The 56543-nt window shown below is 61.0% G+C and carries 49 protein-coding genes and 1 pseudogene (2 of these 50 cut by a window edge); 23 read left to right on the top strand and 27 right to left on the bottom strand.

Translation table 11 applies throughout. The annotated features are described in order from the left end of the window. The 4 genes from BM403_RS25935 to BM403_RS25920 all read right to left on the bottom strand — a co-directional run. On the bottom strand, window positions 1-619 hold the 5' portion of the coding sequence (locus tag BM403_RS25935; RefSeq protein ID WP_043205393.1) for a molybdenum cofactor biosynthesis F family protein. It extends 203 nt beyond the left edge of the window; the window shows 619 of its 822 coding nt (coding positions 1-619); the start codon lies at window positions 617-619; the stop codon falls past the left edge of the window. 85 nt (window positions 620-704) lie between these two features. Next, a complete protein-coding gene (locus BM403_RS25930) occupies window positions 705-1364 on the bottom strand; it encodes a helix-turn-helix transcriptional regulator (RefSeq protein ID WP_012724442.1) in 660 nt (219 codons plus the stop codon). A gap of 57 nt (window positions 1365-1421) precedes the next feature. Next, complete coding sequence (locus BM403_RS25925) at window positions 1422-1787, bottom strand: cupin domain-containing protein (RefSeq protein WP_012724441.1); 366 nt, start codon at window positions 1785-1787, stop codon at window positions 1422-1424. A 31-nt stretch (window positions 1788-1818) separates the two neighbouring features. Beyond that, the gene (locus BM403_RS25920; protein ID WP_093545731.1) at window positions 1819-3117 is read right to left on the bottom strand and encodes an NAD(P)/FAD-dependent oxidoreductase; all 1299 of its coding nucleotides are present in this window, start codon (window positions 3115-3117) and stop codon (window positions 1819-1821) included. A gap of 237 nt (window positions 3118-3354) precedes the next feature. On the opposite strand from BM403_RS25920, the gene hpaR (BM403_RS25915) reads away from it, so the two are divergent. Continuing rightward, the gene (gene hpaR, locus BM403_RS25915; RefSeq protein ID WP_012724439.1) at window positions 3355-3777 is read left to right on the top strand and encodes a homoprotocatechuate degradation operon regulator HpaR; all 423 of its coding nucleotides are present in this window, start codon (window positions 3355-3357) and stop codon (window positions 3775-3777) included. 406 nt (window positions 3778-4183) lie between these two features. Here hpaR (BM403_RS25915) and hpaI read toward each other — a convergent pair whose 3' ends face one another. Genes hpaI through BM403_RS25870 form a run of 8 tightly spaced genes read right to left on the bottom strand, consistent with a single transcriptional unit; the run spans window position 4184 to window position 11421 of the window. Continuing rightward, window positions 4184-4987, bottom strand: a complete 804-nt coding sequence (hpaI, locus tag BM403_RS25905) for a 4-hydroxy-2-oxoheptanedioate aldolase (RefSeq protein WP_093545728.1) — start codon at window positions 4985-4987, stop codon at window positions 4184-4186. A gap of 14 nt (window positions 4988-5001) precedes the next feature. Further along, complete coding sequence (gene hpaH, locus BM403_RS25900; RefSeq protein WP_064053537.1) at window positions 5002-5805, bottom strand: 2-oxo-hept-4-ene-1,7-dioate hydratase; 804 nt, start codon at window positions 5803-5805, stop codon at window positions 5002-5004. A gap of 13 nt (window positions 5806-5818) precedes the next feature. After that, window positions 5819-7123: an MFS transporter gene (locus BM403_RS25895; RefSeq protein WP_093545725.1), complete on the bottom strand. Its 1305-nt coding sequence runs from the start codon at window positions 7121-7123 to the stop codon at window positions 5819-5821. A 50-nt stretch (window positions 7124-7173) separates the two neighbouring features. Then, window positions 7174-7566 (bottom strand): 5-carboxymethyl-2-hydroxymuconate Delta-isomerase, encoded by a 393-nt coding sequence (locus BM403_RS25890; protein WP_012724435.1) that lies wholly within the window; start codon window positions 7564-7566, stop codon window positions 7174-7176. 45 nt (window positions 7567-7611) lie between these two features. Next, entirely contained in the window at window positions 7612-8469 is an 858-nt protein-coding gene (gene hpaD, locus BM403_RS25885) for a 3,4-dihydroxyphenylacetate 2,3-dioxygenase (RefSeq protein WP_093545723.1), read from the bottom strand. A 50-nt stretch (window positions 8470-8519) separates the two neighbouring features. Continuing rightward, entirely contained in the window at window positions 8520-9980 is a 1461-nt protein-coding gene (hpaE, locus tag BM403_RS25880; RefSeq protein WP_012724433.1) for a 5-carboxymethyl-2-hydroxymuconate semialdehyde dehydrogenase, read from the bottom strand. 5 nt (window positions 9981-9985) lie between these two features. Continuing rightward, entirely contained in the window at window positions 9986-10756 is a 771-nt protein-coding gene (locus tag BM403_RS25875) for a fumarylacetoacetate hydrolase family protein (RefSeq protein WP_093545720.1), read from the bottom strand. Next, entirely contained in the window at window positions 10753-11421 is a 669-nt protein-coding gene (locus BM403_RS25870; RefSeq protein ID WP_093545717.1) for a fumarylacetoacetate hydrolase family protein, read from the bottom strand. Before BM403_RS25870 ends, BM403_RS25875 begins: the two co-directional genes overlap by 4 nt. A 180-nt stretch (window positions 11422-11601) precedes the next feature. Here BM403_RS25870 and hpaA point away from each other — a divergent pair, with 180 nt between their 5' ends. The 6 genes from hpaA to BM403_RS25840 all read left to right on the top strand — a co-directional run bounded on the left by hpaA (window position 11602) and on the right by BM403_RS25840 (window position 18000). Next, the gene (hpaA, locus tag BM403_RS25865; RefSeq protein ID WP_093545714.1) at window positions 11602-12507 is read left to right on the top strand and encodes a 4-hydroxyphenylacetate catabolism regulatory protein HpaA; all 906 of its coding nucleotides are present in this window, start codon (window positions 11602-11604) and stop codon (window positions 12505-12507) included. Between the two features lie 184 nt (window positions 12508-12691). Further along, window positions 12692-13114: a homoprotocatechuate degradation operon regulator HpaR gene (gene hpaR, locus BM403_RS25860; RefSeq protein WP_046036095.1), complete on the top strand. Its 423-nt coding sequence runs from the start codon at window positions 12692-12694 to the stop codon at window positions 13112-13114. 168 nt (window positions 13115-13282) lie between these two features. Then, a complete protein-coding gene (locus BM403_RS25855; RefSeq protein WP_093545711.1) occupies window positions 13283-14275 on the top strand; it encodes a helix-turn-helix domain-containing protein in 993 nt (330 codons plus the stop codon). 68 nt (window positions 14276-14343) lie between these two features. Beyond that, window positions 14344-15276, top strand: a complete 933-nt coding sequence (locus BM403_RS25850) for a SphA family protein (protein ID WP_093545708.1) — start codon at window positions 14344-14346, stop codon at window positions 15274-15276. A gap of 10 nt (window positions 15277-15286) precedes the next feature. Continuing rightward, window positions 15287-16519, top strand: a complete 1233-nt coding sequence (locus tag BM403_RS25845; RefSeq protein WP_093545705.1) for an MFS transporter — start codon at window positions 15287-15289, stop codon at window positions 16517-16519. 14 nt (window positions 16520-16533) lie between these two features. Continuing rightward, window positions 16534-18000 carry an amidase gene (locus tag BM403_RS25840; RefSeq protein WP_093545853.1) on the top strand — a complete coding sequence of 489 codons (1467 nt, stop codon included), beginning with the start codon at window positions 16534-16536 and terminating at the stop codon, window positions 17998-18000. On the opposite strand, the gene BM403_RS25835 is transcribed toward BM403_RS25840, so the two are convergent. Beyond that, window positions 17980-18894, bottom strand: a complete 915-nt coding sequence (locus BM403_RS25835; protein ID WP_093545700.1) for an arginase family protein — start codon at window positions 18892-18894, stop codon at window positions 17980-17982. The genes BM403_RS25840 and BM403_RS25835 overlap by 21 nt on opposite strands. A 113-nt stretch (window positions 18895-19007) precedes the next feature. On the opposite strand from BM403_RS25835, the gene BM403_RS25830 reads away from it, so the two are divergent. Continuing rightward, window positions 19008-19889, top strand: a complete 882-nt coding sequence (locus BM403_RS25830; protein ID WP_093545697.1) for a LysR family transcriptional regulator — start codon at window positions 19008-19010, stop codon at window positions 19887-19889. Window positions 19890-19916: 27 nt separating this feature from the next. Here the strand turns inward: BM403_RS25830 and BM403_RS25825 are convergent, their stop codons facing one another. Beyond that, window positions 19917-20072, bottom strand: a complete 156-nt coding sequence (locus tag BM403_RS25825) for a winged helix-turn-helix transcriptional regulator (protein WP_093545850.1) — start codon at window positions 20070-20072, stop codon at window positions 19917-19919. Then, the gene (locus BM403_RS31950) at window positions 20066-20206 is read right to left on the bottom strand and encodes a hypothetical protein (protein ID WP_163825804.1); all 141 of its coding nucleotides are present in this window, start codon (window positions 20204-20206) and stop codon (window positions 20066-20068) included. Before BM403_RS31950 ends, BM403_RS25825 begins: the two co-directional genes overlap by 7 nt. A 354-nt stretch (window positions 20207-20560) precedes the next feature. On the opposite strand from BM403_RS31950, the gene BM403_RS25815 reads away from it, so the two are divergent. After that, window positions 20561-22369, top strand: coding sequence for an ABC transporter ATP-binding protein (locus BM403_RS25815; RefSeq protein WP_093545691.1), 1809 nt, complete (start codon window positions 20561-20563; stop codon window positions 22367-22369). 153 nt (window positions 22370-22522) lie between these two features. On the opposite strand, the gene BM403_RS25810 is transcribed toward BM403_RS25815, so the two are convergent. Next, a complete protein-coding gene (locus BM403_RS25810; protein ID WP_093545688.1) occupies window positions 22523-23293 on the bottom strand; it encodes an ArsR/SmtB family transcription factor in 771 nt (256 codons plus the stop codon). 74 nt (window positions 23294-23367) lie between these two features. On the opposite strand from BM403_RS25810, the gene BM403_RS25805 reads away from it, so the two are divergent. Further along, complete coding sequence (locus tag BM403_RS25805) at window positions 23368-24534, top strand: cytochrome P450 (RefSeq protein WP_012724419.1); 1167 nt, start codon at window positions 23368-23370, stop codon at window positions 24532-24534. Between the two features lie 15 nt (window positions 24535-24549). Here the strand turns inward: BM403_RS25805 and BM403_RS25800 are convergent, their stop codons facing one another. From BM403_RS25800 to BM403_RS25795, 3 genes and pseudogenes are all read right to left on the bottom strand, one after another. Continuing rightward, a complete protein-coding gene (locus tag BM403_RS25800) occupies window positions 24550-25680 on the bottom strand; it encodes a GGDEF domain-containing protein (protein ID WP_093545685.1) in 1131 nt (376 codons plus the stop codon). Window positions 25681-25827: 147 nt separating this feature from the next. Beyond that, a pseudogene (locus tag BM403_RS32675) lies at window positions 25828-25947 on the bottom strand (hypothetical protein); the annotation flags it as partial. 72 nt (window positions 25948-26019) lie between these two features. Beyond that, window positions 26020-26475 (bottom strand): hypothetical protein, encoded by a 456-nt coding sequence (locus BM403_RS25795; protein ID WP_218189870.1) that lies wholly within the window; start codon window positions 26473-26475, stop codon window positions 26020-26022. Window positions 26476-26540: 65 nt separating this feature from the next. On the opposite strand from BM403_RS25795, the gene BM403_RS31945 reads away from it, so the two are divergent. The 3 genes from BM403_RS31945 to BM403_RS25770 all read left to right on the top strand — a co-directional run bounded on the left by BM403_RS31945 (window position 26541) and on the right by BM403_RS25770 (window position 30220). Continuing rightward, on the top strand, window positions 26541-29207 hold the full coding sequence (locus tag BM403_RS31945) for a hemagglutinin repeat-containing protein (protein WP_175538106.1): 2667 nt from the start codon (window positions 26541-26543) through the stop codon (window positions 29205-29207). Between the two features lie 78 nt (window positions 29208-29285). Further along, a complete protein-coding gene (locus BM403_RS25780) occupies window positions 29286-29555 on the top strand; it encodes a hypothetical protein (RefSeq protein WP_093545682.1) in 270 nt (89 codons plus the stop codon). A gap of 455 nt (window positions 29556-30010) precedes the next feature. Continuing rightward, window positions 30011-30220, top strand: coding sequence for a hypothetical protein (locus BM403_RS25770; protein ID WP_218189869.1), 210 nt, complete (start codon window positions 30011-30013; stop codon window positions 30218-30220). A gap of 473 nt (window positions 30221-30693) precedes the next feature. On the opposite strand, the gene BM403_RS25765 is transcribed toward BM403_RS25770, so the two are convergent. Next, window positions 30694-31305, bottom strand: a complete 612-nt coding sequence (locus BM403_RS25765; RefSeq protein WP_093545677.1) for a prepilin-type N-terminal cleavage/methylation domain-containing protein — start codon at window positions 31303-31305, stop codon at window positions 30694-30696. Beyond that, window positions 31302-31763 carry a GspH/FimT family pseudopilin gene (locus BM403_RS25760; RefSeq protein ID WP_093545674.1) on the bottom strand — a complete coding sequence of 154 codons (462 nt, stop codon included), beginning with the start codon at window positions 31761-31763 and terminating at the stop codon, window positions 31302-31304. The genes BM403_RS25765 and BM403_RS25760 overlap by 4 nt, the downstream gene beginning before the upstream one ends. Window positions 31764-31844: 81 nt before the next feature. Between BM403_RS25760 and BM403_RS25755 the strand changes: the two genes are divergently transcribed. Next, window positions 31845-32276: a general secretion pathway protein GspC gene (locus BM403_RS25755; protein ID WP_046036789.1), complete on the top strand. Its 432-nt coding sequence runs from the start codon at window positions 31845-31847 to the stop codon at window positions 32274-32276. Between the two features lie 6 nt (window positions 32277-32282). Here BM403_RS25755 and gspI read toward each other — a convergent pair whose 3' ends face one another. Further along, a complete protein-coding gene (gene gspI, locus BM403_RS25750; RefSeq protein ID WP_012724400.1) occupies window positions 32283-32669 on the bottom strand; it encodes a type II secretion system minor pseudopilin GspI in 387 nt (128 codons plus the stop codon). Window positions 32670-32815: 146 nt separating this feature from the next. On the opposite strand from gspI, the gene gspG reads away from it, so the two are divergent. From gspG to gspF, 7 genes are read left to right on the top strand one after another with little or no spacing between them, the layout of a single operon-like run. Continuing rightward, the gene (gene gspG / locus BM403_RS25745) at window positions 32816-33265 is read left to right on the top strand and encodes a type II secretion system major pseudopilin GspG (RefSeq protein WP_046036790.1); all 450 of its coding nucleotides are present in this window, start codon (window positions 32816-32818) and stop codon (window positions 33263-33265) included. Between the two features lie 8 nt (window positions 33266-33273). Beyond that, window positions 33274-34239 (top strand): type II secretion system minor pseudopilin GspK, encoded by a 966-nt coding sequence (gene gspK / locus BM403_RS25740; RefSeq protein WP_046036791.1) that lies wholly within the window; start codon window positions 33274-33276, stop codon window positions 34237-34239. Further along, window positions 34236-35408 (top strand): type II secretion system protein GspL, encoded by a 1173-nt coding sequence (gene gspL / locus BM403_RS25735; RefSeq protein ID WP_256577217.1) that lies wholly within the window; start codon window positions 34236-34238, stop codon window positions 35406-35408. The genes gspK and gspL overlap by 4 nt, the downstream gene beginning before the upstream one ends. Continuing rightward, window positions 35401-35946 (top strand): type II secretion system protein GspM, encoded by a 546-nt coding sequence (gene gspM, locus BM403_RS25730; RefSeq protein WP_093545671.1) that lies wholly within the window; start codon window positions 35401-35403, stop codon window positions 35944-35946. The genes gspL and gspM overlap by 8 nt, the downstream gene beginning before the upstream one ends. Beyond that, on the top strand, window positions 35943-38309 hold the full coding sequence (gene gspD, locus BM403_RS25725; RefSeq protein ID WP_093545668.1) for a type II secretion system secretin GspD: 2367 nt from the start codon (window positions 35943-35945) through the stop codon (window positions 38307-38309). Before gspM ends, gspD begins: the two co-directional genes overlap by 4 nt. Beyond that, window positions 38306-39724, top strand: coding sequence for a type II secretion system ATPase GspE (gene gspE, locus BM403_RS25720; protein WP_012724394.1), 1419 nt, complete (start codon window positions 38306-38308; stop codon window positions 39722-39724). Before gspD ends, gspE begins: the two co-directional genes overlap by 4 nt. Further along, the gene (gspF, locus tag BM403_RS25715; RefSeq protein WP_046036795.1) at window positions 39724-40932 is read left to right on the top strand and encodes a type II secretion system inner membrane protein GspF; all 1209 of its coding nucleotides are present in this window, start codon (window positions 39724-39726) and stop codon (window positions 40930-40932) included. The genes gspE and gspF overlap by 1 nt, the downstream gene beginning before the upstream one ends. Window positions 40933-40997: 65 nt before the next feature. Here the strand turns inward: gspF and BM403_RS25710 are convergent, their stop codons facing one another. After that, window positions 40998-42140 carry a pectate lyase family protein gene (locus BM403_RS25710; protein WP_093545665.1) on the bottom strand — a complete coding sequence of 381 codons (1143 nt, stop codon included), beginning with the start codon at window positions 42138-42140 and terminating at the stop codon, window positions 40998-41000. A 651-nt stretch (window positions 42141-42791) separates the two neighbouring features. Between BM403_RS25710 and BM403_RS25705 the strand changes: the two genes are divergently transcribed. Beyond that, window positions 42792-43472 carry a hypothetical protein gene (locus BM403_RS25705; protein WP_139238001.1) on the top strand — a complete coding sequence of 227 codons (681 nt, stop codon included), beginning with the start codon at window positions 42792-42794 and terminating at the stop codon, window positions 43470-43472. Between the two features lie 71 nt (window positions 43473-43543). Here BM403_RS25705 and BM403_RS25700 read toward each other — a convergent pair whose 3' ends face one another. Continuing rightward, window positions 43544-45247 (bottom strand): ABC transporter ATP-binding protein/permease, encoded by a 1704-nt coding sequence (locus tag BM403_RS25700; RefSeq protein ID WP_093545659.1) that lies wholly within the window; start codon window positions 45245-45247, stop codon window positions 43544-43546. Between the two features lie 199 nt (window positions 45248-45446). On the opposite strand from BM403_RS25700, the gene fhuF reads away from it, so the two are divergent. Next, window positions 45447-46130, top strand: coding sequence for a siderophore-iron reductase FhuF (gene fhuF, locus BM403_RS25695; protein WP_175538105.1), 684 nt, complete (start codon window positions 45447-45449; stop codon window positions 46128-46130). Here fhuF and BM403_RS25690 read toward each other — a convergent pair. The 3 genes in view from BM403_RS25690 to BM403_RS25680 are tightly spaced (each overlapping or abutting the next) and all read right to left on the bottom strand, a layout consistent with a single transcriptional unit that may run on beyond the window. Continuing rightward, the gene (locus BM403_RS25690; RefSeq protein WP_093545656.1) at window positions 46121-47752 is read right to left on the bottom strand and encodes a cyclic peptide export ABC transporter; all 1632 of its coding nucleotides are present in this window, start codon (window positions 47750-47752) and stop codon (window positions 46121-46123) included. The two genes, fhuF and BM403_RS25690, sit on opposite strands and share 10 nt — an antisense overlap. After that, window positions 47753-51499, bottom strand: coding sequence for a non-ribosomal peptide synthetase (locus BM403_RS25685; protein ID WP_093545653.1), 3747 nt, complete (start codon window positions 51497-51499; stop codon window positions 47753-47755). Beyond that, window positions 51496-56543, bottom strand: the 3' portion of a protein-coding gene (locus tag BM403_RS25680; protein ID WP_093545650.1) for a non-ribosomal peptide synthetase. The gene runs 5017 nt beyond the window's last position; 5048 of the gene's 10065 nt are visible here — the last part of the coding sequence; its start codon lies off the right edge, out of view; it ends in the stop codon at window positions 51496-51498. The genes BM403_RS25685 and BM403_RS25680 overlap by 4 nt, the downstream gene beginning before the upstream one ends.

Genomic DNA, 56543 nt, shown 5'->3' with positions numbered 1-56543 from the left:
AGTAGTGACAGCGGTCGGTGTCGCACAAGCCTTGTTCCACACCCTTGAGGCATTGCCAGGCATAGAACTGATCGTTCAGGTAGATGTGTTCGTAGACTTCGCTGGGGCTGTAGCGATACAGGTTGCGCAAGCCGGTCAGTTCCTGAGTGGGCGCGTGGGGGCATTGGCCGGGCTGCCAGGGTTGGTCCAGGCTGCCATGCAGGAAGTCCACGTCCACCGAGGTCAGGGCCTTGCCGGCCAGGGCACGGCTGTAAAGGCCTTCCTCGGTTTGTTCGCGCTTGGGCATGCGGCCGATCACGGCGGTAAAGGACGACGTGGTGGTGTCCAGCACCAGGCTGATCGACCAGGCCTGACCGGCCTCGTGCTTGATGAAGTCGACCAAGTACAGGCCCGGGCGTACCGAGGTGGCGCGGTATGCGGCCGACCCGCTGGAGTGACCGTCGGCGGCATGCCAGTGCAACGCCTCGGTGTCAAAGCGATGCTCGATCTGCCAACCGTTGGCGAAGTGCAGGTGGAAGGTCTTGCCGTTGAGGTCGGCAAGGTTGGGCAGGATAAACGCGTCGGGCGCGAAACCGTCGGCGAGGGCGCCTACGGTGATCCAGTCGGATTGGGTGGTCATGGCATGGCTCCGGTTGATGGAATGGACATCCCGGATCATGCGGCGGGCGAGGAGGCTCGCCTATCAACCGAAAGGTTGAGGCGGCTTAAAGAAACAGTGCGGCGACCAGCTCGGTGCGGCTGCTCACGCCCGTCTTGCGAAACAGGTGGATCAGGTGGGTCTTGATGGTCGGCAGGCCGACGCCGAGCTCCAGTGCCAATTGCTTGTTGCTTGCACCTTGACGCAATAACCAGGCGATCTGGCGCTCTTTGGGCGTAAGCCCGGCCAGCGCATCGTCGCAGGGCTGCATATTGGCCACGGCCATCTGCAGCAACGCCTGCAACGCGTTGAGCTGAGTCAATTGGTCGGCGGTAAACACCCCTTGTTCGGCGGTGCGCAGCAAGGAGATGGCCGCCTGCGGCTGGTCGGCGCGATGGGCGACGATCTCCACCACATCGACCACGCCGTAACGCTGCAGGAAGTTTCGGTAACGGTGGCTGTCACGCGGCGGCTGGCGTGCCATGGCGAAACCCAGGGGCACCACCGTCAACCCGCTGGACAGGCAATTGCGCGGTTGCAACGGGTCGAATTGGCGGTAGTTGTCCAGATAGTCGCGGTGCATTTCACGGCTCATGCCGTGCAGCCGGAAGTCGCACGCTTGCAGTTGGCGGTCGACACAATAGAACGCCGCCTGGCTGACGGGGACGAGCTGGGTAAAAGCCTGCAGGCAATGGCCGGCAACTTCCTGAGCGGGGAGGGCGTGCATGGTCAGTCACCTGCGCCGGAGAAAACGCTGCTGGCCGAAGCCAGCAGGCGAAAGCGATCAGACTACCGCGAAATAATGCTTCACAAAACTCTCGCTCACCACCTCCCACAATACCGGCGTGCCCTTGGTCACAAACCAGCTGTCGCCGGCCTTGTAGCGGGTGGTCTGGCCGGTGCTTTCGTCGGTCAACAGCACCTCGCCGGTGACCACCGTGGCTTGCTCGGCGAACGGGTAGACCATCCGGAATTTGCCTTGGGTGGTGCCGAAATAGGCGCTGCTGACGGGGTCGGTCGGTGCGCCGAAGGTCATTTTGCCAAAGGCGTTGACTTCACCTTCGAGGATCTCGGAGCCCAGGTCGGCAACGGTGCCCCAGGCATCGAGGTCCGACAGTTGGGTATCTTTTTTCAGGGTCGTAACGGGCATGGCAGTTCTCCTGTGAATGAAACAGCGGGGCTTAACGGCGACCGTTGAAGTAGCCCGAGAGTTGGTGAAGGCTTTTGCCGGCCGTGAGCAGCAGTGGGCGGATATGATCCTTGCCCATGATCTGCGCATGCTTGACCGAGCTGATCAGGTCGTAGCGCGAAGAGCCTTCGCTCATGCCTTCGGCCAAGACCTTGCAGATGATGTGGCTGGGCGTAACCCCAAAACCCGCGTAACCCTGCACGTAGAAGGCGTTGGGGAGCCCGCTCAGCGTGCCGATCTGCGGGAACAGGTTGGCCCCGGTCGCCATCGGCCCGCCCCACGCCAAGTCGATTTTGACGTCCTTCAGGTACGGGAAAATCTTCAACATCAGGTTGCGGTTCCAGGCTTTGAGGTCCAGCGGGATGTGCTCGACAAACGGCGTGGCGGCACCGAACAGCAGACGGTTCTCGTTGGTGACGCGGTAGTAGTCGATGACCGGCCGAATATCGCTGTAGGCACCGCGGATCGGGCTGATGCGGTGGATCATCTCGTCCGACAGCGGTTCGGTCATCAGCTGGAAGGCGTAGGTGTTGACGGTGGTTTTGTGCAGTTCAGGTTCCAGTTTGTTGAGGAAACTGTCGCAGGCCCACAGCAGCTTGGCGGCTTTGACTGACCCTCGGCCAGTGCGCACGGTGATGCGCTCGCCGTAGCTGACCTCCAGGGCGGGGCTGTGCTCGAAGATGCGCACGCCATGACCGGCCAGCGCCTTGGCTTCGCCCAGCAGCAGGTTCAGCGAGTGCACGTGCCCGCCGCCCATGTGCAGCAACGCGCTGGTGTACGCGTCGGAGCCGATGATCTGCTTGACCTCGGACCCGGCCATAAAACGGATTTCGTCCTTGGTGTTGATCGACTGGAAGTCCTTCTCCCAGGCACGCAGGGTTTTTTCCTGGCGGGCATTGAAGCCCATGTAGCCATAGCCGTGGCAGAAGTCGGCGTCGATTGCGTATTTGGCGATACGGTCCTTGATGATGCCGGCGCCCAGCTCGCTGATTTCAAAGATCTGGCGCAGGCCCTCGTCGCCCACCTGGTTCTTGATTTTTTCCAGGTCATGGCCGATCCCCGCCATGATCTGCCCGCCGTTGCGGCCCGTACCGCCGAAGCCCAGGTAGCGCGCCTCGAGTACCACGATGTTGGTGATGCCTTTTTCCGCAAGTTCCAGTGCGGTATTGATGCCCGAGAAACCGCCGCCAATCACGACCACATCGGCTTCCACGTCCTGCTCGAGCGTGGGAAAGCTGAGGTTGTATTTCTTGGTTGCCGAATAGTAGGTAGGCGTTTCGATATTGATCATGGCGCAGCCTGGAAAAATGAAGGGATCTCGCTGCAGAGCCGACAAACAGCTCTGTGCCTGTTGGGGTGTATTAAGTGCCTTCCGAGCGGTAGGTGTCTTGATTCTGTGTGCCGCCGGCCTTGATCGTGGCTGCCAATGTCAACGATGAATCCGGCCGGGCAATAAAGCGGCACACGCCAATCGGCGGCCGGTGTTAGAGTGTTGTTAATCTGTTAACTAATTACGACGTCTCCATTTATGTCCAAACCGCGCCAATCCTTGACCCTTACTTTGCTCCAGGCGCGTGAAGCCGCCATGGGTTTTTTTCGGCCTTCGCTCAATCAACACGGACTGACCGAGCAGCAGTGGCGGGTCATTCGTATCTTGAGCCAGCACGAGGAGCTTGAGATCAATCGCCTGGCCGAGCTGGCGTGCATCCTCAAGCCGAGCATGACCGGTGTGTTGGTGCGCATGGAAGCGGCGGGCATGGTTGAGCGGCGCAAGGCGCAACAGGATCAACGGCGTGTGCTGGTGCGGCTGGCCGAGAAGGGGCAAGCGTGTTTCGATTCGATGAGCCAGAGCATGGAGGCCAATTACCAGCGTTTGCAGGCGGACTTTGGCGAAGAGAAGCTGCAGACTTTGCTGGTATTGCTCAACGAGCTTAAAGGCCTCAAGCGCTAGTTAAGCGTGGGTGTAAACCGATCCAAATGTGGGAGGGGGCTTGCCCCCGATGGCGGCCTGGCAGCCGACCTGGATGTTGGATCAGACGGAGTACATATCCGTTATTTAGGTAGCGGCTGCTATGGGTTCCGCCCTTACGGCGGGTCACTTTTGGAAGAGCGCCAAAAGTAACCAAAAACGCTTCGCCCCAACACTCGGCACCTCGCCTAGGCTCGGTGTGCCCTCACTCCGGCTTGAATCCGTGGGCCGCCGTCATGGGCCATCCTTGGCCCAGGACGGCTAACCCGACGTCCTGCCGGGTTGCCCACGGATTCAAGCCTGCGTTCGGCCAGCGTGTTTGACGGGGCGCCTGAGATCAAGATCAAAAGCTGGATCACAAGCAGATCACAAGCCGGCGCCTGCACTGTCAGTAGATAGCGCCAGCGGTGCTGGTGGGTGCCGATGAACCCTTGAACGCCGCCGCCAGGGTTTGTAGCCCGCGCATCAGCACTGTGGTGTCCACGCCCACCGCGACAAACGCCGCTCCCAGTTCGATGTAGCGGCGGGCCAGTGTCGGGTCGGCGCTGAGAATACCGGCGGCTTTGCCGGCGCTGCGGATGCGCGCAATGGCGTCTTCGATTGCCGTCTGCACCTGCGGATGAGCCGGGTTGCCGCGATGGCCCATCGAGGCGCTCAGGTCCGCCGGCCCGATAAACACGCCGTCAACCCCCTCCACGGCGGCAATCGCGTCGAGGTTGGCCAGGCCTTCGCGGCTTTCGATCTGTACCAGCAGGCATATCTGCTCATCGGCGTGGTCGAGGTAACCGGGAATGCTGTTCCAGCGCGATGCCCTGGCCAGTGCGCTGCCGACGCCCCGAACCCCGTTGGGCGGGTAGTGGATGGCATTCACCAGTTGCCGCGCTTGCTCTGCGTTTTCCACCATGGGCACCAGCAGTGTTTGCACGCCGATATCCAGCACTTGCTTGATCAGAGCAGTGTCGCCGACGACCGGGCGAATCACCGGATGGCTGGGGTAGGGCGCCACGGCCTGGAGCTGGCCGAGCATGCCGCGCAGGTCGTTGGGCGCATGTTCGCCGTCGATCAGCAGCCAGTCGAACCCGGCGTTGGCGGCCAGCTCGGCGCAGTAGGCATCGGACAAGCCCAGCCACAGGCCGATCTGGGTTTCACCGCTGCGCAGGCGCTGTTTGAAGGTGTTGACAGGCATATCCATCGAACGATCTCCGGTTAGACGAATCGGCAGGCGATGGAGCCCAGCATGTCGTAATCGACATGGAAGGTATCGCCTGGGTTGGCCGCGACAGGGCGGGTGAAAGAGCCGCCCAGGATGATTTGCCCGGGTTGCAGGGTCACGTCATAGGCCGCCAGTTTGTTCGCCAGCCAGGCCACGCCTTTGGCCGGGTGATTGAGCACGGCGGCCGAGACGCCGGATTCCTCGATCACGCCATTGCGGTAGAGCACGGCGGGCACCTTGCGCAGGTCGATCTCGGTGGGGCGCACGGCACGCCCGCCCATGACCACGCCGGCGTTGGCGGCGTTGTCGGAGATGGTGTCGAACACCTTGCGGGTCGCCTTGGTGTGCGGGTCGACTTGCTGGATGCGCGCGTCGATGATCTCCAGCGCCGGGATCACCCATTCGGTGGCGTCCAGTACATCAAACACCGTCACGTTCGGGCCTTTGAGCGGTTTTCCGAGGATGAACGCCAGCTCCACCTCGACGCGCGGCACGATAAAGCGTTCGAACGGGATGTCGGTGCCTTCATCGAAGAACATGTCGTCGAGCAGCGCGCCGTAATCCGGCTCGGTGATGTTGGACGAAACCTGCATGGCGCGGGAGGTCAGGCCGATTTTATGCCCGACCAGCTTGCGCCCATCCTTGATTTTCTGCGCTACCCAGGCGCGTTGAATGGCATAGGCGTCTTCGATAGTGATTTCTGGGTGATCCAGGGAAAACTGACGCACCTGCTCGCGTGAGCGTTCAGCCTGGTCGAGGCGGGCGGCGGCTTGCTGAATGAGGTGTTGATCAAGCATGGCAAGGGTACTCTTACTGAGGGTTGACGATGGCCGCCTGGGTGCGCAGCACCAGCAAGCCACCGAGTGCAATGAGCAGCGCCAGCACGTAAAGCGCCAGGCTGGCGCTCTGGGTGGTGTCGCGCATCCAGCCGATCAAGTACGGCGCAAAGAACGAGGCGATGCTGCCGAAGGAACTGATCAAAGCGATGCCGGCGGCTTGGGTGTGGTTGGACAGGAACGCCGGCGGCAACTGCCAGAACATCGGCAACGCCGCGCTGGTACCCATGCCGGCGATAATCAGGCCGCCCAGCACCAGGGCCGGGTTGGCGGGGGCGAGCCCGGCGATGGCAATACCGGCCGCCGACATCAGCAAGGGCACGCACAGGTGCCAGCGGCGTTCGCGGTGGCGGTCGGACGATCGTCCGCAGCCGAGCATGAAGAAACAACCGGCCAAGTAGGGCAACGCACTGAGCAGCCCTACCTGGCCGTCACTGCCGATGCCGGCGCCATGGATCAGTGTCGGCATCCAGAACGCCAGGGTGTTGACCGCCAGCATTACCGCGAAATACACCGCCACCAGCAGCCACACTTGCGGGTTACGGAGAATGGCCGAGAACGAGGTGATGGATTTGCGGTGTTCTTCCTGGTGCAGCTGCTCGCGCAGTTGTTGCTTTTGCACGGGCGTCAGCCACTTCACCGTTTCGAAGCTGTCCGGCAGACACTTGAGCACCACCAGCCCAAGCAGAATCACGGGGGCGCCTTCAATGACAAACATCCATTGCCAGCCGCGCAAACCGCCCAGGTCATGAAAGTGTTCCAGGATGCCGCCGGAGAGCGGCCCGCCGATGACCCCGGCCATCGGCACGGCGATGGCAAACAGGGCGGTGACTTGCGCGCGCCGACCGGCCGGGTACCAACGGTTCAAAAATACCAGGATGCCTGGGAAGAAACCGGCCTCGGCCACACCGAGCAAAAAGCGCAGCACATAGAAGCCCATGGCGCTGTCGATCAGGAACATGCACGTCGACAACGCCCCCCACACCACCATCAACGCGGCAATCCAGCGACGGGGGCCCACGCGGTCCAGCGCGATGTTGCTGGGCACGCCAAACAGCGCGTAGGCCACGAAGAACAGGCCGGCGCCGAAGCCGTAGACGGTGTCGCTGAAGTTGAGGTCGGCGCTCATCTGCATCTTGGCGAAGCCGATGTTGATGCGGTCGAGGTGGGCAAAGAGGTAGCAGATCAGCAGCAGCGGCATCAGCCGCCAAGTCACGGTGCTGTGGGTTTGGTCACGGACGTCGGTGCCGAGGGTGTCGGCGGTATTGGCTGAGCTCATGGTTTTATACTTTTTGTCTGAGAGTCCGATGGAACGAGCGGGTGGGTGTGTCAGCCCACTTGCGCCTTGAGGAAGGCGTGCACGTTGTTTTGCTTGAAGTTGAGCTGCTCGTGCAGCTCGATCATTTCAAACGACAACGCCAGCAGCCGCTGGTCCTGCAGCGCGGCGAAGTGCTGGGTGATCACCGCGAAGAGTTGTTCGGCGACCTTCTGGCGGGTTGCCAGGTCGCGACCATGCCCGACCTTCAACGTCATGTGCACGAAGGCGTAGTCGTGCTTGCCATCGGCCATGCGCCAGGTGTCGAGGCGCACCCCACGGCTGCGGATGCCACCCAGGGGAAACACGCCGCTGTCGCCCAGGGTGGCGTGGACTGTTTCGAACAGGCCAGGCAGGTCGGCTTGCTGTTCGATGTTGTCGGTGTACTCAACGATAAAGTGGGGCATGAGGGGCTCCTTGTGGCCGCACGGGGATACCGGGCGGCCATGCGCTCAAACAGGGAAAATGGCGTTGATCTGGCCGGTGCCCGAGCTGCCGAAGGGTTGCGTGATGATCTCGGCCGGCTTGTCGTAGTCCGGTCCGCCGAGCAACCCCAGGAGCATGGCGGTGTCATGCATCTTGCCTTCGCCGAAGCAATGCTCGGCGTAGTCCGGCAGCATGGCGCAGAACTCTTTCCAGCGGCCCTGGCGCCACAGTTCCACCACATGCAGGTCGACCTGCTTGTCGAATTCGCGGGTCCAGTTATGGATATTGGCTTCAGCATTGCGGTCGTCGGAGAAACGGTGCGACAGCGAACCCGAGGCCAGCACCACGACTTTGCGGTCGCTTTTCTCGATGGCCCGGCGCACGGCGGCGCCAAAGCTGAAGCTGTCTTGCAGGCGATGCCAGGCGCACCAGGCGGCCACCGACACCACGTTGAATCTTTGCTCGTCGGGTACGCCCATGTGCATGTAGCGCATCGGCACCAAGGTGCCGTATTCCAGCTCCAGGCTCGGGATATTGTGGGCCAGCGTGCGCACGTCGGCGGCGTTGGCTTCGGCCGCGATCAGCTCACCCAGTTCGGGGCAACCTGGGTACTCGTATTCCATGTTCTTGATGAAGTGCGGCAGTTCATTGCTGGTGTAGATGCCTTTGAAGTGCTCGCCGCAGTTGACGTGGTAGGCGCTGTTGACCAGCCAGTGCACGTCGAACACCACGGCGGTATCGGCGCCCAGCTCGCGGGCGCGACGGCCGATCTCTTTGTGACCGGCAATCGCCGCTTCACGGCAACCATGGTGTTTACCGGGAAGCTCCGACAAATACATCGAGGGTACGTGGCAGATTTTCGCCGCCAGGACGACTTCGCCCATGATGATTCTCCTGAAATTATTGTTGTTGTCTTAAGGGCTTCTGGTGTCGCTCAGACGCCCCAGCGTGGAATGTGATGGCTGCCCATCGAGATGCACACGTTTTTGATTTCGGCGAACACTTCGAAACTGTACTGGCCACCTTCACGACCCGTGCCTGAGCCTTTCACACCGCCGAACGGCTGGCGCAGATCGCGCACGTTCTGGCTGTTGATAAACACCATGCCCGCTTCGATGCCATAGGCCAGGCGATGTGCCTTGCCGATGTCCTGGGTCCAGATATAGGACGCCAGGCCATACTCGGTGGCGTTGGCCAGTTGCAGGGCTTCGGCTTCATCCTTGAACGGAATCAGGCACACCACCGGGCCGAAGATTTCTTCCTGGGCAATACGCATGGTGTTGTTCACGTCAGCAAACACCGTTGGCTGGATAAACTGGCCTTTGCTCAAGTGCGCCGCCAGATTGGCCGGGCGCTCCAAGCCACCGGCGAGCAGGGTAGCGCCTTCTTCGAGACCAATCTTGATGTAACCTGTGACCTTGTCGTAATGGGCCTGGGTAATCATCGAGCCGACCTGAGTTTTCGGGTCTTGCGGGTCGCCGACGATCAGGCGTTTGGCGCGAGCGGCAAACTCGGCGACGAACTGTGGGTACACGCTTTCCTGGATGAAGATCCGGCTCCCGGCGGTGCAGCGTTCGCCGTTGAGCGAGAAGATGGTGAACAGCGCAGCGTCGAGGGCGCGTTCCAGGTCGGCGTCCTCGAAGATCAGCACTGGCGACTTGCCGCCCAGTTCCATGGAGTATTTTTTCAGGCCGGCGGTCTGCATGATTTTCTTGCCGGTGGCGGTGCCGCCGGTAAAGGAAATCGCGCGCACATCGGGGTGACGCACCAAGGCGTCACCGGCGGTCGCGCCGTAGCCCTGGATCACGTTCAACACGCCGTTGGGAATGCCGGCTTCGACGGCCAGCCGGCCCAGCTCGTTGGCGGTCAGCGGTGACAGCTCGGACATCTTCAGCACGGCGGTATTGCCCAGCGCCAGGCACGGTGCGGTCTTCCAGGTGGCGGTCATGAACGGCACGTTCCAGGGCGACACCAGCGCGCAGACACCCACCGGTTGGTAGAGCGTGTAGTTGAGCATCTGGTCATCGACCGGGTAGCTGTGGCCGTCCATGCGCGTGCAGACTTCAGCGAAAAAATCGAAGTTGTGCGACGCCCGTGGAATCAACACGTTTTTGGTCTGGTGAATCGGCAGGCCGGTGTCGAGGGTTTCCAGCTCGGCCAGGTGCGGCACGTTCTGTTCGATCAGTTCTCCGAGCTTGCGCATCAAGCGTGCACGTTCTTTCGCGGGTGTGCCCGCCCATTTCGGGAAGGCTTCCTTGGCGGCCGCCACGGCTTGCGCGACTTCCTCGGCACCGCCGCTGGCCACTTCACCGATGGCTTCACCGGTGGCCGGGTTGTAGTTGACGAACACGTCTTTGCTGTCGACCTCACGGCCGTTGATCCAATGTTTGATCATGCTGCTCAAGCCTCTTTACGGGCGTTGAAGTACGCCGTTTCGCTGACAATTCGGTTAACCAGGCGGCCCACGCCTTCGACTTCCACAATCACTTCATCACCAGGTACGACGTCGGCCAGGCCTTCGGGCGTGCCGGTGGCGATCATGTCGCCGGGCTGCAAGGTCATGAAGCTGGACAGGTATTCGATCAGGTAGGGAATGTCGAAAATCATGTCCTGGGTGCTGCCTTCCTGGCGCAGTTCACCGTTGATCCAGGTGCGCAGTGTCAGGTTGCCTGGGTCCGGTACATCGGCTACATCGACGATCCACGGGCCGACAGGCGTGGTCGCGTCGCGGTTTTTCACGCGCAGGTTGGGGCGGTAGTAATTTTCCAGGTAGTCGCGAATGGCGTAGTCGTTGCACACGGTGTAACCCGCCAGGTAATCCAGCGCGTCTTCGCGCTTGACGTTGCGCGCCGGCTTGCCGATCACGGCCACCAGCTCGCACTCGTAGTGCATGTAAGCGACGTTATCCGGGCGCCAGGTCACCTGGTTGTGGCCGGTGTACGTCCCCACGGATTTGATGAAAGCCAGCGGTTCGGTCGGCGGCGTGAAGGCCAGTTCGGCAGCGTGGTCGGCGTAGTTCAGGCCCAGGGCGAACATGTTACCGGTGGCCGGCGGCAACCATTGCACCTGGTCTTCGGCCAGCAGGCGGCCGTCAGCCAGGCGCACGGCGTTTTCAGCTTCGACCTGTACCGAATGGACTTCACCTTCAAAGCGAATACGGGCGTGTTTCATGAGAGCTCCTCTGCCTTGATGTGATTGACCAGGCGGCCCAGGCCACTGATCTCGACCTCCACGGTATCGCCAGGCTGCACATCCACCCGGCCTTCGGGAGTGCCGGTGATCAGCACGTCGCCCGCGTGCAGGGTCATGAATTCGCTGATCTCGGCGATCAGCAATGGAATGCTGCGGACGAAGTTGGCCGTGGTGTTTTGCTGGCGGATCTCGCCGTTGACGTACAGCGTGATCGCCAGGCTGTGCAGGTCATCCAGCTGTGCGGTCGGCACCAGCTCCGGCCCGATGGCGCAGAACCCATCGCGGCATTTGGCTTTGACGGCGGGGCGGTAGTAGCTGTCTTCCGGCAGGCTGAACTCGTTGACGAGGGTAAAACCGGCCACGTAGTCGAGGGCGTCGGCTGCACTGACGCGGCTGGCGTCCTTGCCCATCACCACCGCCAATGCCGGCCCAGGCTGCAGGCGTTCGCCCTGGCCAGGGTGCACGACATCGCCACCGTTTTGGTTACGCGTGTTGGGCGTCTTGATGAACAGCACCGGTTTGACCGGCGGCTTCTGATACGGCGGCGCTTCGAATTCGGCGAGGTGCTGCTTGAGCAACCCCTGGTAGTTCAGCGCGACACCGAAAAGGGTGCCCGTCGCGACGTCATGCAAGGCGCGGCTCATGCATTCTCCTGGCAGGGTCCATGGAGGCCCTGGATTTAGTTAATGTGTTAACCGTTATAATTAAGATGTTAACTATCGTCAAGCGTGACAGACTGTTTCTTCGGTGGTTGTGCCGACCGAATCGGTGCAGGATGAGAGCCGCTGCACGGCGGCAATCACACTAAAAACGAGTAGCGTGCGATGAGCGACCGTCAACCCATTCCGAACATCAACATTGGCCAGGTCTACGACCAGCGCTACAGTGATGCCGAAGTGCATTACGACCAGTTGGCCAACCTGGCGGATTTTTTCGGCCGTAACATGCCGGTGCATCGGCACGACCGGTTTTTCCAGGTTCACTACGTGAAAAGCGGCACTGTGCGCGTGTACTTGGACGACCAGCAGTACGTCGAATCGGGACCGATGTTCTTCCTCACGCCACCCACGGTCGCGCATTCCTTCGTGACCGAGCCGGACAGCGACGGGCACGTGCTGACGGTGCGTCAGCAATTGGTGTGGCAACTGATCGAAGCCGACGCCAGCCTGGCGCCGACGGGGGCGCACTTGCCCGCCGCGTGTGTGGCCCTGGCGCAGTTGGGGCCGCAATACGCAGACGATATCCGCCGGTTGGACGTTCTGTTTGAGTCGCTGAGCGACGAGATGAAAGCCCAGCGGTCGGGGCGCAGTGCGGCCCTGGACAGCCTGACGCGGTTGATCATGATCAGCCTGTTGCGGCTGTGTTCCCATTCGCTGAAAGCCACGCCTGCCCGCCACGAGGACTTGAAAATCTTCCACCGTTTCAATGAGCTGATCGAAGCGCACTACCAGCAGCACTGGCCGTTGTCGCGTTACGCCCAAGGCATCGGGGTGACCGAGGCACGGCTTAATGACGTGTGCCGCCGCATCGCCGACCTGCCGTCCAAGCGCCTGATCCTCGAACGCCTGATGCAAGAGGCCAAGCGCCTGCTGCTGTTTACGGGCAGCTCGGCCAACGAAATCTGCTACCAGTTGGGGTTCAAGGACCCGGCCTATTTCAGCCGGTTTTTCCAGCGTTACGCGCAGCTCACGCCGGGGGAGTACCGCCAGCGCCAATCGGGGTTGCGTTGAGCCAGGCATGGCGGCTTCGCACCTTGGTCTTGTTGATCGTGTGCGGATCATCATGCGCATCGCAGTGGCGCGACAGAATGGCTTTTACACAGAACCGCTTGTACTTTTCACCGCGCCCACGCCGCTTGCAGCCGCTGGCCGGCGACACTAAGCTGCCGACTCGCCCATTCAAGTGGTGCCGTTTATGGCCAACCCAAGACCTTCGCTGACCCTGACCCTGCTGCAAGCCCGTGAGGCCGCAATGGCCTTCTTCCGTCCGGCCCTGAACAAGCATGAACTGACTGAGCAGCAGTGGCGGGTCATTCGGATCCTGCGCGAGCTGGGTGAACTCGAAAGCCATCAACTGGCTTTGCAGGCCTGCATCCTGAAGCCGAGCATGACCGGTGTGTTGACGCGCCTGGAGCGTGACGGCCTGGTGCGGCGGCAGAAGTCCAGCCAGGATCAGCGCCGGGTGTTCGTGGGCCTCACCGAGCGCGGCCAGCAATGCTTCGTCTCCATGAGCGCAGGCATGGAAAGCAACTACCAGAAAATCGAAGAACAGTTTGGCGCCGAGAAAATGGAGCAACTCCTGGGATTGCTGAACGAGCTGAAAAATATCAAGCCTTGAATGCACGACATTTTAGTTAATAGGTGAACGTGTTTGCCCGGCGAGGGCATTGCGCTGGCCAATCTTTACTATCCAATTTCGGCACAAATACACGACCCGCCCCAGGTCCGGAATGGAACTTGCGTGCGATCTGACCTGTAAGCCTTGGAACTGAAAAAGGTTGGGTCGATGAACAATAATAATGTGCGGATGCCTGCGGCCTCGGTGGTGCTTCCACCGGCGTTACCCCTCCAGCGTTTTCTGACCAGCGATATCGATGAACACGCGCGCAATATGGGCGGCTGGCAGGTTCGCTACGATCAGTTATCGCCGGGCGCCTTTGAAGGTGAGCTGGTGGAGTTCCGCTCGGGCTGGATGCAACTGGTGCGCGACCGCGCTAATCAGGCCATGATCAAGAGTGGCGCAGCCTGGAAAGGCGCCATCACCTTCAGCCTTCCCTTGAGTGCCGACGGCCCGGTGTATTGCTCGGGTCACCCGATCCATGCGCCCAGCCTGTTGGTGGCCCACGGTGAAAACCTTCCCGAGCTGCACACGCCACAGCACTTGGATTTGCTCAGTGTGGCCATTGAAGAACACGCACTGGCACACGTCCTGGAGCGTCAGGGCAGTGAGTTTCGAATTACCGATCTTCCCAAGTGTTACCGCTTGGGCGATTCATCTGTGCAACGTGAACTCGCAGGGTTGTTCGATGCGCTGGCGGGTTGCGACCAGGGCCGTGATGCCGTGCTGGGGCATGACTCGATCCGGCGCGGCATACGGGATGCGGTGATGCTGCACGTGCTGGAGTTGATCGCGCCGGACCAGGCGCCACCCCTTAACCCGACGGCGCGCAAAAGGATGGTCGACCGGGCGCGCGAATATGCGTTGAGCCACCTCGACGAACCGCTGTCGATCCTCGACCTGTGCAACCACATCGGCGCCAGCCGGCGCAAACTTCAGTACTGTTTCCAGGAAACCCTGGGCATCAACCCGGTGGCCTATCTGCGTGCGCTGCGCCTCAATGCGGTGCGCCGCGAACTGCGAACCCGCACCCAATCCCATGGCGTACAAGAAGTGGCGGCGCGTTGGGGGTTCTGGCATTTGAGTCGGTTCTCGAGCGATTACCGCACCATGTTTGGCGAAAGCCCATCACAGACCCTGCGTCGCACTCAACTCTGCTGAAAACGGATAACCGGCATACGCTGGTGCTTACTAGGATGGCCCACACCACTTGATGGGAGGGGCATTCGATGATTCATAACAATAATGCACGCGTCGCACGGACGACGCTGTTTACCCTGGGGCTGCTGGGTTGCTGCGCCAGCGTGCACGGCACCGAGAACGGTGCGCCGACGACCGCTGTTGGTGTGTACGATTTTGGCGCGGGCATGATGCCGCCAGCCACACCGTTCGGGACGCTGGGGCTGCGAACGGCGTTTTACTCCGCCAACGTGCAGAAGGACCGTCACGGCCGCTCAGTTGACAACCACTTCTCACTGGATGTGTTGTCCATTGGCGTCGCCTACATGCGCATGACGGATTACACCGTGCTGGGCGCCCAATACGGGTTCGGCACGGTGGTACCGTTTTTCAAGATGGACGCCTCCGTCAAGGTGCCGACGCCGGTCGGGCCGCTGAACCTGGAGGCTGATCCGTTTCGCATGGCGGACGTGCAATTGCTGCCGGTGATCCTGCAGTGGAACCTGTCGCCGAATCTGTTCATCAACACGCAGTTGCAGATCCAGGCGCCCACCGGTGACTACGACAAGAATCGGTTGATTTCGCCGGGGCTCAACCATTGGACGTTTTCGCCAATCTTCAACGCGACCTACATCACCGACGGCGGCTTTGAGGTTTCCTCAAGCGTTGAGGTCGACGTCAATACCCGCAACCCCGCGACCGACTACAAGAACGGTGTCGAGTACCGGCACGAGTTTGCCGTGGGTCAGCACGTGGGGCCGTGGACCTTGGGCCTGGGGGGTTACTACTACCGCCAGTTCACCGATGACGATGCGCCCGGGCTGCAATCGGGCAACCGTGCGCGGGTGCTGGCCATCGGGCCGGCAGTGAGTTACTTCAAGCCCGGTCTGCCTCCCGTGTGGCTGCATGCCTACAAGGAAACCGATGCCCGCAACCGTGCCGAGGGTTACACCGTGGCGCTGCGTATTTCGCAAAGTTTCTAGGGGGCTGAGCATGAACTCATCACATTCCGATTCCTTATCTCCACGGCAAGCCACCGGGCGTCGTGAAGGGCTGGTGCTGATGCTGGGCAGCAGCCTGACCATCATGGGCGCCGTCATGGTGGCGCCGATCCTGCCCAAGCTGGGGGCCGAGTTCGGCCCGCTGGAGCCCCGCGCCGACCTGCTGGTGCCCTTGGCGGTCACCGGGCCGGCCCTGGCGATTGCACTGTGCGCGCCCCTAGCCGGCTGGTTGGCCGACCGGGTCGGGCGCAAGGCCTTGCTGGTGATCGCCACGCTGTTGTATGCCGTGCTCGGGGCCATCCCGGCACTGCTGGATAACTTGCCGGCCATCGTCGGCGTACGCCTGTTGTTCGGCGCGGCGGAGGCGGCGGTGATGACCTGCTGCGCCACGCTGATTGCCGACTATTGGCACGGCGAAGAGCGGCTGCGGTACATCAATCGGCAGGTGGTGACTATCGGCCTGGTGGGCTCGTTGTTCTTCGTGGTGGGCGGGGCGTTGGGCGAGCACTCCTGGCGCCTGCCCTTCCTGTTGTACCTGCTGCCGCTGCTGTTGGTACCGGTGATGATCAAGGTGCTCTGGGAGCCTGCGGCCACCCGGCAGTTGGTCGAGACGCCTGAGCAGGGCAGGGTGGCGATGCTGCCCTTGGTGGTCGGTTACCTGCTGATCCTCAGCGGCATGGTCCTGAGTTTTGTCGTGCCGATCCAGGCGCCGATTCTGCTGGTGAGCCTTGGGGTGACGTCGAGCACGATGATCGGGCTGTCGGCGGGCCTGGCGCTGCTGGCGACCTTGGTCGGTTCGTTGGCCTGGCCGCTGCTGCGCCGCCGCGTCGGCATCGCTGGGTGCAATGCGCTGTTGCTGAGCCTGCTGGGCCTGGGGTTATGGCTGCTGATGCGGGGGCAAAGCTACAACGCGGTGCTGGTAGCGGTGCTGATTCACGGCGTGGGCGCGGGACTGCTGGTGCCCAATGCGATGGCGCCGGTGATGAATGCCCTTAACGCCAAAAACCGAGGGCGCGGCCTCGGCGGGTTCACCGCGTTTTTGTACTTCGGCCAATTTGTCAGCCCGCTGGTGGTGGCCGTGCTCAGCGTTTACTCGGGTGATCTGCCTCACGCCATCCAATGGCTGGCATTCGCCAGTTTTGCCTCGGCCCTGGCATGGGCGCTGGCAGGCCTGCAGGCACGGCGCAAAGCACTGACCCAGACACTCGGCTCAAGTCATTCGTAAGAGAGGAAATGAAGATGGACATCCAGAACCTGCTGGACAGTGAAGACGCCACCGGCCTGGCCGAGTGGATCAGGCGCGGTGAGGTGCAACCGGGCGAGCTGTTGGAGGCGGTGATTGATCGCATTGAACTGGTCGAACCGCATCTCAACGCGGTCGCCGAGCGGCTGTACGAATCCGCCCGCGAGGCCGCCCTCGCATCGCGCCCCGGTCGCGGGGTGTTTGCTGGGGTGCCGACCTTGATCAAGGACCTGTTTTCACCGGTCAACGGCGCGGCGATGACCAATGGCTCGCACGCGCTGGGAGGCTTTCGCGCAGACTTTGACGCCGAACACGTGAGCCGTATCCGCCGGGCCGGTTGCGTGATTCTCGGCACCAGTACGTCACCCGAGTTCGGCACGTCGTACTCCACCGAGTCCAACCGCTTTGGCGCCACCCGCAACCCCTGGAATGTCGACCACAGTGCCGGTGGGTCCAGCGGCGGCGCGGCAGCCTTGGTGGCGGCACGCGTGGTGCCGTTTGCCCATGGCAACGATGGCGGCGGCTCCTTGCGTGTGCCAGCCTCCTGCTGTGGCGTGTTTGGTCTCAAGCCCAGCCGTGGGCTGTTGCCATCCGGGCCGATGGTCGGCGAAGGCTGGGCCGGGATGGGCACCCCCCATGCCATTACCCTGTCGGTACGCGACAGCGCCGCGCTATTGGATGCCACCGCCGGGATCGACGTGGGTGCGCCGTACGCCGCGCCGCAGCAGGTGCAGCCTTATGTCACGGCACTGCAGCGTGACCCCCGGCCTCTGCGTATCGCGCTGGTTGAGCAACTCGAGCCTTGGCCGACCTCCCGCGAAAGTCTGGAAGCGGTGCGCCAGGCCGCCCGCTTGTGCCAATCCTTGGGGCACCCCGTTGAACCGGTCAGCTTGCCCGTCGCGATGCCGGCGTTTCTCGACCAGGTCTTCACCATCATCGGTGCAAGTACTCGCCACTATCTCGACGTCCTGGGACAGATGCGCGGTTTCGCGGTACAGCCTGAGGAGCTTGAAGCCCGTACCCGCATCATTTTGCGCAGCAAAGGCGAGGTCAGCGGTGCGCAGTACGCCGGGGCGGTGGAGGGGATTCATGCCTTGGGTCGGCAATTGGCGGTGTTCATGCAGGATTACGACCTGATCCTCACGCCGACCCTGGCGCGTGAGCCGGCACCGATCGGTGAGCTGGACCTGCAAGACGAACGCTTGAGCCTCGATGAGCTGATTGAGCGGTTTCACAGCTATTCGCCATTCACCGCACTGTTCAACGCCAGTGGGCAACCGGCAATGTCGGTGCCGCTGTACTGGAGCGCGGCAGGCCTGCCGATGGGGGCGCATTTTGCCGGTCGTTTTGGTGAGGAAAGCACCTTGTTTGCACTCGCCGCGCAGCTGGAGCGCGCCCAGCCCTGGCGCGGACGGATACCACCGGTCAATGCCTGTCAGCGGTCAGCTTCGATGCGCCGGTGAAACGCTAAGTTTCGTTTCTGGCTGGCCAATCAGCGGCAGTTTGGTCAGCATGTTTTTTAGTGCCAACGCGTCCCACGGCAGGTGTTCGGCAATACCGATTCCGACCACATCGATGACGTTTGCCACATCCCCGAGGAGACGAACAACCTGCGCCATGGTCATTTTTCCCTGAGCGATGCCGTCCCATGTGCTGGCAGGAACGTCAGGGTTGGCGAACAGTAATGAACGAAACAGCGTCGGGTCCAGCACGTCCAGGTCGAAGTGGATCGCCAGATGCTTCGCTCCTGTCGATTTAAGCCATTGCAAGACGGGCTCGCTGGAACACGCCAGTTCGCCAGGACTTGCACTCGACAGGCCCAGCCTGGCGATCATTGCGGTTTCAACGTCCATCGTTGCTTGCAGGCCTGCGTACATCACATTGGCGGGTTTGATTGGACGCTTCACCGCTTTCAGGAAGTCAGGGTCTCCTTCGCCCAGCAGGTTGCCCAGCACCATCGCGTGGGCGTGCTGAAAGTCGTTGGGCGTCAGGATGTCCGGGTGAGCATCCACCCAGAGAATGGCCAGGTCTGCGTCATAACGCTCGTTCAGGTAGGCAAACGGCGCCAGGTCCACCAGGCAGTCGCCGCCCAGAACAACAAGGCGATCCGGTTGATGCTTGTCGATCAGCGCACGCGCAGCGTGCAACTGGCGCAGCAACGCGCTTCGGCCGATGATCCCGCCTTCCGGCGTAAGTGTTGAGCCGTCAGGGAGATTCACAGGAACCTCTTCGACCGGGCCGAGGTGTTCAGGCGCCAGCCAGGACAGAAGCTGGGCGCCGAAGTGATAGGGCGGGTTGTTGCCACCTTGCCATTGTGGAAACAGCAAACGCAGGGTCTTGCCGTTGGCGTCGGACATGCAAAATTCTCCGGTTCCAGGAATAGACGGAATCAGTTGGTTGCTACCGTATTCGCTTAGCGGATGAAGATATGCAGGGCTATAGTTGACGCTTTGTTGCACAGAGCGCGCATATGGACCGGTTGACTGCGGCAAAAGTCTTCCTTGAGACAGTCGCCAGGGGAAGCATTTCGGCGGCCGCCACGCACCTGGGGATGTCCAGGGCGATGGCCACGCGTTACATCGGGTTGATGGAGGAATGGGCCGAGATACGGCTGCTGCACAGGACCACACGCAAACTCAGCCTGACCGCCGCGGGCGAACAACTGCTGCCCCTTTGCAAGGAACTGGTGGCGCTATCGACCGACGTCAAGGTGCTGGGGTCGCAAGCCGAGAGTGCGCCCAAGGGCCTGCTCAGGGTCACTGCACCGTCGATTTTTGCCGAGTATTGCCTGACGGATCTGCTGATGGAGTTTCTCCAGCTGTACCCGGCTGTCGCCATCGACTTGCAGATTGCCGATGGCATGACCAATCTTGCGCAAGAGGGCATTGACCTGGCGATCAGGGTGACTGACAACCTTGATCCGGGGGTGATCGCGAAGAAGCTCGGCGAAGTGGATTCGTTCATCTGTGCGAGCCCGGCCTATCTCCAGCGCCATGGCGTACCGGGCGACGTGAGAGACTTGGCCGTCCACAATTGCCTGACCTACGCGTATTACGGACGCAGCCTTTGGCATTTCATCGTTGACGGTGAGAACGTCTCGGTGCCGGTCACTGGCAGCTTCAGCACTAACGAGGCGTCGATCATCGTGCGTGCTGCGCTGAGCGGAACAGGCGTGTCGATGCTCCCGCATTTCGCTGCCGGGCAGGCCATCAAGGAGGGGCGCCTGATTCGACTGTTTCCTGAATATCGCATCAAACCCATCGGCATCCATGCCGTTTACCTGTCACGCCAGCGTATGCCGAACGCCCTCAAGACGTTGCTGGACTTTCTCTCCATGCGTCTTGCCGGTTGAGGACAGCGGTCGTCATCGAGAGGCCAGTCAGTTCCGCTGGTCGAAGGTGATGCGTGCTTGTTCGATAGTCACCTGATTGACCCGCGCCCACTCGGCAAGCAGCTCCAGCTGAGGTTTGAGCGAGTGGCCAAGGGCAGTCAGCTCGTAATCAACCTGGGGTGGGACGGTCGCGAAGGCTACCAGAAGCGTTCGCTCAGGAAGCCCGGATGCTGGCCGGTACCGGAATGCTCACCGGCCTGGGTGAAAGTCGTTTGTCCTATGTCTCGCGAGACGATGTTGCCGCAACGGCGGCGGGCGTATTGGCCCAGGAGGGTCATGTCGGCGCCATTTACTCAGCGACGGGCCCGAGAACCGTCACGGGCGCGGAGCGGGCTGAGGCGGCGACTGCGTTGACGGGAAAGCCGTTCGCGTTCGTCGTCCTCAGTCAGGAGCAATTACGTGCCGGTCTGAACCAGGCCAGTCTGCCGGAGGACGTCGCAGTATCCAGGAAGACTTTGCGCAGTCGAGCATGAATGCTCGTCGTTCTGGTGTCGCGGCCTGTCATAATCTGCGCGTAATGCAGGCGCGCCTGTACCCTGGACCTTGCAGCGAATGCAGCAGTGATCCGCAGGCGCCTGTCACACTCGGCCATCCGGCCTGATTTCACCCCCCTCAAGGAGTCCATGCCATTCATGGTGCTGTTCAATCGATTGGGCGCATTTTCTATCCAGGCGCGCAGGGCACTGGGACTGGTGTGGGAAACCTCACGGCCACTGTTCTTGGGGCTGTTGCTGGCGACGATCGTCGCCGGGCTGCTGCCCGCATTGGCCGCCTGGATAGGACAGCGCATTGTTGACGGCGTGGTCGACGCCATGCAGGTTCACGCGGCCGGCAGCCAGGCACCGGTGTGGCCAGTGATGCGCTACGTGTTGGCTGAGGCCGGCGTGCTGGCGTTGTTGGCGGCCGCGCAACGGGCGTTGTCGATGCAGCAGTCGCTGTTGCGGGTGAGGTTAGGCGTCAAGGTCAACCTGATGGTCCTGGAGAAAGCCCAGACCCTTTCGCTGCTGCAATTTGAAGACGCCGAGTTCTACGACAAACTGGTGCGTGTGCGCCAGGGGGCTTCGACGCGGCCGCTGAGCCTGGTGACTAAAGGACTGGGGTTGGTGCAGAACCTCATCTCGCTGGTCAGCTTTGCCGTGCTGCTGGTGCATTTCTCTCCCTGGGCCTTGTTGATCCTGGTGGTCGGCGCATTGCCCGTGTTCTTCGCCGAGACGCATTTTTCGGGCAATGCGTTCCGCCTGTTTCACCGACGGGCGCCTGAGACGCGTCAGCAGAACTACCTTGAGTCCTTGCTCTCCCACGAGGCCCATGCCAAGGAGGTCAAGCTGTTCGGCCTGGCACCGCTGTTCCTGCAGCGCTATCGCGACAACGCCCAGCGCTTGTATACGGAAGACCGCCAATTAACGGTGCGCCGTGACGCGTGGGGGTTTGCATTGGGCCTGCTGGGTACCGCAGCGTTTTACCTGGCTTACGCTTGGGTGGTACTCGACACCGTGCGTGGCCAGACGAGCCTGGGCCAGATGACCATGTACATCGTGCTCTTCAAGCAGGGGCAAAGCGCAATCACCGCCAGCCTCAGCGCTATTGCCGGGCTGTACGACGACAGCTTGTTCCTCTCGGACCTGTATGAATACCTTGAAACCCCCGTGATCACCCCGCGCGGCCGGCTCACCCAGGGCGTGCGCCCTGGCGATGGCCTGCGCTGCGAGCACGTGGGGTTTACCTACCCAGGCGCCGCCTCTGCAGCGCTGCGCGATATCAACCTGCACTTGGCACCCGGCAAAAGCCTGGCGCTGGTGGGTGAAAACGGCTCCGGCAAGACCAGCCTGATCAAACTGCTGACCCGTCTGTATACCCCAGATGAAGGCCGCATCCTGCTGGATGGCAGCGACCTGCAGGAGTGGGATGAACACACCCTGCGCCAGCGCATCGGGGTGATTTTCCAGGACTACATCCGCTATCAGATGACCGTGGGTGAAAACCTCGGCGTCGGCGACGTCGATGCCCTGCACGACCAGGCACGCTGGCGCAGCGCGGCTACTCAAGGGGTCGCGGCCGAATTTATCGAGCGCTTGAGCCAAACCTATTCAACCCAGCTGGGACGCTGGTTCGGCGGCCAGGAACTGTCCGGTGGGCAGTGGCAGAAAGTTGCCTTGTCGCGGGCCTACATGCGTCAGGACGCCGACTTGCTGATCCTCGATGAGCCGACCTCCGCGCTGGATGCCGGGGCTGAAGCGGCAGTGTTTGAGCACTTCCGTGAGCATGCCAAGGGCCGCATGACCCTGTTGATTTCCCACCGTTTTTCCAGCGTGCGCAGTGCGGATCACATTATCGTATTGGAACGCGGGCAGATTCTGGAGGAGGGCAGTCATAGCCAGCTGATGGCTGCCAGTGGACGTTATGCCGACCTGTTTGACGTGCAGGCACGGGGCTATCGCTAGAAAACCCACCGTCGTGCAGCGGTATAGGGTCCGTACGGTTTATCTTTATGGCCCCCGGCGCACCTGACGGTCGGTCGGGCAGTTGAGATGTTTTTGCTGGGCGCCAGGCATCAGCGTGTGGCCGAACAGATCCTCAGTCAAAGGAATTAGTCGTTATCGTGCAGGTAAAGCTGGCTCGGCGGGTGGTGTTACATTTGCCACGACTGATCGTTTTATCCCTGTGTTTTCAAAAGTGATCCCGAATCGGTCAGACAGCTCCTTTCGCCCCTTGGATGTTAATGCCAGTGCCCGACTGTCAAGGTCTTGGATAACCCATTTGCGGTTTATGGCTGTCTGTAGGAGCGCTGCTCCGAGTGCTCCGGCAAGGTGAGGGCGGCGCATGCTCCAATCCAGGCATGAGCACGCGAACTGACGTCGTTGTGCTCTTACCTGTTCTATCTCGATACCGAGCCCGGTCATCGCTTTTTCGCCGTTCATCGTAAGCTGATACATGCCGTCCCCAGCGACCGACGCGGTTAACCAGCCTGACGCGATGAAATGGTCATGCAGTTGCACAGCGAGTGTTCCAACCATGTGGTCATAACAGGTACGTGCGAACTGCAATCGGGTCGGGGTTGTGGACACATACCGTGGACCAGCGTTTTGGCCGATCACCATCAGGGCCTCAATAGCCTGGGCCACTTGCGCGTCCGCCAGGCTGTAATAGCGATGCCTGCCCTGCGTGTGCAGCCTTACCAACCCGTCCTCTTTTAGTCGTGCCAGATGCGCGCTCGCCGTGGATGCACCGACGTCGGCGATGGCGGCCATCTCGGTACTGGTACGGGCGTGGCCGTCCATCAACGAACACAGCATTTTCGTCCTCGCAGGCTCGGCAATGGCGCCGGCTACCCGAGAAATCGCGGTGTCATTGCCTTGAGCGTCCATATTTCGTTCCTGAGCGAATCGTTGGCATGAGGGGTGTTCGATAGTAGCCTTTCTTTGTGAACAGGACTTGCGCAATGACACCTTTTGAAGCCGCTACCCATGCTGATCCCTACGGTTATTACTCAAACCTCAGGCGAAAAAATGGCTTGTTATTCGATGCTGAGCTGGGTTTATGGATTGCGAGCAGTGCCAACGCCGTCGAAGCCATTTTGGGGCATCCCGACTGTCGGGTGCGCCCGCTAAGCGAGCCGATTCCTCCTGCCATTGCGCGTGGCGCCGCAGGAGTGATTTTTGGTCGTTTGATGCGCATGAACGAGGGCCCGCAGCATCTGTGCCCCAGGATGGCTATCGAGCCTGCCTTGGCTTCTGTCGGGAAAGAAAGCCTCTCAGAGATCGTGTCACGCGTGGTCGAGACCCTCGATGACCCCGTTGAAGACCTGGATGAGTTGATGTTCACGTTACCGGTTTCCGTCATCGCAGCCTTGATAGGCCTCCCATCCGGGCGGCTACACGAAGTCGCGAAGCTGACACGGGATTTTGTCGCCTGCCTGTCGCCGTTAAGCGACGAAATTCAACTCGGCGAAGCTCATTTCGGGGCCACTCGGTTAAATCAATTATTCAGCGCGCTATTGAGTGACCAGGAGGACAGCAGCCGCTTCATGAGTCATATCCGGAGCGCCTGCGCAGCCAACGCCTGGAGCGAGCATGATGCATTGATTGCCAACCTGATCGGCTTGTTGTCACAGACTTGCGAAGCCACCGCAGGCCTGATCGGCAATACCCTCGTAGCGCTCCATCGTTACCCTGATCTGACTGAAGGCATGCAACCTGAGCCGATGCTCGTTGCAGACTTGGTGGCAGAGGTAGCGCGCTACGACTCCCCGGTGCAAAACACCCGGCGATTCGTTGCAAAGCGATGCATTATCGGGGATAGCGTCCTGGAGGCGGGTGATACCGTTCTAGTGTTACTCGCTTCAGCCAACAGGGATCCCTACGCAAACCCACACCCCGATAGCCTCTTGCTAAAACGGACGCAACGACGAACCTTCAGCTTCGGCTCAGGACGACATGAATGTCCAGGTCAGCAACTGGCATTGACTATCGCCGCTGAGGCGATTTTGGCATGGTTGCATCGACAGCCAACCTCATCGGTTCGTCCTTGCCAGTGGGGGTATTTGCGCTCCCTTAATGGTCGCATCCCTCAGTTCAATCGTGATCGGGACATTCACCGTTATTTATGAAGCCTGAACCAGGACCTATCCAAACCGATAACAGTTCTTACCGGCGGATTTTGCTTCATACATCGCTATATCCGCCCTGGATAAAACCTGATCAACACTCTCCGGTCCTGCAGCCGCGCTCTCGGTAATGCCGATGCTGACACCGAGACCGTCATAGTCAGCATGTGTATCGGTGTAATCGCCAAGGGTCTTGATAATGCGCTCGGCAACGAGTGCGGCGGATGCCTTATCGATACCCGGCATTAACACAATGAATTCGTCCCCGCCTATGCGTGCCACTACGTCACTCTTGCGCACCACCTCGGTGATCATGGCAGAGAAGGACACGAGTACGCCGTCGCCGGTCGCATGCCCGTTCGCGTCATTGATTTTTTTGAACCCGTCCAAGTCCAGGTAAAGGACGAAAAAACCCGCATCCTCCTTGGCGTTCGAACTGAGCGAGGCGGTCAACATATTCAGGATGCCTAAGCGGTTCAGTACGCCCGTCAGTTTGTCGTGGGTGGCTGAATGTGTGCTCTGTGCTTCTGCAATGTAGGCTTTCGTAAGGTTGGCATTGAGGTTGTTCAGCAGTACCCACAAGCCGGTGAGGTACATCGGGGCCTGTAGGATCAATACCCGTAACATCGGTTCCGGTTGAAACAGCGTGGCCAGTTTCAGCGGTATATCCGTGAGCAGGATCTGGGTGAAGGCGTATCGGGGGATGCCTTGATTCCGCATGGCAATAGCGCCGTTCATGCTGACCGCCGACGTACAGGCCAGCACTTGCAGCACAGGGTCCATGCTGATGACGCACGCCGCCGTACCCACGCCGATTTCGGCAGCCCAAATCAAACCGAAGAGCAGCGACAGGTCCGCCGCGTAGGGTAATTTGGACGCTTCACGGGTTAAAAACCGTTGCAGTAAAAACCAGCGGATGATCCAGATCACAATGTCGGCTACCCACCAACAGATGAAAAACACGGTGGGATGGAGTATCACGGCGACACTGCAGACTAGCAGCGTGTTCAGCCCCGCTGCCGCCAGCGCCGCTCGAGAGGAGAGGGGGCCTTTGAGTAGCTTTAAACGAATGTCCCGGTCGAGTTTTTCATTGTCTTGCACAAACCAACGGATAAACGATGTCCTGGGAAACGAGTGATGATTAGGCATAGTGTTATTCCGCCAAAAAGCGATAACCAGTAGTGGCCTTTTAGCACTATTTTGCCATCCTCGGGTAAACGGTTTTGCCTGGGGTCCCTTGAGTTGTGTTCGCGCGTGGCGCTAGCGGAAATTATCGACGTAGCCCCTTCAGCGATTTCAATGCTGACGTGTCCATTTTTGCTCCAAGTAGTGAATGCAGAATCCTTCATCACGGACCAGGTCCCGGTGCAGCGAGATGTTGGTCTTGATGCCGTCGACCACGATTTCGTGCATGGCGTGCTCAACGAGCGCACGCCATGCCCGTCACTGATGTCTCAAGCGGCTGCCCTGTTGGCTCGGCAACCAAATCTAACGCAGCATCGGGTCAGACTTAGTCTCTGAAGCAGCGTTGCTGAGCAGCCAAATCAGCGCAGGGGATTGCTTGACGTGTTCAGCCATGGCTTTCATTGCAACCTTGAAAGGCGGAATAGTAGACACCACGACATCGTAATTCTCGTCAGGCTGTAAACGAACGCCAATGATGACACTTTTGTCTTCTTGTTCGCGGGCGTAAGCAATAAAGCCATTCTCCAACGGATGCACATATTCTCCAGTCCGTACGCCGGGATAGTTTGGAGACTTGTGGAAATCACTTCGTAGTGCAATGACTTTGGTCACCGTCTTGAAGGCCGGGCTGAAGTTGTCGGTAAGGTAGTCGTAGCTCATGGCAAATAGCACGCTAACGATAAGTGCCCCTGCTCCATGGAACATGATCATACCGCGCGATTGCTTGAATTTAGCTTGAAAACCGAGGAGTGCGGCCAAGTGGGTCAAGTGGCTGGAGCGCTGGTATTGGGTTCAGTTTTGGCGGGCAATAAAACGGATTCACATTGGACCTCGCAGCCAATAAAGGGCGCGGGATGAGTGACGGTGATGACGTCACCCAAACCAATGCAACCATTAAGGCCGGGCAGACAGTACGTCTTGATAGTGCCGGGGATACCAATCTCAAGGGTGCGGTCGTTACCGGTCAGCAGGTTCAGGCCAAAGTGGGCGGCGATCTCAATATCGAAAGCCTGCAAGACACCAGCACCTATCGCTCGGAACAACTGAGTGCAAACGTCGGGGTCAGCATTTGCATACCACCGTTCTGCATGGGCATGAGCAGTGTCAGTGGTGGCATTGGTCAGCAAAAAATGCACAGCGACTATGCCAGTGTCAGTGATCAATCGGGCATCAAGGCGCGCGACGGTGGATTCCAGGTTGAGGTTAAGGGTAATACCGACCTCAAGGGCGCAATTATCGGCAGCACGGATAAAGCAGTCGCTGATGGTAAGAACACGTTCACAACGGGCACGTTAACCAGTTCGGACGTCAAAAACAAAGCCGATTACGACGCTACGAGTATCAATCTGAGCGGTGGCTACAGTGCTGGCGGGAAGGTTGGCAGGGATGCAAACGGCAACGTTGATGCCACCAAGACCGGTACGCCAGTGGCTGATAAAGGCGGATTTGGCGTCAACGCGCCTGTTGCGCTGTACGCCGGTGACAGCTCCAGCAGCAAAACCTTAAGCGGTATCAGCGGCGCAGCAGTGACGGTTACTGACAGCGCCAAGCAGCAGGCGTTGACCGGCCAGACGGCCGAGCAAGCGGTGGCTGCAATCAATACTAACGTGTCCAGTGATCGAGATGGCAGTAACAAGCTTAAGCCAATTTTCGACGCGAAGGAGATTCAGGTTGGTTTCGAGATTACTGGCAAGTTTGTTCAGAACGTAGCTGCGTATCTGGAGACCCGCGCCCGCGAGGCGGATACGCTGCGTAGCGAAGCTGAAAAGGAATATGCCAAATCCCGCGACCCTGAAGTCGACCCTAACGTACAAGCGGTTCATCGACAGAAATACCTGGACCTGAATAAACAAGCCAATGCCGTCGCTGCTGATTGGGGAGCAGGCGGTACCTACCGACAAATCGCCACGGCATTGGTCGCGGGTGCAAGCGGTAACGTAACCGGTGGTGGTGCGCAGTTTGCGCAGAACATGGTCGTTAACTACGTCCAGCAACAGGGCTCGGACTACATCGGCAAACTGGTCATCAAGGGGATGAAAGAAGGCAGCCCCGAGCACGCCAGCTTGCATGCCATTCTCGGCTGTGCCGGTGCTGCTGCCAGCAGCCAGAGCTGCTCAGCGGGTGCGCTGGGTGGTTCGGCCAGTAGTTTGCTCGCAGGCCTTTTTAACGAAACCAGCCCTAATGAAACGAGCGAGGAGCGAGAGGCCAAGCGCAACATCATCGCGTCGATGGTTACCGGCATTGCTGCAATGAGCAACCCGAACGGCGCGGCGACGGCTACCAACGCCGCGGTTGCGAACGTCGACAACAATTGGCTGGCGACCCAACAAATAGTCCAAATGATCAAGGAGGTCGCAGAGGCCAAAACCTTCGATGAAAAAATGAAGGTGACGGGCAAATGGTTATCCATTTCGGGTAATCAAGATCTGGCTACAGCCAGCGCACTCTTCAACAGTTTCAAAGACAGCATGGCAGGCGCCGGTGTAGACGCGCTAAACAGCGCAGTGGGAGTGCTACGCGATCCAATAGCAAGCATTGACGCTATGAACGAATTCATATTGTCAGTGGAGGGGGAGAAACTTTTCGGGACGGCAGCCGCTGGCTTCAAATCGCAAATTACACAGCTTCGCGATGCACTGGTTGTTGGCGGTGATGAAAACGCCGAGAAGCTGGGTAAGCAACTCGGTGAGGCGGTGGCCTTGTATGCACAAGTCGTCGCTACCGGCGGTTCAGGGGGGGCGGCTCAGGGGGCGTCAACGCTTTCTAAAGCAGGTGTCGACGTCTCTATCAATGGTTTCAAAGAGATTGCCGCTACCACCAAAGCTGCGGGTGGTGTTGAGGGTAAGCTGGCGAAGTTTGAACGTATTGGGCCAAATCTTGATGTACCACATCCGATCGATGTGCCAAATAACGTGCCGGTGGGAGGACCCCAATACGTTAAAAGCGCCACGATTCAGGCCAATACTACAGTCGAGCTCAGTGAGAGCGTAACGCTTAAGAGTGGGAAGGTGATTCCCAAAGGCAGTATTGTCACGGTCAGTGACGATACGATGAAGGTTGTGTACGCTGATGGGAGGAGCGAGCTTGCGTCATATTCAAAGGCGAATACACCGCCTTTGATGCTGGCTGATGGTGCAAAAGAACTTGGAAGAGTTGATCCACCCATCCCAAAAGTTGATGTCACAAATGACTTTATGATGGACGTGTTCAAAGATGGAGGAGTCCAGCTCAAGTATGGCGATCCTGATGGCGTAGCAGGATTGGTCGTGAATGTGGATAAAGCGGGAGTGCTGGGATTTGAAATTCGAGCAGCACAAAATCATCCCTACTACAATGCATCAGGCACTGATATTTTCGCCAGCGCAATGCAACGCCTCGGCAACGAAGGCATCAAATCCGTGGGGCTTGGGAGGCGGGTACTGACAGCGTTAACACTGCTCGATATCTCGAGAATATTGCCAATGGAATGTCAAAAGAAAATGCTGCTTTGAATACATGGACAGGCCAAATAGCCCAAAAGTACGGATACGGAAAGGTTGAGAAAATTGAAACCATTGGAGACATCAATTATGTCACCTTTAAAAAACAGGTATTTGTTAGCCCAGTTGCTGGAAGGGAAATTGCCGAGCAATGTACTGAGCTTGATGTTAGAGGCTGATCCTGAGTTGGATAAGTATGTTTTAGCAAATGTTTTTTTGGAAGAGTTTGATCGTTTGGATAGCAAAATCCTTCCTGTAATATGGAAATGGAAGAGTGCCAAATCAATTAGAGGTATTTCTGATCAACAATTTGATGAGGCAATACTTGCGCAAATGAGGATCGCGGGTTATATAGTGTAGTTAATAGTTGGGAGGGTCTTAGTTTCCTACCTTGAGGGCGTTGGTACAAAAGCAACAGCTACTCCACGCACTCCATTAGCCGGTCCTACTGAAAACTGGAAAACCTTTGTTAGTGCTGAAAAACAGATTCAACTGGAAGCAGGTGCTGGGCAGCGTGTGGATCAAGTGATCAATGAAACTCTATCTGGTAAGAAAAATTTCACGAGCGCTATGACGCTCACAACCGATGAGGCTCTATCGGCAGGGCAAAAATATCTCGGTCCCGAGTACAGGGAAACGGTAAGCCCGCCTCTGGGGTGTTTCACAGCGCTGATGGCACTAAGGAGTTCCGTATCGACTCAGGATCTATATCAGGAGCACACGCTCCGGGAGTTCCGCATGTACATTTCGGGGTTAAAGACCCTGTGACTGGAAAATATATTTCTAACAATCATGTTCCCTATGCGGACTAGGATATGGATATGTCTATCGTTCGGAAGGGTATTGTTGTCACTGGCGAATATTCTGGCTGGGAAATTGTTGTTGCGGACGACCGTGATGGCGACACTGGCGGGTATTATCTTTACATGAAGAAAAGTGATGTTGAAGAGTTTGACTGCTGGTTCGAGCATGAGGCAGGGCTTCAGGCTCAGCTAGTTGATTTTGAGGTGGAGTGGATAGTTTAGTAAGTTAATTAGCATGGCTTTTATTTGGCCTTCGGTGCAAAAGATATTGCACTAATAAAGCGAGAGGGCAACGGTGAAGGAATATTTGAAAAGACGGATATCCAACCTTATACCCCGAATAGTCCTGTGTTAGGCCAAGCAAATGAAGCTTCTTGCGCGGCTGGAAATTGCCGAATGGCCGCAAATCTGGGTGATGTTCCAGAGGCCTATGTTCGAGAAGCAATTGGTACGACGAGTGAAGGTACTGCTTTGTCAAATATACCGAATGGGCTGAAGGAACTTGGGTTCGGAGGGCAGGCGAAGTATACGTCGAGCCTTAATATGGAAGTTATACCAAGCTCAATTGAAAGTGGCGCCTCAATTATATCAAGTGTTAGAGCGGGAGCTAGTGCCCATGCGGTTGTTGTAGCGTTTAAGTACATAAAGATAAATAGCCTGTTAAATTACTGTCTAGTCCTTAAATAAATTGACACCTAATTCAATGGGCCCACCACCTGCCGATAATGTTCCGCTCCCTGCAACGTCTGGCGAGTCAGCTTGATCTCCAGGCCTTGGGGTTCGTCCTTGCGATTGCCGCTCAGTTGACGCCAACCCTGGCCAGGCTCCCAGACACGTACCTGCAGGTCACTCACTTTGTCCAATACGGCCACGCCTTCGCCCGGTGCGGGAAGCGGGTAGCGGCTGCGCGCGGGTGCTGCTGCGCGGTATAGGGTTTGGTCCTGCAGCCACCAGCGTACCCGTTGCAAACCGTCTTCCGACGCGGCTGCGCTGCGGATCACGTCTAGGCGAAAGCGCTGATTGTCGGCGCTGCGTACGCTGATCGCCGGCGGCGCTTGCGCAGGTTCGGTCTCGTGCTGGGTAAGGTTTGGCACGCGCAATTCGGTGCTGGCGCGCAGGGCCAGGTCGCGTTCCAGCTGGTTCAGGGCGCGCAGTATGGCTTCGGTGTGTTCGGTGCTCGCCTGCAGGTGCTGGTCGGCACGGCTGACGCTGTCGAGGCCGCGCCAGGCAATCAGGCTGACAATCGCCATCAGCATGATCGCCACCATCACTTCAATCAGCGTAAAGCCGTGCTGCCGAGCATTCATGGCGTGGCCTCCACGCGAAATTGTCCGGCCGCGGTGCGCCGTACCGAAAGGCTGTTCTGACCGTCCGACAGTTGCAGTTGCAACGGCGTATCGAACCACTCGGCGTTGAGTACGACCCGTTGTTTGGGGATGACGCGTACCTGAACCGCCGGTGTGTCCCACGCACGAGGACGCAGTTGCGGGTCGCTGTTGAACTGATCGAAGCCCGTAGCGTGTTCATTGCGGCGGCTGAAGTGAAACCCTTTGGTATCTGCCTGCCAGGTGATCGGGCGCCCGTCGGCCAAGGCTTCGGCCTGGGCGACCTGCAGCAGTTGCACCAGGCGATTGGCGTCCTGGCGCAGCAGGTGCAATGGGTCGGGCTTGATACTCAGGCCGACCGCCGCACTGGCAATGCCGATGATGATGAGCACCACCATCAGTTCGATCAGGGTAAAGCCGTGTTGCCTGGCCGCTGTCATCGCGCAACGCTCCGTCGTCGTGGAGAACATACCGAGAGTTGTCCTGTAGACTGCCTGACAGGACAACAAGGAGGTTTCGTCATGGCATACACTTTTCGTTTATCGCCCGCGCAATGTGTGCAGTCGGCGGCGTTGCTCGCGACGTTGGCGGGCGTGTTGGTCTGGTCATCACTGCTGCTGACCCCGGCCCAATCCAGCGCACCGCCGGCCGAGCGCGAAGGCGCCGCAGTTGCGGTCGACAGCCCGGCATTGCAGTGGTTTTCCAATCGGCTTGCAGTGCTGGATATCAAGGTTTCAGGGATGATGACCGGTGCGCATGGCGCAGTCGCGATCCTCAGTCTCAACGGCATGCCACCCCGTGGGTTTCTGGTGGGGGAGCGCTTGACCCAGGGGGTGCGCCTGGTGGCGATTGAGCGCGACACCGTGGTGATTGAGCGCGGCAGCGAACGGACTCGATTCAAGGTCAGCACGCTGCCCGACGCTCAGTCGATGCCACGATTGACCCGGCCCTGAGCCCGCTCATTCGCGTTTTTCCACGGGCTGGGCGAGCAGCGTCTCGAGCCGCGCCAACGGCGGCGCCTCGCGTTCGCGGTCCGAGACCTGCAGCGTGACGCGCATCAGCCGGGGGTCTGCGCTCGGCGCGATCACTTGCCCGCAGCGCAGTTGCAGGCGCCCCTGATCACATTCGAAGGCCTTGTGCCCCGGTGCCAGCCGGCCTTCCAGGCGCAGTTCGGCCAGTCGGCTCTGCGCCGCCAGCAGTGCCAGTGATCGATCACGCAGCAGGCCATTGCTCTGGGTCATCAGGCCCGCAACGCGCACGGCTGCCGACATGGCCACGGCAATAATCGCCAACGCCACCAGCACCTCGATCAACGTAAAACCTTGCTCCTTGCGCGACAGCTCCATGGGTGACTCTTTACCGAAAACCGGCATGCAGGATAACACTCGAAAACAGGCAGATGACTCAGCGTGCGGCTGAGTTTTTTCAATACACCATTTAGTTCATTTGTTACACTGCGCGCCGAATTGCAAACAAGCCAAGGATGGTGGATATGGATGTCGCTCGCGTCAAATTTCAGTCTGCAGGTGGCCGAGGCCAGCAGGGGTTCACCCTGATCGAGATCATGGTGGTGGTGGTGATTCTCGGCATCCTCGCGGCCATGGTCGTACCCAAGGTGCTCGACCGTCCGGATCAAGCCAGGGCCACGGCGGCCAAGCAGGACGTCTCCGGCCTGATGCAGGCACTCAAGCTCTATCGCCTCGACCACGGCACTTACCCGAGCATGAACCAGGGGCTCAAAGTGCTGGTGGAGCGCCCGGCGGACGCCAAGAACAGCAACTGGCGTTCCTACCTGGAGCGTTTGCCTAATGACCCGTGGGGGCGTCCTTACCATTACCTGAACCCTGGCGCGAACGGCGAAGTCGACATCTTCTCCCTCGGTGCAGACGGGCAACCTGACGGCGACGGCGTGAACGCCGATATCGGCTCCTGGCAGCTCTAAGCGCTGCCATGAAAAACCCTTTGCTCAATAGCGCGAAACAGCGCGGCATGGCGATCATCAGCGCCTTGCTGATCGCCGCCGTGGTGGCGGTTATCGCCGCTGGCATGCTCACCCGGCAGAGCGTGTTTACCCGCTCGCTGGAAGCTGAACAGTCACGCCTGCAAGGCAGTGCGGTGCTGCTCGGCGGCCTGGAAACCAGCCGGCAACTGCTGTGGGATGCGCGTCGCAAGGAAGCACCAACGCGGCGTGACCAGGCATGGGCGCAACCGATCAAAAGCGCCCTCCCGGGTGCAGGTTTTGATGGGCGCCTGGAAGATCAGCAAGGCAAATTCAACCTGCGGAACTTGATCGCCGGCGAGCGCGTCAATGCCCGGCAATTACGCAGTTTTGAGCAGCTGTGCGCCATGCTCGGCATCGAGGCTGGCGTTGCGCAACGCATCAGTCAGCGCGTCATTGCCGCTTATCCGCGCCAGGAACATTCGCAAAGCACGACGCAAAACCGGTTTAACAGCGGCCGTGCGACCTCGCCCGACGCCAACGCCAATCCCGTTCCTGCAACCCGGCCGATGCTGCGCAGCCTCGACGACCTGCGCGGTATCCAGGGCGTGAATGAGCGGGTGTTGGCGCGCCTGGCGCCCTATGTCAGCGTTATCCCGGTCAGTACCTGGGTCAACAGCAATACCGCCAGCGCTGAGGTACTGGCCGCGGTAGTGCCTGGGCTATCGCTGACCCAGGCGCAGGCCTTGGTCGCAGAGCGTGATCGGGGCCAGTGGTTTATCAATCGTGGCGACTTTCTCAATCGCTTGCGTGCGCCGCAGTTGAGCGTCGACGACCTTGATGTCGGCATCACCAGCGAATGGTTTCTGCTTCACGGTTACGCCCGTCGTGACAAGCGCCGGGTCAGGGTGGACGCATTGTTGTATCGCTCGGAGAGCGACATGCCCAAGGTGATCTGGTCGAGACTGGGCGTATGAGTGTGCGCATTGCCTTGCCGCCGCTGAACAGCCTGACGCCGGACACTGAGCTTGCGTTCGCACGCCTGGACCGCAACGGTCGCGTCAGCCAGACCGGCGTCAGTACGCTGGCGTTGCTGGGGCAAACGGCTCAATCGCAGAGCGTGGAGTGCTTTCTTCACCCCATGGACAGCGTCCTCACACAGTTGCAGTTGCCACCGCTGTCGGCCGCGAAGACCCAGGCGGCGGTGATGTGTGCGGCACAGGCGCTGATCCTCGGTCGCATTGAACAGATGCATATCGCGCACAGCCCTGGCGATGCCGATGGTCACGTGTTCCTCAGTTGGTTGCCGACGTCGGTCCTGGAGCGTTTCGGTGAGGTGTTGAGCCAGCACCGGTTAAAGCTGCGGGGGCTTTATCCTGCACCCTATGGCCTGCCGGTGCCACCGGCCGGGCACATCAGTGCCTGTGTGCTGGAGGGGCATTTGCTGCTGCGCCATAGCCTTGAGCAAGGCGTGGTCGAACCGCAGGTTCAAGCGAGCCTGGACGCGCTGGCGGCCAGTGGCAGCCGCTTGGCCTGGTTCGGTGACGACACCCCCGCTGCAGTGATCGAGCCACAACCTGCGCAGCAACGATGGTCTGCTGCTTTACCTACGTGGGGATTACACGGCGGCGTCGGCAAGGCACCAGGGTCGCAAGCGGGTTGGGGCAGGGCGCTGGCCTGTTGCGCGCTGGCAATCGGCGTGTGGCTGCTGGGCCTGAACCTGTACGCCGCGCGTGAGGCCAGCGAAGGCCAGCAACTCAAAATGCAAATGAGTCAGCGGGTCAAACAAGCGTTTCCCGAGTTGCCGGTGATCCTTAATCCACTGCAACAAGCCCGTCAGCAATTGAGCGCGCGGCAAAACCCGGCAAATAGCGACGCACCCCAGCGCTTTGCCGGCCTGATGCTGCAAGCCGCCGACGCGATGCCGTTCATGGTCGGCAATGTGCAGGGCCTGGTCTTTGAACAGGCAGAGCTGCACGTGAGTTTGACCGCCGATGCGCGGCGAAATACCCCAGATAACGCCTGGCAAGCCACCCTGGCCCAGGCCGGCGTCGCGGCTCAGGCCACGCCGACGGGCTGGCGTTTGCGCCCGGCCGATGCCGAATCCCGTGAACCCGACTCCGGTGCTGCAAGCGACAATGAATAAGCATTCCTTGACCCTTTGGCGTGGCCAATGGCAGCACTTCAACGCCCGCGCACGGAGCGTTTGGCGAGGCCTGTCACGGCGGGAAAAACGCATGGTCGCGGGCACTGCGCTGCTGCTCGGCGGGCTGCTGAGCTGGCTGGTCCTGATCCAGCCGGCCTTGAAGAAAATCGAATATTGGCAGGCTGAAACACCAAAGCTGCGTGCGCAAACCGAGGCACTCGAACGCTTGCTGCGCGAGGTGCCGACGCCAACCGCCGGCCAGCCCCTCGAACCGGCCCTGCGCCAAAGCCTGGATGCGCGCGGGCTGGTCGGATATTACCAATTGACGCCGGTGGAGACCGGCTGGCAGTTGACGTTCGAAACCGCACCGGCTGACGCAGTCATCGGTTGGCTGGTGAGCAACCCAATGCAATTTTCTCTGGAAGTGGTCGAGGCCCGTTTGCAGCGTGCAGGCGAAGCCAAGGCCGATGATACGGCAGGCACTCTGTCGGGAACTGTCCGCATGGATCAGGCGTTTGGCGCTAAGGAAGCTTCATGAAGTGGTCAGGTTCCAATTATGTACGCAACGCCGCGCCGTTCCTGTTACTGGCACTGAGCGCGTGCAGCACGCAAACGGCTTCCAACGCGCCACCGCTGCTGGTCGACAGCGAACTCGGCCAGCCCCTGGCCAACACCCAGCGCAGCGGCGACGTACTCCTGGAACGCCAGCGCGCCCAGACGCAGATCGAGCGGCAAGCGCGGCCGCAGCGTACCCTCGTCAATCCGGTGCGCCGGGGCGGCGCAAGTATCGGCGGTACAACGCTGAGCAACCCGCTTGGCAGCCAGCCGGTGAGTCTGAATTTCGTGGATGCCGACATTCAAGCCGTCGTGCGCGGACTCTCCCGCGCCACCGGCCGGCAGTTTCTGGTCGACCCACGCGTAACCGGTTCCCTGACCCTGGTGTCTGAAGGCGAAGTACCGGCCCATCAGGCCTACGATATGTTGCTGGCGGCATTGCGCATGCAGGGCTTCAGCGTGGTCGACGTCGGCGGCGTGGCCCATGTGGTACCGGAGGCCGATGCGAAATTGCTCGGTGGGCCGGTCTACAGTGCCGACCGGCCGGCGGCGAATGGCATGCTCACGCGCACGTTTCGCCTGCATTATGAAAATGCGGTGAACCTGATCCCGGTGCTGCGCCCGATCGTCTCGCCGAACAATCCGATCAATGCCTACCCCGGCAACAACACCTTGGTCATCACCGACTACGCCGACAACCTGACGCGCGTGGCGCAGTTGATTGACAGCATCGACAGCCCCAGCGCGATCGATACCGATGTCGTGCAGGTCCAGAACGGCATCGCGGTGGACATCGCCGGTATGGTCTCGCAGCTGCTGGAACAGCCTGGCGGCGACGCCACCCAGAAGATTTCGGTGGTGGGCGACCCGCGTTCCAACTCGATCATCATCCGTGCCGGCAGCCCGGAGCGCACCGATCTGGCGCGCAACCTGGTGTACAAACTCGACAACGCCCAGAGCAATCCGAGCAACCTGCACGTGGTGTACCTGCGTAACGCCCAGGCGGCGAAGCTGGCCCAGGCACTGCGCGGCTTGCTCACCGGTGAAAGCGACAGCGGCACCGGCGATACCGGACGTTCGGTGCTGAGCGCGATGGGTGGCAACACCAGCGGCGGGCAGAGCGGCCAAAACAGCCCAAGCAGCACCAGCCAGACGTCGAGCAGCGGCAGCAGTACCAGCAACGGCACCGGCATGGGCTACGGACAGAGCGGCGGCAATTCGAGCAGCCAGGCCGGCGCCCAGGCCACGGACCAAAGTGTCGCCTTCAGCGCCGGCGGTGTCACGATCCAGGCGGACGCCACCACCAACACCTTGCTGATTTCCGCGCCCGAGCCGCTGTACCGCAACCTGCGGGAAGTCATCGACATGCTGGACCAGCGTCGCGCACAGGTGGTGATCGAGAGCCTGATCGTTGAGGTCGGCGAGGACGATGCCAACGAATTTGGCGTGCAATGGCAAAGCGGTGACCTGGCGGGCAAAGGGGTGATCGGCGGCACCAACCTGGGCGGCAGCGGGCTGCAGACCGGCGGCCTGACCAGCATCGACGCGCTGCCCGGTGGCCTGAGCGTGGGTTACCTCAGCGGCACGGTGAACATCCCCGGTGTCGGCAATGTCATGGACCTCAAAGTGCTGGCCCGCGCCCTCAAGAGCAAGGGCGGCAGCAACGTACTGTCAACGCCGAACCTGCTGACCCTGGACAACGAAGCCGCGAGTATTTTCGTCGGCCAGACCATTCCGTTTGTCAGCGGCAGCTACGTGACCGGAGGGGGTGGCACCAGCAACAACCCGTTCCAGACCGTGACGCGCGAGGAGGTTGGGCTCAAGCTCAATGTACGGCCACAGATCTCCGAAGGCGGCACGGTCAAGCTCGATATCTACCAAGAAGTCAGCAGCATCGACGAACGCGCCTCCAGCAGTGCGACGTCGGCGGGCGTGGTGACCAACAAGCGCGCAATTGACACCAGCATCCTGCTCGATGACGGGCAGATCATGGTGCTCGGCGGCCTGCTGCAGGACGGCTACAGCCAGAGCAACGAGGCGGTGCCCTGGCTGTCGAGCATTCCCGGGCTCGGCGCGTTGTTTCGCAATGAACGCAGGGCCACCACCAAGACCAACCTGATGGTGTTCCTACGGCCCTATATCATCCGTGACAGCGCCGGTGGACGGGCGATTACCCTAAACCGCTACGACTTCATCCGCCGGGCCCAGGGCGCACTGCAACCGGAGCGCAGTTGGGCGATGCCGGGCATGCAGGCGCCGCAATTACCCGCCGCGGCCGTGGGGGTGCCGGCGGCACCGGGAAGCGGGCAACCCCGCGCGACGATTCGCGCAGTGCCGCTCCAATGAACGCGTTACCCTACGCCTGGGCCAAGGCTCAACGCATCCTGCTGCGCAATGGCGAGGAGGGTGCGGTGCTGACGGTTTGCCCATCGACACCCGGCTGGTCGATCAGCGAGGTGCGCCGGCAGTTCGGCGCGGCGCGGCTCGAGCAGGTGCGGGACGAGGAACTCGACGGCTTGCTCGCCGCAGCCTACGCCGATACCGGCAGCGCGGCGGCGGTGGTGGGGGCGGCGGAAAACGAAGTCGATCTTGACCGCTTGATGCAGGACATCCCGGAAATCACCGACCTGCTGGACACCCAGGACGGCGCGCCGGTGATCCGCATGATCAACGCGTTGCTCACCCAGGCGGCGCGTGACGAGGCCAGTGACATTCACATCGAGCCTTACGAAAGCCATTCGGTGGTGCGCTACCGGGTCGACGGCACCCTGCGTGACGTGGTCTCGCCGCGTAAGGCGTTGCACGCGGCGCTGGTGTCGCGGATCAAGATCATGGCGCAACTGGACATCGCCGAAAAACGCCTGCCCCAGGATGGCCGCATCGCGTTGCGCGTGGCGGGTCGGCCGATCGACATTCGCGTATCCACGGTGCCCACCGGCCACGGTGAGCGGGTGGTGATGCGTTTGCTCGACAAACAGGCCGGGCGCCTGCAACTGGAAACCCTCGGCATGGACGTGCAGGTGCTGGCCAAGCTGGACAACCTGATCCGCCAGCCCCACGGCATCGTGTTGGTCACCGGCCCCACCGGCAGCGGCAAGACCACCAGCCTCTATGCCGCGCTCGCACGGTTGGACGCCAGCACCAGCAACATCCTCACCGTTGAAGACCCGGTGGAATACGACCTGCCGGGCATCAGCCAGATCCAGGTGAATGCCAAGATCGACATGACGTTCGCCCTGGCCCTGCGAGCGATCCTGCGCCAGGACCCGGACATCATCATGATCGGCGAGATCCGCGACCTTGAAACCGCACAGATCGCAGTGCAGGCTTCGCTGACCGGGCACCTGGTGCTGGCCACGCTGCACACCAATGATGCGGTATCGGCGGTCAACCGGCTGATTGACATGGGCGTCGAGCCGTTCCTGCTGGCGTCTTCGATGCTCGGCGTGTTGGCGCAAAGGCTGGTGCGGCGCCTGTGCAGCCACTGCAAGCAGGAAGATCCGGCCCACCCCGGCACGTGGCGGCCGCTTGGCTGTGCCGCCTGTAACCACACCGGCTACAGCGGCCGCACCGGCATCCATGAGTTGTTCTGTATCGACGATGAGATTCGCGCGTTGATCCACCAGGGGGCGGGTGAACAGGCCCTGCGCCTTGCGGCGCGCGAAGCGGGCATGTTCAGCCTGCGCGAAGACGGTGAGCGTTGGGTGCGCGCAGGGGCCACGGCGCCGGAAGAAATCCTGCGTGTGACACGGGACGCCTGATGAATCGCTACCGTTTCGAAGCCGCCGACGCCACCGGCAAGCTTGAGTCCGGGCACCTTGAAGCCGATAGCCAGCGCGCCGCGTTCGGGGTGTTGCGCAGCCGTGGTCTTACCGCGCTCTCGGTGCAGCTTGAAACCCCTGTGCCTGCCGGCGGCGGTGCAGTGTTCAGCGCCAGGTTCTCCGACAACGACCTCGCCTGGGCCACGCGGCAACTGGCGAGCCTGCTGGGCGCGAGCCTGCCGTTGGAGGCCGCCTTGAGCGCCACGGTCGAGCAGGCGGAAAAAAAGCATATCGCCCAGACCTTGAGCGCGGTGCGCGCCGATGTACGTGGCGGTATGCGCCTGGCTGAGGCCCTGGCGACACGGCCACGGGATTTCCCCGCGATCTATCGCGCATTGATTGCCGCCGGTGAAGAGTCCGGCGACCTTGCGCAGGTCATGGAGCGTTTGGCCGATTACATCGAAGAACGCAACAACCTGCGCAGCAAGATCCTCACCGCGTTTATCTACCCGGGCGTGGTCGGGCTGGTGTCGATTGCGATCGTGATCTTTCTGCTCAGCTATGTGGTGCCGCAGGTGGTCAGTGCGTTTTCCCAGGCTCGCCAGGACTTGCCGGGGCTGACCCTGGCGATGCTCAATGCGAGTGATTTCATTCGTGCTTGGGGAGTGTGGTGTTTCGGTCTCATGGCCGCCGGCTTCTGGGGATGGCGCCTGTATTTACGTAACCCGGTGGCGCGCCTGAACTGGCACAGCCGGGTGCTGCGCTTGCCCTTGATCGGGCGCTTTGTGCTGGGCCTGAACACGGCGCGGTTTGCCTCGACCCTGGCGATTCTGGGGGCCGCCGGGGTGCCGTTGTTGCGTGCCCTGGAAGCGGCGCGCCAAACCCTGTCCAATGACCGCTTGAGCCTCAGCGTAAGTGATGCCACGGCGAAGGTGCGCGAAGGCGTGAACCTCGCGCCGGCGTTGCGCGTGGAAAATGTGTTCCCGCCGGTACTGATCCACCTGATCGCCAGTGGCGAAAAAACCGGTTCGCTGCCGCCAATGCTGGAGCGGGCGGCGCAGACCTTATCGCGCGATATCGAGCGTCGGGCCATGGGCATGACGGCGTTGCTGGAGCCACTGATGATTGTCGTGATGGGCGCGGTGGTGCTGGTGATTGTAATGGCCGTGCTGCTGCCGATCATCGAGATCAACCAGTTGGTGCAATAGCTGCAAGCGCGCACTAAAAAGCCCCCGTCACCGAGGGCTTCTTTTTACTGGGTACAACCGTTCAGTCAGAGCTTGCCGGCGCCGGCCTTGGCCTTGACGTCTGCAGCGACTTTGTCCGCCGCCAGCGGTGTGTAGTTGTAAGGCGGGGTCCAGCCGATGCTTGCGGTCCAGGGGCAGGTCAAGGCGCTGCCATTGAGGGTCGAGCCGCTGTCGCGGTATACGCTGCCACCGTAGTCGCCGGCGATTTTGTCGCAGCCACTGATGCCGCTGATCTCGAACGCGTTTTTCTCGGAGAAGATTTTCGAGCCTTTGCCGACGCCATGCGCGTACGAGAAGGGGTAGACCTTATCGCTGGTGCTACCCACGTGGTAGTTGTTGTACAGGTGCACCTGGCCGAAGCGCACGCGCGGGGCGCGGGCCGAAATGTTCTCGAACAGGGAGTTGTGGATCGTCACCTTGAGCTTGCCGTCATCGGTGGTGCGGCTGTCGCTCGAACCGATCAGGTTGTTCTTCTCGTGGGACTTGAAGGCGGTGTACGAAATGGTCACGTAGTTGGCGCCGTTTTTCACGTCCAGGGCGCCGTCGTGGTGCTGTTTCGGGCGACCGTTAGCGGTGCCGTTCTGCGCATCGGTGCGGCGGCCGTCGGTGAAGGTGACATGGTCAACCCACACATTGTTGGCGCCTTCGATGGTCAAACCATCGTATTCGGAGTTCCAGTTACCTTCCTTGCCATCATTGGCATCCCAGATCGGCTCTGGGTCCCAAGGGTTCTCGATGGTGAGGTTGCGAATGATCACGTCGTTTTCTTTGGCGTAGAAGAAACCTTCGCGGATTTCGGCGGTGCTGCTGGTGCCGACGATGGTGGTTTTGCCGGGAATATCCAGGCGGCCACGCTTCTTCATATCCGCAGTCGTCGTATAAGCCTTGCCTTCACTGACGTCGATCACGCCCGTGATTTTGATGATGCGTCCGTTGGTTCCCACCGAAGCACTCAGTGCGGTTTTCAACTCGGCAGCGTTTTTGACCGTGTAGATGTTAGCCGCGGCAGCCTTGGAGCCGCCCTTGGTGCCGCCGTTCTGAGTGGCCCAGCCCGTCGTGGCCGAATCCAGCCAAATGTCCGCAGCGTGAGCCGGCAAGCTGCCAAGCACGAGTACGCCGAAAATAGCACTGGTCAGTTTGCACGCGGTGAAGGTTGATGGTGTTGTCATGAATAATCAGATCCTTGATTAACTTGAGGTTTTAAACACGCACAGGTGTGGCGTGTTTCTCGAGCGGACGTCCGTGTCATCGGTGCAGCGAATCGAACGTCCGCTGCATGAGAAATACTATCATGTGTCGTTTTGTTGTCGTACAACTGAATGCGCTTTGATGTGCATTCATTCGCAAGTCGAGCGTTTTGTTCTTGATCAATAAGCCGGGCGTCCAACCACATGCCAGGCGTTACCAACCTGATCCGTGACCGCCAGGATCGCCTGCTCGAAGACCAACAGCGCCGACGCGCTGTCCGAAGGCGAGCGTGCCAGCACTCTCCGGGGGACGGTGCAAGCGAGAATGTGTCGACAAGGGTCATGTAAATTTCCAGAAAAGAAATTTCGTGTGCAAGCGATAGTGTCTGATCAGGAATAGGGTCCAGTGGTTACTTTTTCTCAGGTCAGAGAGTAGTTCTTATGGGTGTTTTCTAATCCCGGTTTTGTACGGTGGGAGTTTCGGCTTGATCGCTACCACGCTGGAGCGTGGGAGCGATCCCTCGGTGTCGGCAGAAGGCCGTTTTATCGGGATGGTCGTCTGATTTGGAATGGGTTGTCAGGGCACCTGGCTAGCTGACAAACAATGGATCTGCTTATTCACAGAGGTGGAATGTGCCACGGACGAAAAAACCTCACCTGTTTTTGACGGTGGGGATGCTCATCGCTGTTGTTGCGGGTTACGGTATCTGGCTGTATTCAGAGTCGCAGAACGTACGTTGGGTGGTCGATCTCGTCGGCGGCGAAGCCATTTTGAGGGCTTCCGAATACACCCCGTCGGATGAGGATTCGCTCTACATCAAATCGCTGTATTTATCACCCGACGAGCAGATGTACGACAGCGTTCGAGCGTTAAAACTGTGCCAGGAAATCAATGAAAAATGCCTGACTATCAGTTTGACCGTCGCCAATTTTCTGCTGATCAATACCACGGATGTGCAGGCAGCACGGAACGTCGTCCAAGGTTATGCGCGTTACAACATTCTGCAGGCGCAGCCATGCCCGGCAAAGTATGAGACTTCCCAGGTCATCAAGGACACCCAGTACCTGTCTACGTTACCCCCCGGCGAGGCCAAGCGTTTTGCCGAAGATCAACTGGCAAGAATTGAAACGAGCGGAGGGCTGATCTTTTCGCTGAGAACGCCTGAATGTCGTGGTTATTTTGCAGCACACCCGTATGTGGCCAGGGGATATCTCGCGCATATGGCGCTGCTGGTCAAAGCTGCTCAAGGAACAACCTCAGCGGCCTGGCTGTATCTGTTATCCCGTCCGGGCGTGTACGCGATCATCAAGTAAAAGGGAGTTTCTAAATGGCACAAGGTGCAATGCCCCAACCTTGTCCCCGGTTGGGTCAGTCGTTTTTTCACTCACACCGTTCGACTCACCGCTCTATGCACCCATTCCACCTCATCTTGCAACTCCAGGACTTGGCCATGAAAGCGCTCCAGTGAGGCGTGGTGGCCGACGCTGATCAGGATCGTATCCGGCAGCATGTCTTTGAGTAGCTGGTAACAACGCGCCTCATTGGCGGCATCCATCGCTGCGCTGCTCTCGTCTAGAAACAGCACCGAAGGGCGAGCCAGGAGTGCGCGTACGAAGGCACAGCGCTGTTGTTCGCCGAGGCTCAGGGTTTGCGCCCAGTCGCGTTCCTGGGCCAGTTGGGTGTCCAGGTGTTCCAGGCCGACTTGCCGCATGATCTGCTGCAACACGGCGTCCTGTTCCTCATGGGCTGGGAGGGGGTACCACAGCGTCTCGCGCAAGCTGCCCAAGGGCAGATAGGTTTTTTGCGAGAGGGTGAGGGCGCGGTCGCGGTCATAGGCAACGGAGCCTGAAGCATGGTGCCAGAGGCCGGTGACGGCGCGAATCAGCGTGGACTTGCCGTATCCCGAGGGTGCCTTGATCAGTAGGCTGTCGCCGGGCTTGAGCGTCAGGTTGAAACCTTCAAACAGTCGTCGCCCGTCAGGCAGCCAGATGGCCAGGTTGCGAATGTGCAGGCCATCGGACCGTTGCGTCAGTACGACGTCGGAGTCGACCTTGACGTTATCCAGGCGGTTCTGGAAACCATCCAGCCGATCAACTACCGACTTCCATTCGGCCAGTTCCGGGAATACGCCAACCAGATAGGCCACGGCGGCATGCACTTCGCCAAACGCCGCGCTGATCTGGGTGAGACGACCAAGGGGGAAGGCCCCGGCGAAAAACTGCGGGGCCATGATGAACATCGGGATGACCGTGGCACTGCGCAGGTAGAAGGTCGAGTAACCCATGATCAGCTTCTGTTTTTTCACCAGGACCCAGAAGTTCTGCAAAGCCGCTTCCAGGCGCTGGTTGAAGCGCTGGCTTTCCACAGCCTCGCCCCGGTACTGGGCAACCGAATCGGCGTTCTCCCGCAGGCGCATCAATGAGAAACGGAAATCGGCCTCACGCCGCTGCTGCATGAAGTTCAGATGGGGCAGGGCGCGGCCGAGCCAGAAGGCGAAACCGGTGCCCAACAGTGCGTAGAGCAACGCCACCCACACCAGCAGCCCAGGAATCACCAGGCCTTCATCGCCCCATGGAATGCTGACCAGGCCCGAGGCCTGCCAGAGAATATTCAGGAATGAAAAAAGCGACACCACCGCCGTCAGCAGCCCCAGGCTCAGCTTCAGCGACTTGATGATAAACAGGTCGATATCTTCGGCGATGCGCTGGTCGGGGTTGTCTACCTCGGTCTCCGTCAATTTCAGCTTCTGATAGCGCTGGCTGTCGAGCCATTGCGCGAGCAGGTTGCGCGTCGACCAGCGTCGCCACAGCAAGGTCAGTTTCTGCTGAAAGTGAAACGCGCCGACGGTAAAGGCCGCCAGGCCGATCTGGAGCAGGATGAATTGCAGGCCGCCCAGCAGGAAGCCCGGGTAGTCCTTTTCCTGCAGCGCATTATAAAAATGCAGGTTCCAGAAATTATTGAGGATATTGACACCCACCAGGCACAGGTTCATCGCCACCGTGGCCAGCAGCAATAGCAGGGCCGGGTATTTCTGTTCGGAGGTCCAGAAAGGCCGTGCCAGGCGCCAGAAAGTGCGAAGTGTATGCATGGGGGCTGAAGAGGTCCGGTCGCTGGCGACGTTGAGTTTGCAGGATAGGGAGGATAGGATCTGCCAATGCTAATCGCTTGCATTCATAAGGGAAAGCGACAGGAGCCCCGTTATCGAATTTCCAGACTGGCTCAAGCAGGCATGGCCCCCCCTACAACGGGTCATCCAGCTTGAGCCGAATGACCAGCCTTTCCTCCCGTTGAGCCGCGTGGCCGAGCCTGCTTTACTGCAGCCCGTGCTGGCCGAGTTTGGCCAGCGTTATCCCGGCATCAACAAGCCGGCGGTGGTGTCGCAGTGGTCGATGAACTACATGAGCATCGTGGTGCCGGCAACCTTGGCCTGCGTGCTCACGCGCCAACAGGCGATCGACTTCTGGACGGATGACAACGTGTTGCGCCTGGATGCCGGGCAGCCCTTGGCGTTGCACTTCGCCAACTGCTTGCCGCCACTCACGCCGCCCGAACACGACCTCTACCTCTCGCGCTGGGTGCACGAGCACCTGGCACCGTTGTTCGCCACCCTGGCGGCGGCCGGTGGCTTGGCGCCGAAGATCCTGTGGGGTAATTTCGTCGCGATCTGGGACGGCGCGTTCGACCGGTTCGACCCCGACCTGTCCCGCCCAGGCTTTGCTGAGGTGCACCGCTGGCTGGAACCGGTCAGCGTCAACCACGGACGCTTGAAGTTGCGCGGCCTGCAACGCCAGGTGCCGTCGCCCGCACCGGACATTTGCCCGCGCCTGCCGCTGCGTCGCCATTGTTGCCTGCATTACCAACTGCACCCGCTGGTCGAGGGCGAGCCGCTGGTACTGTGCGAATCCTGCCCCAAATTGCACCGCCTGCCCCTGGCGGAGCAGGTCAGCTACCTGCACTCCCTCTACGACTGAGCGGCACCGGCCGTCAATGGTGCTTCGCTCAGGCGCCCATGCTCAATGCGCAACAAGCGATCGGCAAGGCCGAAATAGGCATCGTCGTGGGAAATCACAATCACCAGTTTGCCGCGCGCGCGCAGGTCCGACAGGATGCGGGTGTAGAAGAAGTGCTTGAACACCGGGTCTTGGTCCGCTGCCCATTCATCGAACAGGTAGCACGGACGGTCATCCAGATAAGCACTGAGCAGCGCCAGGCGCTTACGTTGCCCGGTGGACAGCGCCAACGTGGTCAGGCGGCCTTGGTCGATTTGCACCTTGTGATCCAATTGCAGGTGCACCAGGTAATCCTGGGCCTGCTGCACCAACTGCGGGTCGTCGCCGTCGAACAGGTTTTCGAACAGGCAGAAGTCGGTAAAGATCGCCGAGAAGTGCTGTCGGAAATGGTGGTTGTCTTGGCTGGACGACACCTGCTCATCGAGCATCACGTCGCCGCTTTCCGGGCGATACAGACCGGTCAACAACAACGCCAGGGTGGTCTTGCCGCTGCCGTTGCCGCCGGTGATGAACACCGTCTCGCTCGCCTTCAAGGTGACGTTGATGGGCCCGAGGGTGAAGTGGCCGTCTTCGCGTTCGCGGTAGTAGGTGTGGGTCACATCGCGGCATACCAGGCTGCGCACCTGGGTCGGTGCGAAGGTTTCCAGGGTTTCGCTGGCACCCTGCATTTCGCCTTCCAGGGCGCGGATCTTGTTCAACGCCACGCTGGCGCGGCCCAGGGTCGGCAGGGCGTGCATCAACTCTGAGAGCGGAGTGATCATGTACAAAATCGCGAGGATATAGCCGGTGACCAGGCTCACGCTCAACTCGATAAAGTGCGGTGCGGCAAACAGCACCATGCCGATCAGCAGGTAGAACACCGCGTTGCCCCAGTTCAGCACCACGGCATAGATGCTCATGCCACGCACAAAGTCGCGACGGTATTGCTGGCTGACCGGCAGCAGCAGGCGCGTGAAGAAGTGCTGGCGACGCGGGTGATTGAGCTGCAGCTCCTTGCTGCCGTCGGTCAGCAAGCGGTAGTGCTCGAACAGCTGGTCCTTGAGTTCACGCGCGCGCGAGATCGACGTCAGCGCCCGGCGTTGCGGCCAGTTGAAACTCAGGCTGCCGAGCACGATCAGCAACACCGTCAAGCCAAGCAACGGCAAGCTCAGCCACCCCAGGTAACCCAGGCAAGCGATGATGATCCCGCCGTTGACCAGCAGGATCGGCACCAGCTCTACCGCCTGGCTGATGGTTTGCGTGTCATCGGTCAACATCGCCAGCAACCGGTGTTTGCCCAGGCGCTGCAATTGCGCATAGGGCGTGTCGATCAGCTTGGCGCTCAGGTGCAGGCGCATATCGTTGACCGCCGCCTGGCCCAGGCGCAGCAGGCTGATATCGGAAATAATCCGCGACACCGCCACCAGCAGCACCAGGCCACCGAAGTACAGGCCGTCAATCGGGCGCAGTTGATCGAACACCGTGAGGCTGTGGTTGATCATCGCGATCAACCCTGCTGCCGCAAGCCCGCAGGCCAGGCCGGTCAGCGTCGCCACCAACAGGGCGCGCCACGAGCGCTTGGCCATGAGAATCAGCAAATCCATTCAAACCGCTCCGTCTGTCGCCAGGGCCGCGAGGCCGACGACCAATTGTTGATGCACCGTGGGTTGTTCCAGGATGTTCAAGTGTTGCGCCTGCACCACGTCACGGAACCAAGGCCCGCTGCTGAGCTGTTCCCACTGCGGATCGGTAAAGTCCGCCGCTTGCAGGGTGGTATCGGCCCACCAGATATGCACCGGGCAGCTAAGCCGTGGCGGCTGGAAGCTGGCGAGCAACTGCTGCGTCTGTTGCTGGTAACCGAGGCGTGTGTGCAGGTGTTCCCAGCTGTCGCCCTCCAGTTGCAGGCCTTGCTGGTGTGCCCATTGCGCCAGCGCGGGCAGGCGCTCGGCGGCGGGCAGTGTAGCCAATCGTGCGATCAACGCGGTGGATACCGGCGCCGGCAAATTGCGCAGCCGCGCCTGGCTGTCCACCGTGAGCGCCTGCGCGGCCGAGTCCAGCAACGTCTCGACGCTGTCTTCCTCGGCCTGCCGCTGGTATTGCGAGTCGAGGATGCCGAGAAACGCCACCCGTTCGCCGCACTTTTCCAGCTGCGCCGCCGCAGTGATCGCCAGCAGCCCGCCGAGGGAAAACCCCAGCAAATGATACGGGCCGTGGGGTTGCTGCTGGCGCAGTTGCTCGACATACAGTGCCGCAAGGCTATCGATATTGCCATTGAGCGCCGTGCTGTCGTCGCCCAGATACGCCGCCTGCAAGCCCCACACTTGCCAGTCCGGCAGATGGGGCAGCAGCGCGCGGTAATCCTGCACATGGCCGGTGGATGGGTGGAAGCAGAACAGGTTAATGCCCGGTCCCGCCGCCGACAGCCGCACCAGCGGCGACAACGTGAACTGCGCCTGCACCAGCGCTGCAAATGCCGCCACGCTTGGCGCATTGAACACCGCATTCACCGTGACCGGTGCCGACAGTACCGTCTGCAAGCGGCTCGCCAGGCTCACCGCTGCCAGCGAGTGCCCGCCCAGGGCGAAGAAGTCATCCTCGATCCCCACCCGTTCCAGGCCCAGCACCTGTGCCCAAACCTCGGCGAGCAACGCCTCCAAGGGCGTACGTGGCAGAGCGCCGCCAACGTTGTCGAGCACCTTGTCAGCCCATTGCTGCAGGGTCTTGCGGTCGAGCTTGCCATTGCCCATCAACGGCAGCGCTTCAACGATACGCACGTTCGGTAGCATGTAATCCGGCAGACGGTCCTGCGCCTGGCCATGCAGGTGTGCCACCGTCACCGTGTAGCCTGGCGCCAGGGTCAGGAACGCAAACAGTTGCTGGCCCAGCTCACCTTTAGGCAGACACTCCACCGCCGCCTGGGCCACGCCCGGCAGGCTGGCCAACTGGGCCTGGATCTCGTCGAGCTCGACGCGGAACCCACGCACTTTGACCTGGCGATCGGTGCGCCCAGTGATTTCCAGGCTGGCGTCATGCCGATAACGCGCACGGTCACCGGTGCGGTACAGGCGCTCGCCATTGCGCTGGATAAAGCGCCCGTCGTCGTGTTGCGCATCAAGGTAGCCGCGCGCCAACTGCGGGCCGGCGATATACAGTTCAGCGTTTTGCCCAGGTGCGGCCAGTTGTTGCTGCTCGTCGAGCAGATACAGGCGAACGCCATCGAGGCGGTCGTCCAGGGGAAGACGTCGGTAGTCACAGGCCGGATCGACCTTGTGCATCACCACCCCAACCGTGGTTTCGGTCGGCCCGTAGTGGTTGAACACCGTCAGTGCCGGTGCGAATGCGCGGACCGATTGCAACAGGCGCCGCGAACAGGTTTCGCCGCCCAGGATCAGTTGCTTGCGCGGCAGCACGACGGCGCTTTGCGTGTGGATCAGCCAGGCGTCGAGCAACGACGGGACGATTTTCAAATGATCGATGGGGTACTGCGCCTGCCACGCGGCCCAAGCCTGGGCGTCCATGGCAGTGTCCTTGTCGATGATGTGCAGTTCGCCGCCGCTCAGCAGCGTCGGAAACAGCAGGGTGTAGCCCAGGTCCGCTGCCAGCGAAGTGACCACCGCACTGCGTTCACCGGCTTGCAGGTGCAGGCGCGAGGACACGCTCGACACGTAGCTGGCCAGTTGCGCATGTTCGACGATCACGCCTTTCGGCAAGCCGGTGCTGCCTGAGGTGAACAACACGTAGGCGGCGTCCCCGGGCTTTATGTCATGGGCAACGTCGGTCATGGGCGCCTGTTGCCAAACGGCGGTGTTGCGAATATCAAGGCTGCCCATCGATGCCAGCGCAGGTGCATCGCCGGCGGCACCGGTGAACACCCAGCGCGGCTGCGCCTGTTGCAGGATCGCCAGGGAGCGTTGTGCGGGCTGGTGCACGTCCAACGGTACAAACGCCGCGCCGCTCTTGAGCACGGCGAGCATCGCCAAGACCATCTGCGCCGAACGGTCCAGGTACAAGGCCACGCGATCTTCGCGGCCAATACCCTGGGCCATCAGGTAATGCGCCAACTGGTTGCTGCGCGCATGCAGTTCGGCGTAGCTCAGGTGCTGGCCGGCGTCGCGCAGCGCCAGGTGTTCGGCAACGCTGGTGGCACACGCGTTGAAGCGCGCCGGTACGCTGACAAAGGGCGGTGCGACCTGCTGCTGGCGAGCCGCCAGCGTTGCCGCAAAGCCCGCTGCGTGCAGTGACAGCTCGGCAAGGGGCTTGGCGGGATGGGTGAGGGCGTCGAGCAGCAGCGACTGCACTTGCTCCAGCAAGGTCTGCGCGGCCTGGATGCTGTAGTGCCGGGCTTGATGGCACAGCGTCAGGCGATAACCGTCGGCGCCCTGTGCTTCGGCCACCAGCAGCAGCTCCATGCCGGCGGGGATGGCATCGATCTCCAGCACCTTGAACGCGCTGTCCGCACGATCGAACCCAGGGCTCCACTGGAAACCATAAGGCGCGGCCTCAACCGGCAGCGAGTATTCCTGCCATTCGCCCGCCTGCTCGCAGAGCACTTGCAGCGTCGCCAGCGCCTGGGTGAATGGCCGCTCGACAGCCGGTTGCCACGGCAGAGGCAGGGCCTTGGCGAACAGGCCCCAGCAGTCGGCGAGTTCTTCATAGTCGTCACGGCAGTCATGCACCCAATTCAGGGTGAGGGCCGCGTTGTCATTGGCGCTCAAGCGCTGCAACAACACGCCCCAGGCGGTCATCAACAGCTGCTCGGCAGGCGCGGCATGACGGTGCAACGCGGCGCTCAAGGCAGGATCGAGCATGACCCTGGTGGTCAGCGGCGTATCGGCCTGATCGCTACGCGCCTCGCGGTACAGCAACTCGGTAGCGGCCTGCTCGCCCAGCGCCAGGCCAGCCCAGTATTGCCGACCTTGTGCGGCGTCTTCATCCGCCTGCAAGTCGTGAATCCAGGCGCTGTATTGGGTGTAGGTCATGGCCTCGTCGTCAGGTATCGGCGCCTGTGCCGAACCCAACGCTTTTGCCAGACGCAGCAACGTCCCACGGTCGGCGGCCAGGGCGGGCACTTGCAATGTGACGCGGTAGACATCCGCCGCCAGCAATTGCACGTCGAGGCTGATGGCGCTGGACTGCGCGACGATTTGCAACGGCACCTGCAACCCCGGCTCAGGCCGTGTTTGCAGGCGCAGCGCATCATGAACGGCGCTCAGCGCTGCCAGCCGTTCACGCAGTTGTGCCAGTGCAGCGGCGCCGTGCACTTCCAGGGTCAGGCGTGCCGGCGGCGCGTTCGCCAGCCATTGGCTGCGTTGCTGTGGCGACAGGGCGAACGCCGCTTGGTAGTTGCTCATGCCTGCTCCCCTGCGCGGTTCAGTTGTTCGCGGTTCATCATCTGGCCCATGGCGACGCAGATCTTGCGCTCGCCCTCAAACGGGTCGCGGGCATGCGCCACCAGCATATTGTCGAGCATCACCATGTCGCCTTTTTGCCAGTCGAAGCGCACCGCACAGGCCTCGTACGCCGCACCGATCACGTCCATCACCGCATCCTCGATCACACTGCCATCGCCGTAATACACATTGCGCGGCAGGTTGCCGGCGCCAAACAGGTTAATCAGGTTGCTGCGCACCTCCGCTTCCAGGCAGGCGCTGTGATGCAGTTGCACCTGGTTGAAGAACGACGCCTCACCGGAATCCGGGTGCGCGACGATCGCCTGGCAGTGCTGGGCAATCTTCAGGTTGTCGTCTCCCAGCCATTCCCACTGCATGCCCGATAGCAAGCATTGGCGTTCAACCTCTTCACGCTGCTCGGTCTTGAAGAAGTCCTGCCAGCGCACATCCAGCTTGTCGGTGAAGTGCCGCACATACAGCAGGCCCAATGCTTTGAAGCGCTCAACGATGGCCGGCGGCAATTGCGCCAGCACTTGGCGGCAATCGACGATCGGCGTGCAACCACCGCGTGGTGCCGGGATCTCGCAGAAGAACCACTGCTTGCGTGGCCATTGCGACAGGTGTGAGCTCTCGTTGTGGAACAGAATCATGTGTTGTTCCGGGTACGGCGTGGAGTGGTAGATGTTCTTGCCGGATTTATTCTTCGGCAGGTCGCCATAGGTGCCGTACAAGTCCGGCTCGATGGCCTGGGCGAACTGCTCGAAGGCGCTCGCGTCCGGCAGGTTGAAGCCACGGAACAACAGACCACCATGGGTGCGCAGTTGCACATTGATCCACTCGCGGGCCTGTACGGCCCAGTGCACCGGGTCCAAGTCGGCCAGCAGTGGTTCGATCACCAGGGGCAGGGGTTGGCCGTCGCTCAAGGTCCGCGTGCGCACCTGTTCGTGGGCGAGTTGGCTCACAGCGGTGGCGCGGGTGGTTTTCAGCTTGCTCATTTTCGACAGCTTGCGCGCGCTGCGTGCCTGGGCGTCGTCGGTTGCAACGGGTTCAGGTTGGGTGTTGCCTGCCAGGCGCCACACCCAGTCTTGCAGGTTCAGGTTGTCCAGCAGGGCCTGGAAACCGTGCTCAAGATCAGCCACGGTCTGGGCGCTCAACACGCTGGTGCGATAGACCCAGCGTACAGTCAGGCCGTTCTCGTCTTCCTCGACAAACACCGCGAGGTCGAATTTGCTGGTTTCCTGCTGCGGCGCCAGGTGTTCCACCGCCAGGCCCGACAGGCTGGCCGTGCCCTGCGGCGTGTTCTGCATCACGAACAGCACCTGCACCAGCGGGTTGACGCCAGGCGTACGTGGCGGTTGCAACGTCTCGACCAGTTTGTCGAACGGCACCTGCTGGTGCTGGAAGGCGGCGAGGCAGTCCTCGCGCAGGCGTTGCAGGCGGTGATCAAAGGTGTCGCTGTCGTCAAGGCGTGCGCGAATCGGCAGCACGTTGACGAAGAAGCCGATCAACGGCTCCAGCGCCGAGTGCTCGCGGTTGGCCAGGTCGGTGCCGACGATAAAGTCGTTCGCACCGGTCGCCCGTTGCAAGAGGCTGTTGAAGGCATTGAGCAACACCATGAACAACGTGGCCTTGTGCTGTTGCGCATACGCCTTGAGCACCTGGGTGTGTGCCGGGCTGAACTGCTGGGTCAACGCCGCACCTTGGTAATCCGGCTGCGTCGGACGCGGCGCATCCAGCGGCAACGCGATCAAGGTCGGTGCGCCGTCGAGCTGGCGCCGCCAATAGTCAATCGCCCGCGCCAACTGACGTTGTTGGGGTTCGCTGCGTTGCCACTGGGCGTAGTCGGCGTACTGGATCGGCAGCGCCGGGAGGGTGGGGCTCACGCCGCTGGCGTAGGCCTGGTAGCCGGTGATCAGTTCTTGGATCAGGATGCCCATGGACCACGCGTCGGTGGCGATATGGTGCAACACCAGTTGCAGCACGTGATCATCCGTACCCAGGTGAAGCAGGTGAGCCCTTAGCATCGGCGCCTGTTGCAGGTCGAACGGCTGCGCCGATTGCCGGTCAATCACGCTTTGCAGGGCGTGCGACTCGACGTTGACCGGTGTGAGGTCAAGGGTCGGTGCTTCGTTGATGACTTGGCACGGCTGCTCGCCTTTCAAGTGGAAGGTGGTGCGCAGCGCTTCATGCCGCTCCAGCACACGCTGCAACGCCTGTTGCAGAGCCGCGATGTCGAGCGCGCCGCGCAGGCGCACCACGCTGGACATGTTGTAGGCCGCATTCGGCCCTTCGAAGCGGTCGAGGAACCACAGGCGTTGCTGGGCGTACGACAACGCCAGCGTCTGGTTACGCGGCACCGGCACGATCTCGCTGTCATCCGACACCTGGGCCTGCTGATCGACCGCCTGCGCCAATTGCGCCAGGGTGCCGCCTTCGAACAAGGTGCGCAGCGGCAGGCTGACGTTCAAGCGACGACGAATGCGCGAGAGCATCTGCGTGGCCAGCAACGAATGCCCACCGATGGCGAAGAAGTCGTCGTGCACACCGACGCCGGCCACGCCGAGAAGGTCCTGCCACAGCTCGGCGAGGACTTTTTCCGTCGGCGTACGCGGCGCGACCACCACGCCTTGCGCCGGTTCGGCCTGCTGCACATCCAGCGCCGCCAGCGCGCGCCGGTCGACCTTGCCGTTGGCGTTCAGCGGCAGTTGCGCGAGTGCCAGCCAGCGTGCCGGCACCATATAGCTCGCCAGTTGCCGCTCCAGGTACGCGGTGAGTAGGGATTGCGCGGTTTGCCCGCCGAGTTCGGCGGCGGCATCGAGGACATACCAGGCCACCAGTTGCAACGCGCCACGGGCGTCGGGCAACGCCAATACCGCCGCGCTGTCGACTGCCGGATGCTGCATCAGGCGATTTTCGATCTCGCCCAGTTCGATACGATAACCACGGATCTTCACCTGCTGGTCGCGGCGGCCGAGGTATTCAATCACCCCATCGGCGCGCAGGCGGCCGATATCGCCGCTGCGGTACAGACGCGCCCCCGTCTGGAAGGGATGCGCGACAAAGGCTTCGCGAGTGCGTTGCGGGTCGCCCAGGTAACCACGCCCGACACCGACGCCACCGATGCACAGTTCGCCCGGTACGCCGATCGGCACGCAGCGCAGGTCGGCATCCAGGACAAACACCTGGTTGTTGGCCGTCGGGCGGCCAATGGGCATGTGCAGGCAGTCGTCGCTCGGCGCCTCGGTAATCGGGTAGAACGCCACGTCATCCGAACACTCGGCGGGGCCGTAGGCGTTCATCAAAGGGATCGATGGGAAGCGTGCGAACCAATCCTGTGCCAGCGTCGGCGGCAGTGCCTCGCCGGTGGGCAGCAGCCAACGCAGGCTGGCCAGGTGGTCTTGTGCACGCACCTCCTGAAGCATGCCGCGGATCAGCGCCGGCACGGTTTCCAGCAGGGTCAACTGCTGCGCCTGGACCGCATCGAGCAAGGCCAGCGGGTCATGGGCCTGGGCGTCCGGCAGGATGTGCACACACGCGCTCACCAGCGGTGCAGCGAGGAACTGCCACACGCAAATGTCGAACGCAGGCGAAGCGGTCTGTGCGAGGCGGTCATGTTCACCCAGGCCCAGGGCCGGGACTTTGCCGAAGATGTTATTGAGCATGCCGCGCTGTTCAACCATGACGCCTTTTGGCGTGCCGGTGGAGCCAGAGGTGAAAATCACGTAGGCCAACTGGTCGGGGATGTGAACGTAGTCGACCGACGGCTTGACCTCGCCTTGCCACAGTGTCTGGGCGACCAGGCACCTCGGCTGCTTGAGGAGCTGCGGCAGCACGCCATCGAGCACGGCGGTGGCCTTGTCGCACACCAGCACCAGTGGCGCTTCACCCAAGCTCAGCAGTTCGGCCAGGCGTGTGGCCGGCTGTTGGATGTCCAGCGCCTGGAAGGCGGCACCGGCCTTGAGTGTACCGATCATCAGCGTCAGCAGCGCCAGGCCACGTTCGGCGAACAGCGCCACCAGGGTTTCCGGGCCTGCGCCGGCGGCTTGCAAGGCATGGGCGACGGCGTTGGCGCGACGGTCCAGCTCGGCGTAGGTCAAGGATTCGTGCAGGTGCACCGCAGCAATCTGTTGTGGCCGGCGGCGCACCTGCTCGGCGAACAGCGCGGCGTAGCCTTGATCCAGCGGGAAATCGACCTCGCTGCGGTTCCACTCCACCTGCAGTTGCTCGCGTTCGCTGGCCGACAGCATGTGCAGCGTGCCCAGTGGCGCTTCTGGCGCGTCGAGCATGCTCGACAGCAATTGCACCAAGTGCCCGAGCATGCGCTGCACAGTGTCGGTGCTGAAGCGCTGGCTGTCATAGGACAGGCGAATGCCCAAGCGATCACCGGGGTACAGCACCACCGTCATCGGGAAGTTGGTGTGCACCCGATCTTCATAGATATCGATACTGAAGGCATCCAGTTGCACGCTGCTGATATCCAACGGTGCGTTTTCGAACACCACCAGGCTGTCGAACAACGGCTGGCCGCGCGGCACGTTGCTGCTGCGCTGGATATCCACCAGCGAAGCGCTTTCGTGCTCACGCAGGCGTGCGTTGTGCGACAGCAGGGCTTGCAGCCAGGCCCCGACTGGCGCTTCAGGATCGACGTCGATGCGCAGGGGCAGGCTGTTGATGAACAGGCCGACCATTTCTTCCACCCCCGCCAGATCGGTGGGGCGACCGGCCACGGTGACGCCGAACAGCACGTCGCGGTTGCCGCTGTAACGCGACAGCAGCAGTGCCCAGGCGCCCTGGATCCAGGTGTTGGGCGTCAGTTGGTACTGCTGGCACAGCTGCTGCAAACGTTGGGTCTGGCTGATGCTCAGGGTCTGGTCGACGTCGCCGACCTGTTCCGGCGCCTGCTCCGGGCGGGCGAGGGCACCGTCCACATGCAGCGGCGTCGGCTCGCTGAAACCGGCCAGGTCGGCTTGCCAAAAGGCGTGCGCGGCCGCCATGTCCTGGCGCT

Origin of the sequence: Pseudomonas sp. OV546, from assembly GCF_900116845.1 — a bacterium.
In the GTDB taxonomy this organism is placed as follows: Bacteria; Pseudomonadota; Gammaproteobacteria; order Pseudomonadales; family Pseudomonadaceae; genus Aquipseudomonas; species Aquipseudomonas petroselini.
Note: the sequence above shows the minus strand (reverse complement) of the source record. Positions and strands in the feature narration are given on the sequence as shown.

What these genes read in the sequence shown, in the direction of transcription:
- BM403_RS25930 (WP_012724442.1), bottom strand. Translation starts at nt 1,364, where the DNA reads ATGCACGCCCTCCCCGCTCAGGAAGTTGCCGGCCATTGCCTGCAGGCT.
- BM403_RS25925 (WP_012724441.1), bottom strand. Translation starts at nt 1,787, where the DNA reads ATGCCCGTTACGACCCTGAAAAAAGATACCCAACTGTCGGACCTCGAT.
- BM403_RS25920 (WP_093545731.1), bottom strand. Translation starts at nt 3,117, where the DNA reads ATGATCAATATCGAAACGCCTACCTACTATTCGGCAACCAAGAAATAC.
- hpaR (WP_012724439.1), top strand. Translation starts at nt 3,355, where the DNA reads ATGTCCAAACCGCGCCAATCCTTGACCCTTACTTTGCTCCAGGCGCGT.
- hpaI (WP_093545728.1), bottom strand. Translation starts at nt 4,987, where the DNA reads ATGGATATGCCTGTCAACACCTTCAAACAGCGCCTGCGCAGCGGTGAA.
- hpaH (WP_064053537.1), bottom strand. Translation starts at nt 5,805, where the DNA reads ATGCTTGATCAACACCTCATTCAGCAAGCCGCCGCCCGCCTCGACCAG.
- BM403_RS25895 (WP_093545725.1), bottom strand. Translation starts at nt 7,123, where the DNA reads ATGAGCTCAGCCAATACCGCCGACACCCTCGGCACCGACGTCCGTGAC.
- BM403_RS25890 (WP_012724435.1), bottom strand. Translation starts at nt 7,566, where the DNA reads ATGCCCCACTTTATCGTTGAGTACACCGACAACATCGAACAGCAAGCC.
- hpaD (WP_093545723.1), bottom strand. Translation starts at nt 8,469, where the DNA reads ATGGGCGAAGTCGTCCTGGCGGCGAAAATCTGCCACGTACCCTCGATG.
- hpaE (WP_012724433.1), bottom strand. Translation starts at nt 9,980, where the DNA reads ATGATCAAACATTGGATCAACGGCCGTGAGGTCGACAGCAAAGACGTG.
- BM403_RS25875 (WP_093545720.1), bottom strand. Translation starts at nt 10,756, where the DNA reads ATGAAACACGCCCGTATTCGCTTTGAAGGTGAAGTCCATTCGGTACAG.
- BM403_RS25870 (WP_093545717.1), bottom strand. Translation starts at nt 11,421, where the DNA reads ATGAGCCGCGCCTTGCATGACGTCGCGACGGGCACCCTTTTCGGTGTC.
- hpaA (WP_093545714.1), top strand. Translation starts at nt 11,602, where the DNA reads ATGAGCGACCGTCAACCCATTCCGAACATCAACATTGGCCAGGTCTAC.
- hpaR (WP_046036095.1), top strand. Translation starts at nt 12,692, where the DNA reads ATGGCCAACCCAAGACCTTCGCTGACCCTGACCCTGCTGCAAGCCCGT.
- BM403_RS25855 (WP_093545711.1), top strand. Translation starts at nt 13,283, where the DNA reads ATGAACAATAATAATGTGCGGATGCCTGCGGCCTCGGTGGTGCTTCCA.
- BM403_RS25850 (WP_093545708.1), top strand. Translation starts at nt 14,344, where the DNA reads ATGATTCATAACAATAATGCACGCGTCGCACGGACGACGCTGTTTACC.
- BM403_RS25845 (WP_093545705.1), top strand. Translation starts at nt 15,287, where the DNA reads ATGAACTCATCACATTCCGATTCCTTATCTCCACGGCAAGCCACCGGG.
- BM403_RS25840 (WP_093545853.1), top strand. Translation starts at nt 16,534, where the DNA reads ATGGACATCCAGAACCTGCTGGACAGTGAAGACGCCACCGGCCTGGCC.
- BM403_RS25835 (WP_093545700.1), bottom strand. Translation starts at nt 18,894, where the DNA reads ATGTCCGACGCCAACGGCAAGACCCTGCGTTTGCTGTTTCCACAATGG.
- BM403_RS25830 (WP_093545697.1), top strand. Translation starts at nt 19,008, where the DNA reads ATGGACCGGTTGACTGCGGCAAAAGTCTTCCTTGAGACAGTCGCCAGG.
- BM403_RS31950 (WP_163825804.1), bottom strand. Translation starts at nt 20,206, where the DNA reads ATGACCCTCCTGGGCCAATACGCCCGCCGCCGTTGCGGCAACATCGTC.
- BM403_RS25815 (WP_093545691.1), top strand. Translation starts at nt 20,561, where the DNA reads ATGGTGCTGTTCAATCGATTGGGCGCATTTTCTATCCAGGCGCGCAGG.
- BM403_RS25810 (WP_093545688.1), bottom strand. Translation starts at nt 23,293, where the DNA reads ATGGACGCTCAAGGCAATGACACCGCGATTTCTCGGGTAGCCGGCGCC.
- BM403_RS25805 (WP_012724419.1), top strand. Translation starts at nt 23,368, where the DNA reads ATGACACCTTTTGAAGCCGCTACCCATGCTGATCCCTACGGTTATTAC.
- BM403_RS25800 (WP_093545685.1), bottom strand. Translation starts at nt 25,680, where the DNA reads ATGCCTAATCATCACTCGTTTCCCAGGACATCGTTTATCCGTTGGTTT.
- BM403_RS25780 (WP_093545682.1), top strand. Translation starts at nt 29,286, where the DNA reads ATGTCACCTTTAAAAAACAGGTATTTGTTAGCCCAGTTGCTGGAAGGG.
- BM403_RS25770 (WP_218189869.1), top strand. Translation starts at nt 30,011, where the DNA reads ATGGATATGTCTATCGTTCGGAAGGGTATTGTTGTCACTGGCGAATAT.
- BM403_RS25765 (WP_093545677.1), bottom strand. Translation starts at nt 31,305, where the DNA reads ATGAATGCTCGGCAGCACGGCTTTACGCTGATTGAAGTGATGGTGGCG.
- BM403_RS25760 (WP_093545674.1), bottom strand. Translation starts at nt 31,763, where the DNA reads ATGACAGCGGCCAGGCAACACGGCTTTACCCTGATCGAACTGATGGTG.
- BM403_RS25755 (WP_046036789.1), top strand. Translation starts at nt 31,845, where the DNA reads ATGGCATACACTTTTCGTTTATCGCCCGCGCAATGTGTGCAGTCGGCG.
- gspI (WP_012724400.1), bottom strand. Translation starts at nt 32,669, where the DNA reads ATGGAGCTGTCGCGCAAGGAGCAAGGTTTTACGTTGATCGAGGTGCTG.
- gspG (WP_046036790.1), top strand. Translation starts at nt 32,816, where the DNA reads ATGGATGTCGCTCGCGTCAAATTTCAGTCTGCAGGTGGCCGAGGCCAG.
- gspK (WP_046036791.1), top strand. Translation starts at nt 33,274, where the DNA reads ATGAAAAACCCTTTGCTCAATAGCGCGAAACAGCGCGGCATGGCGATC.
- gspL (WP_256577217.1), top strand. Translation starts at nt 34,236, where the DNA reads ATGAGTGTGCGCATTGCCTTGCCGCCGCTGAACAGCCTGACGCCGGAC.
- gspM (WP_093545671.1), top strand. Translation starts at nt 35,401, where the DNA reads ATGAATAAGCATTCCTTGACCCTTTGGCGTGGCCAATGGCAGCACTTC.
- gspD (WP_093545668.1), top strand. Translation starts at nt 35,943, where the DNA reads ATGAAGTGGTCAGGTTCCAATTATGTACGCAACGCCGCGCCGTTCCTG.
- gspE (WP_012724394.1), top strand. Translation starts at nt 38,306, where the DNA reads ATGAACGCGTTACCCTACGCCTGGGCCAAGGCTCAACGCATCCTGCTG.
- gspF (WP_046036795.1), top strand. Translation starts at nt 39,724, where the DNA reads ATGAATCGCTACCGTTTCGAAGCCGCCGACGCCACCGGCAAGCTTGAG.
- BM403_RS25710 (WP_093545665.1), bottom strand. Translation starts at nt 42,140, where the DNA reads ATGACAACACCATCAACCTTCACCGCGTGCAAACTGACCAGTGCTATT.
- BM403_RS25700 (WP_093545659.1), bottom strand. Translation starts at nt 45,247, where the DNA reads ATGCATACACTTCGCACTTTCTGGCGCCTGGCACGGCCTTTCTGGACC.
- BM403_RS25690 (WP_093545656.1), bottom strand. Translation starts at nt 47,752, where the DNA reads ATGGATTTGCTGATTCTCATGGCCAAGCGCTCGTGGCGCGCCCTGTTG.
- BM403_RS25685 (WP_093545653.1), bottom strand. Translation starts at nt 51,499, where the DNA reads ATGAGCAACTACCAAGCGGCGTTCGCCCTGTCGCCACAGCAACGCAGC.